Raw genomic sequence first — 55,986 nt, 5'->3', positions numbered from 1 at the left:
TCGTCGCCACGCCGACAGATTACGACCCCAAAACGAACTACTTCAACACCGGCTCCGTGGAGGCGGTGATCGGCGATGTGCTGCGGATCAACCCATCTGCCGTCATCGTCATCAAGTCGACCGTGCCGGTCGGCTGCACGGCCGCGTTGCGGGCCAAGTTCAACACCGACACCATCCTGTTCTCGCCCGAATTCCTCCGCGAGGGACGCGCGCTGCATGACAACCTGCACCCGAGCCGGATCATCGTCGGTGAACGTTCCGAGCGCGCCGCGGTGTTCGCTGAACTGCTGAAGGAAGGCGCGATCAAGAAGGACGTGCCGGTGCTGTTCACCGACGCGACCGAGGCGGAGGCGATCAAGCTGTTCTCCAACACGTACCTGGCGATGCGGGTGGCCTACTTCAATGAACTGGACACCTACGCCAGTTCGCACGGGCTGGACACGCGCCAGATGATCGAAGGGGTGAGCCTGGATCCGCGCATCGGCGACCATTACAACAACCCGTCCTTCGGCTACGGCGGCTACTGCCTGCCCAAGGACACGAAGCAGCTGCTGGCCAACTACAGCAAGGTGCCGCAGAACCTGATCCACGCCATCGTCGAGTCCAACCGGACCCGCAAGGATTTCATCGCCGATGACATCGTGGCGCGCAACCCGAAGGTGGTGGGCATCTACCGGCTGGTCATGAAGGCCGGCTCGGACAACTTCCGTGCCTCGGCGGTGCAGGGCGTGATGAAGCGGATCAAGGCGAAGGGCATCGAGGTCATCGTGCACGAGCCGGTGCTCACCGAGCCGACGTTCTACCGCTCGCGCGTGGTGAACGATTTCGCCGCGTTCCTGGCCGAGGCCGACATCATCGTCGCCAACCGGCTGACGCCGGAACTGGCGGACGTCGCGCACAAGGTCTACACCCGCGATCTGTTCGGCTCGGATTGATTCCCGGGGGCTATTCCCCCGGTTTGACGGCCGCCGTGGCGGCCTGCGATTTCGCCCGCCGTGCCAGCACCGCTTCACGGTGGGCGATATAGGCATTCGCGCCGAGGATGATGGCGGCGCCGATCACGGTCCAGCGGTCCAGCGTTTCATTGAACAGCAGCCAGCCCAGCAGGCTCACCAGCGGCAGCTGCATGAAGCTGATCGGGGTCAGCGCGGAGACCTCGCCCAGGCGCAGGGCGCGGGTCCACAGCAGCTGCCCCAGCGTGCCGAGCACCCCGGTGGCGACCAGCCAGACCCATGCCAGGCCGGTCGGCCAGACCCACACGAACAAGGCCGGCACCAGCGACAGCGGCACCCAGAACACATAGGTGTAGAACACCACCGTATCGGCGCTGTCCACCCGGGTCAGCTGCTTGATCTGGATCGCCACCAGCGAGCTGAGTACCGCCGCGCCCACGGCGACCAGGGTGCCCGGGGTGAAGCTGGTCGAGCCGGGGCGCACGATGATCAGCACGCCGATGAAGCCGATGATCACCGCCGCCCAGCGGCGCAGGCGAACGGTTTCGCCCAGCCACAGCACCGCAGCGATGGTGACGAACAGCGGGGTGGAGTAGGAGAGCGAAATCGCCTGGGAGATCGGCAGGTGCCCGATCGCCCAGAACGCGCACAGCATCGAGGCCAGCCCGATCGCGCTGCGCAGAAAGTAGCGCGGCAGCTGCTGCGTTCTCAGCGGCGCGCTGCCCGGGCGGATCAGCATCGGCAGCAGCGCCAGCAGGCCGAACGCGTTGCGGAAGAACGCCACTTCCTGGGTCGGCACGTAGCGGGTGGCGTAGCGGATCGCGATCGCCATCAGGCCGAAGGCCAGCGTACTGCCGAGCATCAGCAGGGCGGCCCGCAACGGCGTGGCCACCGGCAAGGCGGGGGCGCGATTCACCACTGTGCGCCGATCAGCCTCGGTTCCGGTTCGATCGGCACCCCGAACTTCTCCAGGACCGAGGCGGAAATCCGCCGCGCCAGCGCGAGCAGCTCTTCGCCGGTGGCCTTGCCATGGTTGACCAGCACCAGTGCATGGCTCGGCGCCACGCCGGCATCGCCATCACGGTAGCCCTTCCAGCCGCAGCTCTCGATCATCCAGGCGGCGGAGATCTTGCGGCGGCTGTCCTCATCGGCCGGGAACACCGGCAGCTCGGGGAAATGCTGCAGCAATACCTCGACCTGCTCCAGCGGCAGGATCGGGTTCTTGAAGAAGCTGCCCGCGTTGCCGAGCACGTCCGGGTCGGGCAGTTTGCGGCGACGGATGTTGATCACCGCATTGGCCACATCGGCAGCCACCGGCAGCTCCACGCCCATCGCCTCCATTTCCTCGGCGATCCCGGCATAGCCCAGGCGCAGGCCATGCAGCAGCGGCAGCCGCAGCTCGATCGCAGTGATCAGGTAACGGTCCGGGTCGTGCTTGAAGATGCTGTCGCGGTAGGCGAACTGGCAGCCTTCGGCATCGAAGCGCACCCAGTCGTTCTCCTGCCGGTCCCACGCATCCACGGCCTGGATGAATTCGCCGACCTGCGCGCCATAGGCGCCGATGTTCTGGATCGGCGAGGCGCCTGCGGTGCCGGGGATCAGCGCCAGGTTTTCAAGACCGGACAGGCCGTTCTGCAGCGACCACATCACCAACCCATGCCAGTTCACGCCGGCACCGGCGCGCACGATGGTGTGGTCGGCGCGGTGTTCCAGGATCTCGATGCCGCGGTTGGCGAACACCAGCACGGTGCCTTCCACGTTGCCGGCGATCAGCACGTTGCTGCCGCTGCCCAGCACCAGCAACGGTTGCTCGGCAACGCGCGGCAGGGCCAGCACCTCCGGCAGTACGGACGGGTCGAACACCTCCAGCAGCTGTGCGGCGGTGGCCTCGACGCGGAAGGTGTTGAGCGCCTTCAGCGAGGCGTTTTCAGTGATGGCCCAGGCCGTCATGGCGTCGTTCATAGCGGTGCCACCGCGCCGCGGCTGGGTGCCTCTCTGCGGCGACGGATCGCCTCCACGCACTCGTGCACCAGCTCCGGGCCACGGAAGATCAGGCCGCTGTAGCACTGCACCAGTGCGGCGCCGGCGGCCATCTTGGCCACCGCGTCCGCACCGGATTGGATGCCGCCCACGCCGATCAACGGCATCGACTCGGGCAGGCGCGCACGCAGGCGGCGCAGCACCAGGGTCGACTGGCCCAGCAGCGGCGCGCCGGACAGGCCACCGGCCTCGTTCGCCCGCGGGTCACCGGCCACCGCACTGCGGTCGATCGTGGTGTTGGTGGCGATCACACCGTCCACCTTGAGCTCGCCCAGCACGCGCGCGGCGGCATCGATGTCGCGGTCGCTCAGGTCCGGGGCGACCTTGACCAGCATCGGCACGCGCTTGCCGTGCTGGGCGGCCAGGCGTTCCTGGCTTTCGCGCAGCTGCGAAATCAGCTGGCGCAGCGCGGTCTCTTCCTGAAGCTCGCGCAGGCCAGCGGTGTTGGGCGAAGAGATGTTGACGGTGATGTAGTCGGCCAGCGGATACACCTTTTCCAGGCAGTGCTGGTAATCGTCGAACGCCTGCTCGTTGGGGGTGTCCTTGTTCTTGCCGATGTTGATGCCGAGCAGGCCGGTGCGGCGCTTGGCGCGCTCCACATTTCGCACCAGTGCATCCACGCCCAGGTTGTTGAAGCCCATGCGGTTGATGATCGCCTGGTGGTCCGGCAGCCGGAACAGGCGCGGCTTCGGGTTGCCGGCCTGCGGCCGCGGGGTGATCGTGCCGATCTCCACGAAGCCGAAGCCCAGCGCCAGCAGCGCATCGATGTGCTCGCCGTTCTTGTCCAGGCCGGCGGCCAGGCCCACCGGATTCGGGAAATTCACTCCGAACGCGGTGGTCGGCAGCGGGTCGATGCGGCGGCCCATCAGCGGCGTGGTGCCGGTGCGGTAGGCCAGGTCCAGCGCGTTCAGGCCAAGGCCGTGGGCGCGTTCTGCATCAAGGGCGAACAGGAAGGGGCGGGCAAGCGAGTACATGGCGTTCAATCAGTCCAGCGTGCCGACAAAGGCACGGGTTTGGTATTCAAAGGCAATCTGGCCGTCCACCGCATGGGCGTCGAACAGCTGTTGCAGCGCATCGAGCATCGGCGCGTGGCGCGGGTGGCCGGCCTGCGGTGCATAGGAAGAGGACAGCAGGCGCCCGCGCAGGCCATCGAAGTCCATGCGCTGCACGTTCGGCAGGCGGGCCATGCCGCGCAGGCCCTCGCCGAACCACGCGCGCATGGTGTCATCGTCCTGGTAGCGCTCGGCCACTTCCACGTAGTCGGTGCCGAACTCCTGCAGCAGCTGCTCGTAGCCGATCAGGAAGGGCGAGGCATCGAGCAGGCGCGAGTTCCAGAACACCAGCGCCATGCCTTCGGGCTGCAGGATGCGCGCCCATTCGCGGCGCACCGCCGTGGTGTCGAACCAGTGGAAGGCCTGCGCGGCAGCGACCAGGCCAACGCTGTTGTCGGCCAGGCCGGTGGCCTCGGCGGTGCCGTCGGCGACCTTCAGGCGCAGATAGTCAGGCGCAAGCAACTGTTCGGCGGCCTCGCGCATGGCCGCGTTCGGCTCTACCGCGATGACCGGGTGGCCGGTGGCCAGGAACAGCCGGGTGGAAATGCCGGTGCCGGCGCCGATGTCGGCGACCAGGGTCTCGGCAGGTACACCGATGTCCTGGTGCAGCCAGTCCAGCAATGCCGGGGGATAGTCGGGACGGTAGCGGACGTAGTCGGCAACCCGACTGCTGAAGCGTTCGGTCGAATCCGAGCGGCTCATGTGCACCTCACGATTGGGTAGCGGCAAACCAGGCCAGTCCGCCGAAGAACAACAGAATCACCACCAGGGCGAGCAGGCTGCCGATCACGATGATCCAGCCCAGGATCAGGCCGGCCAGTGCCATGCCGTCGCCTTCCAGCTCCAGCGGGCGACGGCGGATCTCGGCGCGGGCCAGGTGGCCGGTGATGATCGCCGCGACGCTGCCGATGAAGGGCAGGGCGGTCCAGCCGAGGATGCCCATGATCAGGCTGACCACGGCCATGGCACTCGTTTGTCGGGGCGGAAGGCTCATGCAGGTCCTGGTCGCGGTGGGGTGGTTCGATGATAGGGCCAGCGGCGGGTTTATCCCATCAGGACCTGGCCACCATCCACGTTCAAGGTGTGCCCGGTGATCCAGCCCGCCAGCGGCGAGCACAGGAACAGCGCGGCGTTGGCGATGGCGGCCGGCTCGCCGAAGCGGCCGAACGGAATCTTCGCCAGGGTGTTTCGATACAGCTCCGGGTCCTGTTCGCGCCGGCGCGCCCACAGCCCGTCCTCGAACTCGATCGAGCCCGGGGCGATGGCGTTGACGCGGATCCGTTGCGGCGCAAGGGCCAGGGCCTGCGAGGTGGTGTAGTGCATCAGCGCGGCCTTGGCTGCCGCATACGGCGCGCCCCCCGGGCGTGGCTGCTGGGCCGCGATCGAGGCCAGATTGAGAATGCAGGCATCGCTGGACTGCTGCAGCCAGGGCAGTGCCAGCCGCGAGGCCCGCACCGCCGACATCAGGTCGACGTTCAAACTGGCTTCCCAGCCCGCCTCATCGTCGGCCATGCCGTAACCGGTCGCATTGTTGACCAGCACGTCGATACCGCCCAGGGCCTGGGCTGCAGCGTCCAGCCAGCGGCCGATGTCGTCCAGCCGGGAGAGGTCGGCACTGGCCGTATGCACGGCCATGCCGAGCGCCCCGGCATCCGCACGCAGCGCAGCCAGACCGGCCTCGCCACGTGCGCAGACCGAGACGCCGGCGCCTGCCGAAGCAAACGCCAGCGCCATGGCGCGCCCGATGCCCTTGCTGCCACCGGCAATCAGTACCCGGCGCCCGGTGAAATCCAGGCGCGGGCCAGCCGGCAGCTGGGGCACGGCAGCCATCACAGGTCGAACTTGATGCCCTGGGCCAGCGGCAGCGAGTCGGAGTAGTTGATGGTGTTGGTCTGGCGGCGCATGTAGACCTTCCAGGCATCCGAGCCGGACTCGCGGCCACCGCCGGTATCCTTCTCGCCACCGAACGCACCGCCGATCTCCGCACCCGAGGTGCCGATGTTGACGTTGGCGATACCGCAATCCGAACCCGCGGCCGAGAGGAAGCGCTCGGCGGTCTTCAGATTGGTGGTGAAGATCGAAGACGACAGGCCCTGCGGCACGCCGTTCTGCATGTCGATCGCCTCGTCCAGCGTGCTGTACTTCATCACGTACAGGATCGGGGCGAAGGTCTCGTGCTGGACGACCTCGTCGCTGTTCTTCAGGCCGGTCACGATGGCCGGCAGCACGAAGTTGCCGGCGCGGTCGATGCGGGTGCCGCCGGTCTGCACGGTGCCGCCGCTGGCCTTGGCCTTCTCGATCGAAGCCAGGAACTGCTGCACGGCGCCGTCGCTGTTGAGCGGGCCCATCAGGTTGGCCGGGTCGGTCGGATCGCCGATCTTGCCTTCCACCTGCTTGTACGCCTTGATCAGCGTGGCCAGCACGTCGTCATGGATGGATTCGTGCACGATCAGGCGGCGCGTGGTGGTGCAGCGCTGGCCCGCGGTACCGACCGCGCCGAACACGATGCCCGGGATCGCCAGCTTCAGATCGGCGGTTTCATCGAGGATGATCGCGTTGTTGCCGCCCAGTTCCAGCAGGCAGCGGCCCAGGCGGTGGGCGACCTTCTCGGCGACCTGGCGGCCGACCTGGGTGGAGCCGGTGAAGCTGATCAGCGGCACGCGCTTGTCGGCCACCATCTTCTGCGACAGCTCGGTGCCGGCATCGTTGATCAGGAAGAACAGGTCCGGGAACCCGCCCTCGCGCAGCGCCTCATTGCAGATGCGCATCGAAGCGATCGCGGTCAGCGGGGTCTTGTTGGAGGGCTTCCACAGGCAGATGTCGCCGCAGATCGTGGCCAGGAACGAGTTCCAGGCCCACACCGCGACCGGGAAATTGAACGCACTGATGATGCCGACCAGGCCCAGCGGCTGGTACTGCTCATACATGCGGTGGCCGGGGCGCTCGGAATGCATCGTGTAGCCATAGAGCATGCGGCTCTGGCCCACGGCGAAGTCGGCGATGTCGATCATCTCCTGCACTTCGCCATCGCCCTCGGGCTTGCTCTTGCCCATTTCCAGCGCGACCAGCGAGCCCAGGGCGTCCTTGTTGGCGCGCAGGGCTTCGCCACACAGACGCACGGCTTCGCCGCGGCGCGGGGCCGGGGTGGTGCGCCAGACCTTGAAGGCCTCCTGGGCGCGGGCCACGATGGTTTCGTAGTCGGCGTCGGTGGTCGCGTAGACCTTGGCGATGGCTTCGCCGGTGGTCGGGTTCACCGGGGTGATCACACCGGCATCGGTGGCCGAGGACCACTCACCGTTGCCAAGGTAGGTGCCAGCGTTGGTCGCGTCGAGGCCGAGGGCCTTGAGCAGGTCAGAGGACATGCAAACTCCTGTTGCGTTGCGTTTGTAAGGCGCTGGCCGCTGGCAGGGTGGGGGGGCGGCAAGCTGAACCCCGAATGGTAACAGAGGGGGGCAATGCCTTATCTGGTGGTGCAGCAGACCATTTGTCCGCGGCGCCGCCCGCGGCGGCGGCGACCCAAATCCAGGCTGGAGCGATCAAGGTCGATCGAGCGTTGGCTCGAAGGCCTGAGTCATTCAGGCGATCTGGCAGGCGTCACCCGCAGGGGCGTAGTGGGGAGACCAGGTCGGCTGGTCGCGATGCCAATGCCAGGCGCTCTCGATGATCGGCGCCAGTTCGGTCCAGCGGGGTTGCCAGCCGAGCTGCTCGCGGGCCTTTGCACTGGATGCCACCAGCCGCGCGGGGTCTCCGGCGCGGCGTGGCGCGACTTCATATGGAATCGCGACGCCGGCCACGGAGGCTGCCGTGGCGATCACGTCGTGGACCGAGAAGCCTTGCCCGTTGCCCAAATTGAACGTGTGCGCACCTTCGTTTCGGTCCATAAACTCCAATGCCAAGGCGTGTGCCCGCGCGAGGTCCTGGACGTGGACGTAGTCGCGAACACAAGTGCCGTCCGCGGTATCGTAGTCGTTGCCAAAGATCTTCAGCGATGGCCCCTGGCCCAGTGCCGCACGCAGAACGTTGGGGATCAAATGAGTCTCACAGGCATGGGCTTCACCAATCCCATGGCCCGGTAGGGCGCCTGCGGCGTTGAAGTAACGCAGAGCTACTGAGCGCAGGCCGTAGGCCTGCGCTGCATCGGCGAGGAAACGCTCTGCCATGAGCTTGCTGGCGCCGTAAGGATTGATCGGTGCCTTGGGGTGCGCCTCGTCGATCACATCCGCAACCGGGTTGCCGAACACGGCGGCGGTCGACGAAAACACCAGCTTTCTCACATCGTGGCGGCGCATGGCTTCCAAGAGGTTGAGCGTGCCAGTCACATTGTTTGAGTAATAGGCGTAGGGCTCGGCGACAGACTCGCCTACGAGGGAGCGCGCGCAGAAGTGCATTACCGCGTCGAAACTGCGCCCGTAAAAAGTGCGGTCGAGCGCCGCTGGGTCCAGCAGGTCGGCCTCAATCAGCTCACCCCAGCGAACGGCACCACGGTGACCGGTAGAGAAGTTGTCGAGAACGGTGACCGTGTGGCCATGCTCGGCCAGCCATTGAGCCATATGGCTGCCGATGTAACCGGCGCCGCCGCAGATGAGGATGTTGGACGAATTCATGGGCGCAACTCTAGGGGCTAGCACCCGTTGAATGAAAGCGTTCTTAGATGCTAACGACGACCCGACGAATCACTCTTGACGCAAAGCATTTTTTTCAAATCGTCGCCTGCCAAGACTTTGACGCTCTCCTGAGGTTGAGTTGCGTCATCTATGTCATTGATTTCATTGGTAACGTGAATTCGTTCAGTTAAATTCACGGTCATCTTTGTGATATTTTCTGTAAGATCGGTGTCGATTTAGTGACCATACATTCGCTCAAAGTCTTGTGAGAACGACGGGGAGGTCGGTAGCGCAGGCGGGAACGGGAGACCGTTCAGTGGGCATCCCAGATGGAGAAGTTGCCTTTGCTACATGGATCCGTAGAACAATTGCCGGCGAGGCGTGGACGCCAGCGTGTGACTGCCGAAGCTCGGGCCGCACTGGATGTGTGGCTGCGGGTCGGAGATCTGCTGTTGGCGCCTGGCGCCGCGGTGTTGAGTCATATCGTTGCGCATGGCTGGCTACCGCCTACTCAATCCCAACGTGTCGTGTTCGGAGCAGTGTTGCTGTGCACGTTGGTCTGCTTCAGCCTTGCTCCCGTGTACCGGGACTGGCGCAATCGCGGGCTGTTGGCCGATCTGTGGACGCTGTTCCTTGGCTGGACGGGTGTGTTCGCCCTGTTCTCCATGTACTCAGTCCTCATCGATATGTCTGACACGGTCCCTGCCTCTTGGCTCGTTGGCTGGTACGGCTCCGGGCTGGTCGCCATGAGTGCTACCCGGGTCGGCATTCGTTTCCGCCTGCATCGATTACGCGAACGCGGCCTGGACAGGCAGCGCGTGCTGCTGGTAGGTCTCCGTGCGCCTGCATTGAAAGTGCATCGTCTGCTGCGAAGTCGCCCGGAGATCGGCAAAGAGGTTATCGGTTACTTTGCTGGCCCAGATGACATCGCACTCCGTCGCGAAGGCGCGGACGCACCGAAGCGTCTGGGTGACTTGGACGGACTTGAGGCCTATCTCGATGCTCATCGCGGTCAAATCGAGCAGATATGGGTATCGCTGCCGCTGGGAGGGCGTGCACGGCTGAAGGATGTCCTTCGACTGCTGGAGCGATATCCCGTACAAGTGCGGCTAGTCCCGGACATCACGGGACTGGGCGCTCTCAATCCTGGTGTGCATCAAGTCGGCAGCGTGCCGATGATTGGTGTGCGTCAGGGCGTCGTGGAACCACGGTTCCTCGTCATCAAGCGCGTTGAAGATATTCTGGTCTCGGGCATGGCGATCGCCCTGCTATCGCCACTTTTGGTTTTGCTGGCGATTGGGGTCAAGTTCAGTTCGCCGGGGCCGATATTGTTCAGGCAGCGTCGACACGGACTCGATGGCAAGGAGTTCTGGATGCTCAAATTCCGCTCGATGCGCGTTCATGCGGAGGAGCCGGACAGGATTACGCAAGCCAGTCGAGGTGACCCGCGAGTTACACGCTTCGGTGCTTTCCTTCGCCGTAGCAGCCTCGATGAGTTGCCGCAGTTTTTCAATGTGCTTGGTGGAAGCATGTCGGTGGTTGGGCCAAGACCACATGCGGTCCAGCACAACAACCAATATGAACGACTGATCGAACGCTACATGCACCGTCATTACGTCAAACCTGGCATCACCGGTTGGGCGCAAGTTCACGGACTGCGGGGGGAGACGCCCCAACTTCGGCAAATGAAAAAACGAGTGCAATACGATATTGATTACATCCGCCGATGGAGCCCATTGTTGGATGTTCGTATCATTGCGCTGACCGTATTCAAGGTGCTCGGTCAAAAGTCGGCCTACTGATGCATCCAGCAAAGGATAAGGCCTCTGGTACCCTGTGATCGGTTAAGCTAGCTGGCCTATACCATAGTTGCGTGTGACGCATCGCGGCACGCAACGAGACAGCAAGTGCCAGGACTAGATTCATGTTCAACAATATTCTTTTCGTCTGCGTCGGCAACATCTGCCGCAGTCCCTCAGCCGAAGTGATGCTTCGACGCGCCGTGGAGGGGAAAGGTGTTCACGTTTCCTCGGCAGGTTTGGGGGCTCTCGTGGGGCATCACATTGATGCCACCGCGCAGCAACTGTTGGTGGAACGTGGGCTGGATGGCAGCGCGCACCGGGGGCGCCAGATCAGTGACAGCATCCTCAGCGAAGCCGACCTGGTACTTACGATGGAACGAAAGCATGTTCATCGTATCATCGAGATCGCTCCGCAAGCGTCTGGAAAGACCTTCCTCCTAGGGAAATGGCAGTCTGACCGGGAGATACCCGATCCATACCGTCAAGCCCGTCCGGCCTTCGAGCACGTCTACGGATTGATGGATGAAGGTGTACGCAGCTGGGTGCGTTACCTCTGAATCGGTGCCCCTGACGGCGTTAACCGCGCCGTCAGGTGGCACGGCGATCAATCGGCGATTGTGTCCAGATTGTCCAGGAAGAAACGCTCGTCGCGCTCGCCAGTCGCATTGTAGAGCGCGTATCGACGCTGCAGCATGGCGCCGCCGTCACGGATGAGCGGATTCCAGGTTATGTTTGCGCGTGCCCGGGTAGAGCGGGGTAGCAGTGTGTCGAATGGGATGCTGAAGTAGATTCCCTTATCGAAGCTGCCTTCGCCAAAGTCCCTGGAGGAGACATTCGTTTTTGTTGCATACGCACCCATCGTCACACCATTGTCGAAAGCGCGTGCGATGTTCAGCGTGGCACCGTCGTCGCCGGCGAGGTAACGCCCTATCGAGAGCGTTCCGATGATCCGCTCGCGGGCATCGAAGGTGTAGTAAAGCGTGGCATGGCCTGTAGTCACGCTGTAGTCGCGCAGGGCAAAATCCTGCTCGTAAGCGCGTTGACGGACGCGATTGATGTTGGCGCCCAAGGCCCAAGACTGTCCCATCGGGCGGTAGAGCACTTCACCGCCTGCGCCGGCGTACATCCATTCCAGATAGCCCGCATAAGCCATGCCGTACAGGTCGCGACCCAACTGGCGGGTTGCAGTGAACTGAAGATTCGGCATCGTGATATCGGAAGTCGTCGTGTACTGACGGATGTCCGTGCGCACTCGTGGCAGACGGCTTGGCGCGTCGTACTTGAACTTGTCGTAGTTGTTATGGAGGTTGGCACTGACTATGCCCGTCAGCCACGTGGTCGGGGTGAAGAAGAAACTGCCGCTGTAATTCGCATTGATTTGGTACAGGATGAAGCCATCTGGCCCACCCATATTCTGTCGGTAGCCGAAGTTGAAACCACCGCCGAAGCGATTCGCATCCTGCTTGTAAACAAGCTCACGGTTGACGCGCGCCGGCGAATTGATCTCGATACTGCGCCGCAAAGTCGCCTCGTTCACTCTGCCGTCGAGGTAGTCCTCGAACGTCTGTCGGTGCATCGACATATCCGCGACCGGGAGCCCAAGTCGCTCAGCGCGGAAGGTGTACCAGTCGTACTGGTCGCCCAGCGCATTGCTAAGTATTCGCGCACTGCGCCCCATGCCTTCGCTGGCAGTGAAGTAGCGCGACTGATAACCCGAAATGAAGAGCTCACCGTTGCGGCTTGAAATCTCGCTGACACGGATTCCCGCATTGTCGCGGAGCTCGCCGGCAATCCTCTTCCATTCGGTAGCCCCCACTTCTCCATGCGTGCTTATCGTTGCTTGGGCCAAGACTGGCGTCTCTGCGATCGTCGAAACGGATGCCCCTCGCTGATTGGCAGGTAGAAGCCCTGCCGGCGGGGGATCGAATGGTTTGGGTGCCGATTTAGCGTGGCCTGGATTGCCGCGCAGCGTGAGAGCAAACATCGCCGCATCGCCTCGTTCCCATGCGGCTGTGAGTTCTACGTTCGGATTCGGCATGTACACGAGTCCGATATTGAGCGGCGTACGCTGGCGCAGGTTGTTTCCACGCGGTTCGCGCTTGTAGTCGTTGCCGTCATACTCGGCCTTGACTACCAGCGGGTCCCACGGCGACTGCCAGCTGACGCCGCCGAAGACGCCCACCGGACCGGTGAACATATCGCTGACTCCAAAGCTGCCGGCCTGTGTGATGTCACTGTTGGCAATACCGCGGCGTGGCTTGAACCGGTCGTTGATTGCGCCGAATGGATTACTAAAATCGCCTCGATTGCCGATGTACCCGGTGGCCAGGCCGAGGGAGGCGTCAATTGTGCCGAAGCGCTTGTTTGCGACGAGATACTCGCTTGAGAAAAATCCCGTCCCGCCCAGGTCACGAACACCGAATGCTACCTCTGGAAGCCAACGAGATTCCTGCCACAGGCGGACTTTGAAGTCGATCGACTTGTCTTTGTAATTCTGATCTCCAGAGACTTCGGGGACTCCGTAACGCAGATTGGATACATTAATGTATCTGAATGACGATTCAAGCCAGGGGAATGGCTGCAGGCTAAGGTTGTAGCGAGTATATGGAGAATTATGTGAAGCGGTGAAGGACAGATCGCCGTCGTTCGCCATTCGCGCGGTCGGGGTCTGCAGCAAACCGATTCCGCCCCATTCACTGGAAGTTGCCGGTGGGGCCTGCTGTGCATTCACTATCGCCGACAGCGACATGGCCAAGACGGTCAGCAGTGGACGAGCGAACGTGGTGGTGCTTTGCGTGCAGAGAAGAGTCATCAATGGCTTACAGGTTGCGTCGCCACGAAGGTAGCGAAGTCAGTGTTGAAATCAGGGTCCAGTGATCGCAATCGGGATTCCGCTATTGGCACATACAGATACCCGCCCGGCGCGATGGATTGAGGGTCGTCCCGGTTCCATGTCGCAACACCCAGCTCCTGCACCATCCCGTCAGGCTGGATGACATAGATTCTATCCGGGTCTGCGTCGCCTATTGGAGGGCACTCAGAAAGGTACTGGCGCGCCTCCTTCAATGGTGCGTGAGGCAGCGTGCAAGTTCCAGCCACTGCACCCAGCACCTGCACGGAGGCTGGTCTCTGTGGAATATGCAAGTGGTCGCCTGCTTCAATCACCATGTCATGCCGCGGCTGAGCTTGCATCAGGTGCGCGTCAGCGAGGATCGACACCCTGCCTGTAGCCTCGTGTATAGCAAGCCATTGTTGTAGGCGCTCGGCAACGCCGCGCAGTTGCGGATCTCCCCTTGCTGCCAACTGGGTGAGCGAGTACTCCAGTCCGGCCTTCAGGCGAACCTGCTCGCTGCGCGCCGATGCTCGGCTGTAGCTCGCTCCGGTGATAAATGCATCGGGGCTTGGACGGGCAGCCGAGATGGCACTGGAAACGCGTCCGTTTGGGGTCACGTAGTCACCAGCTGCTCTGACGGCGCCGTCGATCCGAACAGACGCGCTGGTCATTGGAGGCTGAGCTGCCAGTGCGGGGAGGTAAAAGCACAACGCGGCCAGCAGGCCGGTGCGGCGCAGGAGCATGGTCAATCCTTAGTGGGACGGTACGGCTTCAACTGTGTCACTTCGACAGGGTAGTCTGGAGCGAGATGAAGACGGCTTTTCCAGATGAACCCGGATTGAGCGTCGGCCCAGTAAGTGTTCTTGAAATCAAAGCCTGGACCGCGGACTCGCTCGTCGAAACGCACCAACCGCACCTGCCGATCGAGAATCCGGATGCTCTCCTCGCCGCGACGGTTGAGCGTGCTATTCGCCTCAACACCGAATTGATAGTTCGGGATTGTGTCAAACGTTCGCTTGAACTCAACTGCGCCTCGTACGGCAGTCAAGTCGTCGAAAGGAGAGGGACCAGCGATGCGGGATTCAATCCGCCGTCCTAGTCCGCTCATTCCGCTCGTCAGTCCCTTTGCGTCCATCCAGAAAACCGCATGCTGACCCGCGTACCAAGTCTGACGTCCATCGTCCACATAGCCCAATACCAAAACGGCATCCATGCCCGGCGCTCGCAACTGCGCCTGGGGGAAACGGTTCGCCGCGACCTGCGATGGGTTGACGCCAGCTTGGTTCTTGCCAATCAGCCGAAATGCATCGAGGGTCGAGGTACTTAACGAAGTGCAGCCACTGATAAGTAGAAGGCCAGCCAGCGCCGACCCGACACAAACTGCTCGGGTCATTCGCGCTGTCCTTCAGCGTCTTCTACCAAGAGAATGCGCCTTGGGTCAGTTGCCAATCTCTGTCTCCGTCCGCGCAGCCGTGTAAAGGATGTTCGTGAACGGCAACAGCTGATTGATCAAGCGATTCCAGCGTGTAACACCAGCAGCACCCACGAAAACCACATCACCTGGCTCCAGCATGAACTGGCTCCCGACTGCCAACGCTGCCGGCGAACGAGCTTCAAGCTGATAAACCGTTGATGGCTCCGCCATCAAGTCAGTAGAACCGCGGATCACGTAGACAGCGTTGCCATCAGCCGTTGCTTGAAGAAGGCCGCGAGCGCGACCCAGAGCCTGGTTGAGCGAAACTTCACTTGTCCTGAAGCTAAAGGCACCTGGCTGATTGACTTCTCCGACCACGAAGATTTCCTTACGGTCCAGATATGGGACGAAAATCGAATCTCCGTCCCTTAGGAAAAGCTGACGGCCGCCATACTGCGTGGCAAGGGTCTCGAGGTTGATCGTATAAGTAACACCATCACGGCTGAGACGAACACCAGAGAGGTCGGCCGCGGTAGAATTGAGCCCGGTCTGACTGATGGCATCAGACAATGTAAGCGGAGAAATACCCAATGCAATCGGGCTGGAACGCTCTGCTGCGCCGGTTACCCAAACTCGCTGACTACCGTAGGTCAGCACAGAAACGTCCACTTGGGGCGACTCAATGAAGCGCGCGAGTCGCCGACTAATCTCCTCACGGAGTTGGGCGGGCGTTTGGCCGGCGGCCTCGACCTTGCCAATGTAAGGGTAGAACATCTGGCCATCGCTTTGCACCAGACGACCGGCGAGTGCGCCGGTCTGCTGAGACCCGGCCGGCACCGTGAGTTCAGGGTGATCCCATACTGTGACGTACAGTACATCCCCGATACCGACAGTGTAGGGCTGTGGCACGGTGTCAAAGAGCTCCGCGGGCAAAATTGCCTCCGCACGGGAGGCATTCTCCATCGCGATCAGTTTGGGTGTGATCGAAAGGAGCTCCATCCGCCCGTTGCCGCCGGAGCCTTCCGGCTTTATGTCGCTGTGGCGCAGGTGCTGTCCTGGCGCAAGCATGCAGCCGGACAGGGTGGCGGTCGCCAACAGAGCGACTGCCGAACAGGTCAACTTGATATTCATGGGCAGGCTGTAATTCCGACAGACATAAAAAAACCCCCGCCAAGCACAGCCCGGCGAGGGCTTAGACATCAAGCTGGGCAGTGATCAGCCGCCGGTGCCGCCGGTGCCGCCAGTACCGCCGGTACCACCCGTGCCGCCGGTGCCACCCGTACCGCCATCGCCACCGCCGTTACCGCCGCCCGCATCGTTTTCGCCACTAGAGCTATCGCCACCGACGCTGTAAAGAACAGCGCCCGTCGCGATTGCTGCAACCGTAGTGCCAACGATTGTTGCCGTAGAAAGGCCGGCAGCTTCAGCTCCTGCGACTTCGGTCGCGACACCAGCATCAGCGGCTTCAGTGGCCGGAGCCTGCTGGGCCAACACCGGAGAGGACAGACCCACCAGGGCCATTGCTACAAGAATCTTCTTCATGAACGGGGATCTCCTACTCCGTAAGGGGGGTTAACGTGTCTATGGTCGGGGCTGTCGTACTGTAAAGTCAAGGCATTAGTCAGTCGGATTGCGATGGCGGTCCTCAATCGGTGGGGCGTGAGTGCTGTTTCGGGCGCGGGGAGAGTCGGAGCCCGACAGCGTCTCGGCCAGATCAACTACTACTTGGTGTGTCTTGGGGATCGGCAAGATCGCAAGAAACAGAGCGGATCCGAAGAGCGCAACAAGTGGGGCGCCGAGGAACATGGCTTCCTGTCGTTGTTGCCGGATCACGAAGACAGAAGCCGTCGCACCCAGCAGCCATCCAAGGGTCACCTCTGAAAGAGAGTGGGCGTTTAATGGTAGCCGGGACCAAGCTATTGAAGCAGCCAATAGAAAGCCAAGGCAGGTCAATCCAGTTTTCCAGACCCAGCGCCCCAAGCTATCTTTCGCCACGGCGCGCAACAGGGGCGGCCAGACCGAAGCGGAGACGGCGGCGTGGCCGCTGATCCCGGTAAACTCCAATGCGTGTATTCCAATTCCCCAGCCCAGAAAAGCCAACTTTGTCGCCAGCGTAATTACACACACACACGCTACTGCAATCAACCAATGGTACGTCCAGTTGGTGCGACTAAAAGAACCAAAGATGATCAGAATTCCAGCGGCGCCGAGAAGCAGGCGGCTGTCGCCCAGGATTGTTAAGACGCTGAGTAGTTCATGCATAGACTGTGCAACAAAGGCGAAAAGATGAGCGTGACACAGCGGAGTTCACCGAGGGGGGCGTCTCGACGTCAATCGGCGGGGCGGGTAAAATGCATCTGGACGGAAGGACTTAGATGTTCGCTAGAAGTCGGGCGAAGTCAAGCTATGAACTGCGATCGCTCTCAGAGCGTGGCCGCATATCGAGAGCGCCGCCCCCCCCCTCAGCGTTGGGCTACGTTCTGCAGTAACTCCTGATACTTTCGTAGCACGGTGGGCCAAGTGAATTCGGCCTCAAAACGAGCGTAAGCTGCCGCACGCATTGCATTCAACGTGGGCTCATCGGCCAAATGTGCGTCTAGCAGTGCCGAGAAGCTATCTGCGTCTCTGAAATAACGTGCGCCCGCACCAGCTACCCAGTGGTTAAAGCGGTTGTCATGCGCGAAGATCGCATTGCCCGCTCCAAGTGCCTCCACTAGTGAAGGGTTAGTTCCGCCAACTTGATGACCGTGAACATAAGCAAGGCTATGCCAACGAAGACATTGCACAAGGGGTTTGTCGTAAAGCGCGCCAGTAAACACAACCTCGTCGCTTGCAGCCTCTAAGACCTTTCGTTGATAAGGGTGGAGTGGGTCGTAGGTGCCCAGCACGACGAGCTTGATCCCTCGTCGAGCGCGCGAAAAGCCTTGAACAATCTCAAGCAATGAATTCTCTGGCTCGGCCCTCGCAATAACTGTCAGAAATTGCTTGGATATCAGCCCGAAGGCTTCCAAGGGCTGGGCGGGCGCGCTCAAAACCGGTTCGGCCCCGTACGGAATCATTGTGATGCGCTTGCTGCTCGTACGCGTGGAAAGATGGCGCTTGATCTGTGGGTGGTCCGCAACAAGGTGTCCGCCCAGCCAGCATCCAGCCCAGTCATTGAGCCAAAACCAGAGCTTTGCGACAGCCCCCCATTTTGCACGGGCCCACTCAATGCCATCCATATTAATCACATTGGGGACGCCGCGAACGCGAAGAAGCGATAGGAAAATTGCCGTATTGTATCCAAGTACCAGGCAGGGCTCTCGAGCTTCCGCTGCGTCACGCATCGATCGCCAATCAAATATGATTGTGCCAAGGGGCCCGGATTTGGAGACAGGGACGTGGATTCTCTCTACGCCCTCCCATTCATCTCGCCACCATTCCCCGGCGCCTTCCTCTTGGCAGTAAACAACTGGCTTCCAGCCTTGCGCTACCAGGTGCTTGCAAAGGAACTCGGCAAATGTCTCAAAACCGCCATGGGCTGCTGGCACTCCGCGGATCCCGAGAATTCGAACTTTCATTGGCTTTCCTTGCTCCGGATCTACTGCCAGAGTAATGTTGGGGGTATGGGTTATACGGGGATGGCCTAGGCCTTCCGTATTAGCTGTAGCGGTCGCCGCGGAGGGTATAGAGTTCATAAGGTCCCGAGAGCCCCTGCCAGGTCGTCTCGGGCTTTTCGCGTGGCGCACCACGGAAGGTCGTGGTCAACTTTATCTGGCACTGGACCTATTTCTCGCAATCCTAGCTAAGCGCTTTAGTGCTTTGTCCGGACGCATCATGGATGCCATGCCTAGGTAAACTGCGCGCTGGATAGTATTCGCTGCGAAAAGATGCTTGCGGTAGAACTTGATGTGCAGGTAGTACCACCAGACAGCAGCGGTGGTTGTTTCGCTGCCGAAAACCTGGTCCCTAATTCTATAGGTTTTAACGATCGTGCTGAGCGGCAGAATATTCGAGGCGCTTCGCTGGTGAATACGGTAACGTATCAACGGCTCTTGGATGTTCTGAAAGCGGGCGCCAGCAGACAGCATTCGAGCAAAGATATCGTAGTCCTCTGCGGGTACATTTCCCTGGATATACGGATTCAACTTGAACAGTTCCGCTCGTGCCATGACGGTAGGATGAAGTACTCCGTGCTCCCCTCTTAGAATGGTGGACGCTATCTCTTGATGGTCACTGGGGAAGTTGCTGAGGCCGACCTGAAGAGCAGTTGTGGACTGAAAAATCACGGCGTTGCTGCCGACCACATCGGCGTCATCAGCGTCCAGCACTTCTAGCTGCTTAGCCACGCGCTCGGGTGCCACCACATCATCAGGGTCAATCCGGAGGATATACTTACCTCTCGCGAGATCAATCCCTACGTTCAGGGCATTTCCAAAGCCTCTGTTCCGACCGAGTTCGATTATCTTAAGTGACGGCATATCCTTCGCATACTTCCGAGCTATATCCAGCGAGTTATCTGTGGATCCATCGTCCACGAAGATATGTTCCGCTGGTTGTACCGTGCTCTTTTGCCACGCGTCAAAATAATCTTCGAGAAATGCTGCATTATTGTAGTTTGCAGCTACGACGGAAACTTTCTGTGAGTAAATCAATTCAATCTCCGGGCGGAAGCAGCATCTAACTTCTCCGTGTTGGCATATCCGGCGCGGCGCTGGTGAACCATCACAAGAGCATAGTTGAAAAAGAACACGAATCCAACGTCAGTTAGTGCAAAGTTAAATGTAGTGAAGGAGGTAAGCACCAATAGGAAGGATAAGCGCTCAAGCAGCCCCTTCGAATACCTTAGAATCAAGCCTAACTGATATATAAAGTAAAGCGTAATTCCCACTAGCCCATAGTCGATATACAGTGGGTATAGTGTGCTGAAGCCGGAATTGTAAAGCCAAGTTTTAGTGATTGGGTTGTAATAGGTGAGCGGGCCACTTCCGAATAGATCCACGCCCGCGCTGAATATCTGACCAATTGGCGCGAAACGCGATGCTGTCTCCCATTGATCCCGGCGGAAGAAGTCGTCTTGTGCCTGTTGGATGAATAGCAGTCCTTGCTCGGTCCAGACTGACGCCGACAGCGCAACGACTGCCGCAGCTGCGAACAGTGCGAGAATACTAAACCCATTGCGATGCAGTCCGGTCCTCCTTGAAATTGCACTGAAGAACATTAGCCCCACGACACCAAGGATGGCCACCTGGGCCGCCTTCGAGTGGCCGAGAAAAACCACTGCCACCGCAAGCGTACTAACGAGTAGTCGCCTACGAGGCGAGTAAGGAAGTACAAAGGCGATGATCACCATCAGCTCACAAATCGCTGCAAGCGCGGCGTCGGACTGCAGGTAGAGTGTCCCGAACACGGCATCCTCAAATCCGATGGCGGTTCGAGATGACGCGATAAATGATTCAGTTAAGGTCGCTTGAGCTAGGCATACAACGAGTTGCAAGGCTAGAAATGCGATGGCGAATCGGGCGAGTCTTGCTCCCTGCCAATGATCCGCCGCGCGGGCTGCATAGATGCGCCCAGACACAGCGGAGATGATTGTACATAAAATATAAAATACGTACGTAAGGCTGTAAGGTAGTGGCGGCGATTCTTTTATCTGGATGGCGGCAACAAGAAGTAAAAATACAATTAATGGCCATTCGAGCCTCAAGCTTTGCCAGCTTCGTTTAATTATGAAGATGTGAGCAAAGAACGCGAGCGCCAGCGCGGTCGATTGAGTGAGCGAGAGCGCTCCCAGATACTGGAGTGTGCCTCCAGTCAGGAATATGAGAAGTAGTGGCAATGACCAGCGAAAGGGCATAATTAGGTTTTCGTTTCGCGGGCTCAGCGCTTGCCCAGGTAACTTTTAATGATCTGGTAGATGGAGAGTTCTTTGCTAATTTTCACCAGCAACTGTCGGATCTTTCTGACCATGGGTGAAGATGCCAGCCGAGGGGTCAGTCCATTCTTGGTCTTGATGAATTTTAGTCTGTAGTAATTGTAATATCTTTCTGGCGCCTTCGAAATTAGGCACAAGTCCATCTGCGACAGCAGGTACGGACGCAAGCAATCAGTCGGAAAATCCGCCTCCCATTTGTTCAAGAATTTGATCATGGACTTGAAGTCAAAGTGGCGGCCCAGTAGCGCATCGCTGCGATCCAAGTTCCCAGTAGCATATTTATTGAATGCCCAGCCTCCGCCATCTTTCTCGATCGCTAGAAAAAAATCGTAATCTTGATGTCGCCTCAATGATTCATCCCAATTCACAGCCCCCATTTTCATTTTGTCAAGGACGTAAGTTGATGTTTGGGCCGACCAGCCTGATGACGAGAATAGAAGATGGAATGGGGTTGGGAGCGTAGCAATGTCTTTGGAGGTGTTTCGGTAGGTAACAGCTGAATGAATCACCGACCCGCTATAAACGCCGGATTTATTCGTGCTACTGAGCTGGCTCAGTGACTGTTCAAGATGGGACGGCTCCCACCAATCGTCCGAGTCAAGAAACGCTATGTACCTTGACTGTGCTAGCGCGATTCCCAGGTTTCTCGCGATGTTCGCATTTCCCGTTCGCTCAGTCTCGAAGTATCTGACATCGAGGTGCGGATAAGCGGCGAACTCGCCTATCGTCTGCAGTAGGGCCATCTTCTGATCGATCTGAGAGCCGTTGTCGATGAAGTAAACGTACTTCGGCGGGCGCGTCTGTTCTACTACCGACTGCAGTAGTCGCCGCGCAAAATTGGACCGATTGTAGAAGGGGATTACGACAGTTATATCGGCCTGGGGACGGGCGTGCGCAGTATTGGGGGTCATAATTAATTTCTATCAGTCCCTTGATGGTAAGACGCCGGCGCAAATTGATTTGTCCGTTGGACCAAAGTTGCCATATTGAAGTCTAGCTCTGCTCTGGATCCAGCATACTAACGTGCGGACCTGGATCTGCTTTCAACGTTGCGAGAAATAGTTTCTTGCTAGAGGCTTCATTCAGCTGCTGGCTCCTTGTGGAGCGGGCGCTGCTGAGCTTCGGGCTTTGAGCCAGTGCGTCACCGGTCTTTCAATTGCAGAGTGAATCAATGCCGCGGTCAGTACCGCCGTAACGATGCAAAGTGCAACACTAATTTCGGCTGGAATTGTGGGGTAGATGCGGCGAAGAACTTCCGGAACGATCGGGGCCACCAGGGGGTGAAACAGGTAAAGCACATAAGATGCTTCTCCCAAGAAGAGTAGTAGCTTAGGGAGTCTGCCCCTTAGTAGTGGCTCAGCTGAAATGGTGACAAAGACGACTAAGCAGGAGGTCGCGACGGTTGCGAGATTAGCTGCTCCGGACTTTACATCGAATTCCAGATTCGAGAACGCGAACAATGCGAGGATGGTTGCGATCAGCGCGCTTGTCTGTAGCGTCACTCGGCTTACGCGTTGGCTCAGCTCGAACATCAGCATTCCGATCGGAAAGTACATGACGATCGGGTTGAAGTACATTGTGGCGGCATTCCAGTCGGGCGTACGGAAAAAGGATGCTAGAAAGCAGGCGCTCATCACCGCGGTGACAAACGTTAATACGTTGACTCGAAGAAATAGGCCAATAGTAAAGATGGCGTAGAAAAACATTTCAAATATAAGCGTCCAGCCAACGCCGAGTAGTGGTTCAAAACGGCCATCAATGTTTGTGCTGGGCAGGAATGTGTAAGACGAGAATATGGTCCACGGTGACAGGTTTGCATGTAGGATCATGGATGGGATCAACAGCATAGTGACGAGTTTCACTGTAGTGGCTAGCCAGTACATTGGAACGATTCTGAGCAGGCGGCGCGAAGCAAACAGCTTCCACCCGTCCGGCGCGCTAGTGAAGCTGCGCGCGGTAGCCATCATCACAAATCCGCTGATTATGAAGAATATGTCCACGCCAATTGCGCCTGTGCGCCATATTTGCATTTCGGGATTCAGGCGTTCGTGTGTATAAAAGGTGGAGTGCGTGATAACCACGAGGAGAGCGGCGATAACTCGCAGGACTTGTATGCCCTCAAAAGTCGGTCGGGCACTATGCGCAGTGGCGGTGTCGGAAGTGTTCATCGGTAATCTCTAGCTAAGCTCGTTTTCTCGGCTGAACATTTGCGCAGCCTTGCCCTGCAGCGAATGCGGAAATCGCGGGGTGGAATCGTACTACAGGATGAGCTGTTGGCTCATGTTGTTCGCACGGCGCGGAGGATCGAGCCGCGCCGCTCCCTGGAGCGCCGAGGCAAAGCCTGATCCTAGGTGGCGGGGCGACTGAGCGGCAATGGTTGGTCTGCCTGGACGTGGCGATGAGACGAGGGTCACTCTCCTGATCCGTCAAGGATAGGCTAGACTATCGCGCTGCGCCGCATCGGTCGGCCGCTTGGTCACCGGGGTTCAGCTGATCTAGGCCGTCTGTTGGCGCGTGAAGTCAACTAAGTTACCGATTTTTTGGGCATCAGATCGTTCACGCCCGTTCCAGAGCTGAAGTGGAATCGATGAAAACACAAGTGGATGTAGGATCAAGCAAGGACGACGAGATCAATTTGCGCGAGCTTTTTGGCGTTCTTAGTGACAAGAAGTGGCTTATTGCGGGGGTCACGGCGCTTTTCATGGCCGTCGGAGTTGCGTATGCATTGCTTGCCGCCCCGGTGTACAGGGCGCAATCACTGATTCAGGTTGAGCCCAAGACACCTGCGATTCCGGGTCTTCCAGATTTGGGGGCAATAAGCGGTGCGACGTCGGCGGCGACGACGGAAGTGGCGCTTCTTACATCCCGAAGCGTCCTCGGCACGGCAGTTGACGAGTTGATGCTTGAAATCCGCGTACAACCACTACGCTTTCCGATTATCGGTGAGTTCATGGTCCGCCGCTTCGATCCGTCAGAAGCTGGGCACGTTGCTCCAGCATGGCTTGGCTTATCCAGCTATGGCTGGGGTGGGGAGTTGCTCCGGATCCACCGACTGGAGGTGCCGTCCACTCTGCTTGAGAAGGCGCTAGTGCTGGAGGTAGGTGGCGATGGGAAGCACTTCACTTTGTCTGATCCCGATGGTGGGGAGTTGCTACGTGGTGAGCCCGGAAAAGCGGCTGAAGGGAAGGGCGTTCGTCTGGAGGTGGAGGCGCTTGCTGCCAACCCCGGTACTCGCTTTGAGGTTATTCGTCAGCGACGTCTGACGGTGTTGGCTGATCTGCGGCAGTCGTTGGGTGTGATGGAGGTAGGTAAGGACTCCGGCATTCTTCAGGTTACTTTTGAGTCGCCCGATCCTCAACGAGCGGAAGCCATCGTTCAGCGCATTGCTGAGGCATACGTGCGTCAGAACGTTGATCGAAGTTCGGCGGAGGCAGCTGCACAGTTGCAGTTCGTAAAGGAGCAGTTACCAATTGTTCGGAAACAGGTTGAGCAGGCGCAGGCCGCCATGACTACGTACCAGTCCCGGGCGAATTCTGTCGATATCACGATGCAGACCAAGGGTCTCTTGGAGCAGGAAGTAGCGGTTGAGGCGAGTATCCAGCAGCTTCGCTTGAGGCAGGCTGAGATGGATCGCAGCTTCACGCGAGAGCACCCGGCCTATCGGGCTTTGCTGAGTCAGATTTCAGGGCTTGAGGGCCGCAAGGCTGGTTTTCAGCGCCAAGTCGGTCAGTTGCCGGATACGCAGCAGGAGTTGCTGAGGCTCACCCGGGACTTGCAGGTAAGCAATGAGCTCTATACGGCTCTTCTCAATCAGGCGCAGCAGTTGGATGTGGCACGAGCGGGCACTGTTGGCAACGTCCGCATCGTGGATCCTGCTGTTGCCGATGTGTCTGAGCCTGTTGCACCGAAGAAGAAACTCATTGTCATCGTCGCTACCTTGCTTGGTGCGCTTCTGGCATCTGCTTTCGTGTTCCTCCAGCGCATGCTGAATCCGGGTATCGAGGATCCTTCTCAGATCGAGGCACTTGGACTTCCCGTATATGCGGCCATACCACTGAGTGTTTCCAGTGTGCTGCCGAAACTTCGAAAGGGTCGCCACGGGACGCGAGTGATCGCGGACGGACGGCAGCATCTTCTCGCTGTTAGTGCACCTGCTGACCCGACTGTGGAGGCGCTGCGCAGTCTACGTACCAGCCTGCATTTTGCGATGATGGAGGCCAAGAACAATGTTCTCGCAATCTCTGGCCCGCGCCCAGGTGTCGGCAAGACCTTCGTCTCTGCCAACCTGGCGGCGGTGATCGCTCAAACGGGGCAGCGCGTGCTGGTCATCGATGCCGACATGCGGAAGGGTACCTTGCACAAGATGCTAGGCGTCTCCCATTTGAACGGGCTGTCGGACGTGCTGGGTGGAAGGATGACCGCTGAGCAGACGATTCAACAGGCGTCCGGTCTCGAGACCATGTTCTACATGGTGCGCGGTGATGTGCCGCCGAATCCGGCAGAGCTCCTAATGAATCCGCGTTTCCCTGCGCTGTTGGAGTCTCTTTCTTCGCAGTACGATTTGGTCATCGTTGATACGCCGCCGATCCTTGCTGTTACCGACCCGGCGCTCATTGCGACACACGCTGGCTCGAGCCTGCTTGTGACCAGGTTCGGCGTAAACCAAGCGAAAGAAATTGAACTTACGCTGCAGCGATTTGAACAAAACGGCGTGCAGATCAAGGGCGCCATTTTCAATGCCGTCGAAAAGCGTGCGACCGGCTACTATAGCTATGGTTACTACGAGTACAAGGCGGACAAGGGCTGACACATTCTGCTGATGCAACTGGTTACTTGTTACGTGACCACGGCATTGATTGGCAAGATGATTCAGGAAAATCCGCTACGTAGCCGTAGCGGATTTTTTTTGTTGGTGCCCGCGAAATTCTGGGTGTTGAGGTGAAGCGTCGGCCGCGGTGACTCCCTGGCCACGTTACGTTTATGCGGTCGTGGCTACTAGGAATTTAATGTTGTGCACCTGGTTGCCGGGCACAAATTAGGCGCTCGTTGATGCGCTCCGGATTAGCGAGCACTTGGGGACGGACTTCGTGCGTCGGGTGCATGAGTTCAGGAGATGCCCGAAGTATCCCCGACCTGTTGACAACTCTTCTCCAAACGATCTTCGTGATCCTGCCAGCCTGCCAGCCTGCCAGCCTGCCAGCCTGCCAGCCTGCCAGCCTGGCAGCCTGCCAGCCGACAGATCAGGGGTAGCGCTACGCACGTTAGCCTCTATAAAGCTCAACTGCAGCCAAGATCAGAACACCCGACATCGCGGGGGCAAGCTTGAGCATGAACGCGCCCAGTCCGCCATTGAGTACTTTGCGATGGAGGAGGTAGTAGGCCTGAAGAAAGTTAATGTGAAAAGATACAAAGAGCGCCCAGCAGAGCATTTCAACGCTACCAGTCGAGACTCCCCAGATGATGGCGCCCACATTGGTAATCGCGGAAAAGACACCGCACATGAACATTAGATCGGTGCGCCTAAAGGTTTGGAAGAAGCTGCCACTCGTCGAAAGGACAACCTGTACCGGGATGCTGAGGCTAAGCAGCCTGATGATTGGTACCGATGCTATCCACTGTTTCCCGAAAGCTACAACCACGATCGTCTCGGCCATGAAATAGATGCCTGCCGCACATGCCAGGGACAGAAGGGATAACTTGAACGCGAGATCGGTGTGGATGCCTCGCACATAGTCAGGATCATTGCTGTGTGAGCGCAGTACCGGCTGTATCGCAGGAGTCATTGCAAAGGTCAGCAACTGCAACGGATAGCGCATGAGCGAATATGATCGGTCATAGATGCCCAAGGTGGCAGCGCCCATGTGTTTCGCGATCAGAATTTTGTCGAGATTTCTTGAGAAATAGTTCAGGGCATTGAATGCCATCTGAAAGCCTGAAACACGAAGCAACGGCCTGACCGCAGAGAAGTGCGCTCCGGGCCTGGGGCGCCCAAAGTCGGTCCATTTCGTAAAGAAATGAACTGTTGCGTAGTTCACGAATGAGTACACTGGTAGCCGGAGGGCTAGCGCGTGAAGTGGTTCTATTGAAGAGCGCGCGATCAGTACGGTTGTAAGTGCGATGAGTTCTGCCACAACGCCAGACACCGCAAGCTGATAGAAGGACTGCTGGCGCTGAAGTGCGGAAATTGGGAAGATGCTCATCGTATTGAATATGAGCGCTATGCAGATGTATGGAACTACGCTACTTAGTGCATTTGCCTCGTAGAAGTACGTTATTGCTGGTGTGAGTGCCAGGAAGGCGGCGGCGAGGATCAGACCGGCGACAATGGTCAGCCCGAATATTCCATCCCTGTCCCTTTTTTCCAGCGCATCCAGACTAATGACGGCAGGAGCAAGCCCTCCGTCCGCCAGGAGCTGAAAGAAAAGATAGAACACCTGTACTGATGCAACCAGCCCAAACACTTCAGGGCTGAAGAGGCGTGCCAGGATCATCAATGACGCAAACTGGACGGCATACGTCAGGTACCTGCCACCCATGCTTCGGGCGATCGCGCGATAGATTTTGCTCATTTTATTTGTTCTTGCGTGAAAGCAGGTCTTTAAGTGCGCGTTCTACAGAAGCAGGTCCAAATTGCAGCTGCGCCGCATCCCGGATCAATCCTCGATTCGGAGGCATTGCGGTGGACACATGATTTGCAAGATCGGCTGGATTTTCCGCAAGGTGAATTCCTGGTTGTTGAAGCTCGGTTGCAAGCCATTTCAAGAACGGCGTCTCAACCGCAAATACGGGAATCCCAAGGCCTGCTGCGAAAAAGTAGCTGCCGGTGGCGATCATGTCCTTGCCGCTATGGGAAAGCAGGAGGCCAAGTGAATTGGCTACTAGTGCACTTGCTTCATCATCTGATAAGAAACCTATGCGAAGGTCAATGTTGCGATTATCGCAGAGCCTAATTAGTTCCGCTTTATACTGGGGATCGTGACAGGGTCCGGCGATTACAAGCTTTTGCTCAAGCGTGTAACTTTTGATTAGCTCGTGAATGCCTTTATAGCGTTCGATTCTTCCGAAGACGACGAAGTAGACGTCATTCGAATGTGCTACTTCAGGGGCCCTGTCGTGATACAACGGATGTGGGACGTATTTCCGTCTTTCGTTTGAGTTATGGCCGGAGTGAGTGACGCAGTCGTCAAATAAGATTTCGACGTGGTCCAGGAACTTGCGCATTTGTTCCCCAGCGCTGGCGGCGGCAGCATGGGGGTAATTATTATGGCGTACAAATATCGTCTTTCTTGCGAGAAGCTTTCCGTAGACGATGAGACCGGCCAGCTTCAATACACCCAAGGGAGACCACCCTCCCTTTTGGTTTACAATCTTGTTCTCTATCCAGTTGAATACCACAACGTCGTACTTTCTCAGGAACTTTAGGGGGGCGCGTACGAATGCCATTTTTGCAGGCAGATCGGCTACTTCGCCATAAGAGCTGAACGCCTCGGACATCTTTTGGGTGTAGGAATTCTGGCTTCCGGTTAAACCGGAGTAGGCGATCCGAAGTTTCATTCGTTGCTCAGCTGCTTGGAAGAGATGCCCTGCAGGGCATCTCAAGGAATGTATGGACATTTCAGGGCAGTTATGACCCGTCTGCGAACAGGCAGAGCGCGGGGTTTCGGCGCCGAGATGCTACGACACGGAGTGTTGTTGTCAGTTTTGATTGCCGTGACACTCATAGGATACCGCTCGAGCTCGCTCACTGGCATAGGTGATTTCAACGACGTGGGGCTGAAGGCGATTGGAGTCGGTCGGCGCCCGTGTGGGGTTGGCTACTCAGCACTCAAGGGATGACGGGGGCTACGCTGGCCCATGGTCGGATGCGGCGCGCCAAGCCTTGAGTGCCTGACAAAGCTGCACGGCAAGGGTTCGCATCGACTTTTCTTCACGCCGATCACGTGGGGGAACTCGCCTCACTGCATGCTGGTGGCATCTTCAGCTTTTGGCCTGATGGGCCCCGTACAACGGTGGTTGATTGGCCGGCGTGGTCAGGAGGGGTGGTTTCCTTGTATCCTTCACGCCGCGCACGGCCCCGTAGCTCAGCTGGATAGAGCGTCCCCCTCCTAAGGGGAAGGTCGCCCGTTCGAATCGGGCCGGGGTCACCATCCTTGCCCTTTCAGGGTTGTAGGACGCTGCTGGCGGAAGGTTTTATCGCGCTTGTCGTGAAGTGACGGGCTTAGGCGGTCCGTCACTTCAGACCTCAGACTTTCCCGGGCCGCTCATAATCCTCAGGCGTCGCCCCATGCTCCGCCTCTGGCATGTCCTTGTCCTTCCACCGGGCGTCATCGTTCCTCAGCTTGTCCGGGGTATGGCTCTTCTGCTGGTCATCTTCTTTCGTAGCCGGGGCTTGCGGTGTCGTGGTCATGACATGTCCTTGTTTGGTCAGCGATCCAGCGTCTGCTTGCCCGACGTCCCACCCTGGCCGAAATTCGGCTGGGTGATGCCGTCGTCCTCGCGCACGCCATCCGGTTCCCCTTCACCTGCCTTGCCACCCTTGCCGTGGCCGTGCTGGTTGTAGCCCTCGTTCTCCGTCTTCAGCCGCGCCGCATCCGGATCTTTTTCGTCCTTGTCATCCTTCGGCGGCTTGGCCGCAACGAACGGGGAGATCGGATCGCTCGCAGGGAAGGTCTCTTCCAGCGCTTCGTCGTGGTTCTCCGAGGTGCGCTGCTTGTCGACCTTGCCGTCCGCCGGAGGGCAGTTGTGGGTGGCATGGGCGTCTTCGGTGGAGGCGGGCGGGATTTTGTCGTGCTGCATGGCATATCTCCTGCGCAAACGGGTAGGGCGGTGATGCCCCGACGCTAGCCCTGCCGCTGTTACGAAGCGGCAGGTGTCCTGTGAAGGGCGGGTGCTCCCATGGGCTTCACCCGGGAGTTCCTATCGTCCAGACCTCGCCACACGGAGGCTGCAGCCATGCATGCGATGTTCGAGCTGGGAATGGAATGGTGGGAGTTCGTCGTCCGCGCGGTTGCGGTGTACGTGGTGGTGCTGTTGCTGACCCGCATGAGCGGAAAGCGCTCAATGGGGCAATCCACCCCGTTCGACATCCTGGTGATCGTGCTGCTGGGCACGGCCGTGCAGAACTCGTTGATCGGTGAGGACACCTCGCTGCCCGGCGGGCTCATCCTGGCTGCCACCCTGATCGGGCTGAACTGGTTCGTCGGCTTTCTGGGCGCGCGCAGCAAGCGCCTCAACGAAATCGTGGAAGGGGTGCCGGTAGTGCTGGCGCGGCACGGCACGATCTACTGGGACCAGGTGAAACGCTGCAATGTCAGCCCGGCCGATCTGGAGGTGGCGATGCGCGCCAACGGCTGCGAGGGCTTCGGGCAGGTGGACCTGGCGGTGCTGGAAACCTCCGGCGAGATCACGGTGAACAAGCGCCGTTCCGAAGGCGATGACTGAGCCGAGGCGTTCGCCCGGCAGCGGCGCCGTCGCTGGATGTTGACGGCGCGCCGCGTAGCGTCGAGCTCAGCCCTTCAGAAGGAACATGCGCGATGGACACGACAGTACGCAGTGGATCCACCTCTTCACTGGAGAGCGTGATCGCCCAGGTGCCGGACCCCACGCCGGACCCGATGCCACCCACGCCGCCAGTGGAAGCGCCCGGCCGTGGTGATCCGCCTGCCCAGGAACCGCCGCAGGAAATTCCACCGGAGGGTGATCCCGCGCCTGCCTCGCCGCCGCAGGAGTTGCCGCCGGATCCGGAAACACCCTCGGCGCCGCCGGCTGAGTAACGACCAGTGCGAGCGGCGCCTGCCGCCGCAGCAGAATGAATGATTCAGTCCTCGCGCACTGGCGAGCGCCCCGCGTGCCGGAGCTGCAGCGCGGCCCCTCTGGCGGGGTAGACACGCCGCACACGGGGCGGTCACGACGCTGCCACGCCGTACCACGTACCACAGAGGTACTTGGACAACGGAGTTTGCTATGCGCGCACTGACTTACCACGGCAGCAAGGATGTACGGGTCGATACCGTGCCGGATCCGGCGCTGGCCGCCCCCGACGACATCATCCTGCGCGTGACCGCCACGGCGATCTGCGGCTCGGATCTGCATCTGTACCGCGGCAAGATCCCGGATCTGCATACCGGCGACGTGCTGGGTCATGAGTTCATGGGCGTGGTGGAGGAGGTGGGCGCCGGGGTGATGGATCTGCGCCCGGGCGATCGCGTGGTGATTCCGTTCGTGATCGCCTGTGGTGAATGCTTCCATTGCCGTCTCGCCGAGTTCGCGGCCTGCGAGACGACCAACACCGGCAAGGGCGCGGCGGTAAACCAGAAGGGCATCCGCCCCCCGGCGGCGTTGTTTGGCTACAGCCATCTGTATGGCGGCGTGTCGGGCGGGCAGGCGGAGTTCGTGCGTGTGCCCAAGGCCAATGTCGGTCCGCTGCGCATTCCGGATGCGCTCGCCGATGAGCAGGTGCTGTTCCTCTCCGACATCCTGCCGACCGGCTACCAGGCCGCCATCAACGCCGGGGTGAAGCCCGGTTCCACGGTCGCGATCTTCGGTGCGGGCCCGGTCGGGCTGATGAGTGCGGCGTGCTGCCGCCTGTTGGGGGCGGAAACGATCTTCATGGTCGACCATCTGCCGTATCGCCTGGCCTTCGCGCAGCAGACCTACGGCGTGACCCCCATCGACTTCACCCAGGTCGAGGACCCGGCGGAGTACATCATCACCCAGACCAATGGCCGCGGCGTGGATGCCACGATCGAGGCGGTCGGCTTTGAAGCCGAGGGCAGTGCGCTGGAATCAGCATTGACCACCCTCAAGGTGGAAGGCAGCAGCGGCGTGGCGATCCGTCAGTGCATCGCGGCGACGCGTCGCGGTGGCACGGTGAGCATCCCGGGTGTGTATGCCGGCTTCATTCACGGCTTCCTGCTTGGCGATGCGTTCGACAAGGGCCTCACCTTCAAGATGGGCCAGACCCATGTGCAGAAGTTGATGCCCGAGCTGCTCGACCATATCGGCGAAGGCCGGCTGGATCCGGGCGTGATCGTGACCCACCGCCTGTCGCTCGAAGACGCCGTGCGTGGCTACGAGATCTTCGACCGCAAAGAGGAGGATTGCCGCAAGGTGATCCTGACGCCCTGATATGAATGCCGTGGCTTCTCTTGTGCCGCCGGAGCATCCCCAACCGGTGACCGATGGCGATGACCTGCAGGCCCAGGCCCGCACGTGGATCGAGCACCAGCCGTCGCTGCCGCGTCCCGGCAGCGGCGATACGTTGGTGCGCTGGCAGGCGCTGGCGCACATCGCCGCCCGCGATCTATGTCTGGCCAAAGTGCTTGAAGCGCACTATGACGCGCAGGCGATCCTGGAAGAACTGGGCGCAACCGCCCCGGACCGGGATCGGTTGGGCGCCGTGTGGGCGGCCGAAGGACCGGCGGCCACCCTGCGCTTTGATCGGGCCAGCGGCACGCTGTCCGGTGACAAGCCGTGGTGCTCCGGCGCCGGCTGGGTCGACCATGCCCTTGTGACGGTGCGCGATGACGGTCGCTCGCGTCTGTTCCTGGTGCCCGTGCGCCGGGGCAATGTGAGCTTCCTGCCACAGACGTGGCAGGCCACGGGCATGGGGCGCGTTCCCAGTGGCACGGCGCGCTTTGACCAGGTGCCGGCCGTGGAGGTCGGGGCGGCGGATGCTTATTTGCAGCGCCCGGGCTTCTGGCACGGCGGCGCGGGCATCGCGGCGTGCTGGTTCGGTGGCGCCAGTGCATTGGCCGAGCCGTTGCTGCGCAGCGCACGGGCCGATGAGCCGGGTACGGCATCCGGCCTGCTCGGCGAAATCGATCTGGCGCTCTCGCCCTGTGCATCGCTGCTGCGCGAGCTGGCCGCGTTGATCGATGCACAACCCGGGCTGCCGCATCAGCGCGAGATCGTGCGGGCACGCAGCGCGGTGGAGCGGGCTGCCTCGCTGACGCTGGACCGCGTGGGCAGGGCGTTGGGGCCAGGGCCGATGTGCATGGACCCGGCACACGCCCGGCGCTGGGCCGACCTGACGGTCTTCATCCGCCAGAGCCACGCCGACCGCGATTGGCAGCACCTTGGCAACCTGATGCATCGCGAGGGCCGCACGTGGACGCTGTGAATCGACAGATTGAAGGCGGCGGCGTCACCGAAGCCCAGTGGGCGGCATCGCGCTGGCTGCAGACGCTGCCGCGTGCATCCGCTACCGCGCTGTTCGGCGATGCGCAGCGCCTGGTGGTGGTGTCCCCGCACCCGGACGATGAAGTGCTGGCCTGCGGCGGCCTGATGGCACTGGCACACCAGTCCGGCCTGCGGGTGATGGTGGTCTCGGTCACCGATGGCGAGGCGTGCTATCCCGACCAACCGGCATGGTCGCCCGAGCGGTTGCGAACCGCCCGTGCGGCAGAGCTGGATGACGCGCTCCATTGCCTGGGCTTGTCAGGTGCTGAGCGGATTTCCTGGCACATCGGCGATGGCGAAGTAACGGCCAATGAGGCATGGATCGCCGCGCAGTTGGGGGCCGTGCTGCAGCCGGACGATCTGGTGCTGGCGCCGTGGCGTTTCGATGGCCATCCGGACCATGAGGCCGTGGCGCGTGCGTGCCTCCAGGCATGCAATGAGTGCGGCGCCAACCTGAAGGAATATCCCGTGTGGGGCTGGCACTGGCTGGACCCGCAGGCGGCGCCGACGGCCTGGGCGTCGGCCACGCGTGTTGCGCTGGATGACGCCCTGCTGGACCGCAAGCGCGACGCCATCCAGCAATTCGTGACCCAGACCGGCGCGGTGGAGGGGCTGGACTGCGACCCCATCCTGCCGGCCGCCGTGCTGCAGCGCTTCGAACGGAACTACGAGGTACTGATCGGATGAGTGATATAGCCTACTTCAACGCGCTGTACGAGAAGGACGATCCCTTCCAGTACCGCACCCGCTGGTATGAGCAGCGCAAGCGCGCGCTCACCCTGGCCAGCCTGCCGCAGGAGCGCTTCGCTCGTGGCTGGGAGCTGGGCTGTTCCAACGGAGTGCTTACCGCCGCTCTGGCCGAGCGCTGCGATCAACTGCTCGCGACCGACCTGAGCGAAGGCGCGGTCCTGGCCGCGCGCGCGATGACGCGGCGCCATGCGCATGTCAGCATCGAGCAGGCGCGTCATCCGCAGGACTGGCCGGCGGGGCGCTTCGATCTGATTGTGCTTGGTGAGATGGGTTACTACCTGTCGCCGGAGGACATGCAGCAAACCGCCGCGCAGGTGGTGCGGTCACTCACGCCGCAGGGCGTGGTGATCGCCTGTCATTGGCGTGTGCCGTTCGAGCAGGCACGCTGCAGCGCCAGCTTCGTGCATGGCCAGCTGGATGACTGCCTGCCACGGCTGTTTTCCTATCGTGACGAGGACATGCTGCTGGAAGGCTGGTCGGCCGATACCACCTCGGTGGCGGAGCGGGAGGGCCTGCGATGATCGCGGTGACCCTTCCTGCGCACAACGAAGAACAATTGATCGCAGCCTGCCTGCAGTCGCTCAAGGTGGCTGCGCTGCATCCTGCCCTGCGCGATGAGCAGGTGGTGATCGTGGTGGCGCTGGATCGTTGCAGCGACGCCACCGGGTGGATCTGCGAGCGCTTCGGAGTCGAGGTGATCACGGTGGATGCCGGCTGTGTCGGCGTCGCGCGCGCGGCGGCGAGTGAGCGCGCCCTGGCCTTGGGCGCCCGCTGGATCGGCTGCACCGATGCCGACAGCGTGGTCCCGCCGGACTGGCTTGCACGCCAGCTGCAATGCGGTGCGAGCGCGTTCTGTGGCGTGGTGGCCGTGGGTGACTGGCTGGACTATCCGCAGGCCGTGCGCGAACAGTTCCTGCAGGGCGAGCATGCAGTGGACGGGCATCCGCATGTACACGGCGCGAACATGGGCTTCAGCGCGGTGGCGTATCGGCAATGCGGCGGCTTTGCGCCACTGGCAACCGGTGAGGACGTCGCGCTGATCCAGGCCATGCACGGTGCCGGCATGCAGGTGGCGCGCCTGGCCAGCCCGCGGGTGATGACCAGCGCACGTCGGCACGCCCGTGCACCGCATGGCTTCAGCGAGTTCCTGCGTCGGCTGGAACAGCGTGTGGGCCTGGCGACGGACGAGGTGGTAGTGGGCGACGCGGCGCCGCTGTCGTTGCTGGCGCGTTGATGGAAAGCATTGACCTGCTTGGCTGGGCGGCGACGGCCGTGCTGATCGCCACGTTGTGGCGGCAGATCTGGAAGCAGTGGGTGGCTGACGATCCCGAAGCGGTATCGACGTGGTTGTTCGTCGGTCAGATCACGGCCTCGGTCTTGTTCATCGCCTACAGCGCGGCAACCGGATCGCTCGTCTTCGTCGTGACCAATTCCCTGATTCTGCTCACCGCCATTGCCGGGCAATGTCTGTCCTTGATCAAGCGCAGGCGGGCAGGGAAGTAACACGCATTTCGCGCCTCGACGACGCGCCGTGCACATCCATCGCGCAGTGCGTTGAGCTCGCTGAACACTCGCATTTCAGTGTCACGCCGACTTCATGGCCAATGCGGAAAAGTCGACTCACCCCGACAACAACACACGGGTCAAACCGGACCAACAGGAGTACATCGCAGTGAATACCGAATCGAAGACCGCGCATAACTTGAACGACCTGATCGAAATCGCCCGCGATGGCCAGGAGTTCTACACCGAGGCCGCAGGCAAGGTCGAAGATGCCGAGTTGGCGGCGCTCTTCACCCGTATCGCCGGTGTCAAGAACGAGATCGTCCGCTCGCTGAGCGCCACCGTTGTCGCCGCCGGCGGCAAGCCGGCCGACCATGGCACCTTCGTCGGTTCCATGCAGCAGTTCTACGGCAAGGTGCGCGCCACCCTGGGCGACAAGCAGTACGGCTACGTGGCCGAGCTGGAAGAATCCGAAGATCGCCTGCTGAAGGCGTTCAAGGACACCCTGACCGACGCCGACACCTCGCCGGCCGCGCGCCAGGAAGTCCAGCGCCTGCTGCCGCAGGTGCAGGAATGCCATGCCGTGATGCGCGACCGCAAGCACGCCATGAAGCACTGAGTTTCAGGCAGGCGGTGCGCTGGCGATTCCCCCACGGTCGCCAGTGGCCCGCTTCCTGAAGCGGTACCCGAACAGCCCCGGCCCTGCCGGGGCTGTTCGTTTTTGCCCGACACCGCCGGTGGCCGCCAGCGCACCGGACGGCCCCGAACGGTAGCGGGGGAATTGGTGCATACTCGGGACAAAGAGCCGCTTGGATTTGTCATGGAACACATGCGTTGGCTGACGCTTCGTCTCAGCAACAATCAATCCATCGGCCCGAAGGTGCTGATGGACCTGTGGGCCAACGCGTGCGAGACCAATCAGTCTTCGGTGACCCGCGAAACGCTGCCCGGGAAATCGACCTCCTACGCGCTGCATGCCCCCACCTCGCTCGCCTATCCCAAGCGCGCCGAGCTGCGCATGCGCAAGCTGCTGGAGGAGGCCGGGTACACGTTCACGCTCGGCTCGCTGGCCGACCGTCCGGCGCCGCAGCCGGTGCGCTTCCGCTGACGCCGTTCATCGGCCACGCATTCATTCACTACCCACCGGGCTGCCGCAGCAGCGCGTTCAGTCGATGCGGTCGGCGGCGACGCTGCGTACCATGATCCGCACCGGCATGCCGGCAGCATGCTGCAGCGATTCCAGCGGTGCCCAGCCCAAGCGGCGATACAGCCCGCCATCATCGGCTTCGGTCTGCAGGTAGACATCGCGTACCCCGAGCGCACGGCCGCGTGCCAGCAACTCCCTGATGACCGTCTCGGCCAGGCCGCGCCCGCGGTGCGCCGGATGCACGTAGACGCCCCCCAGCCAGTGCAGGCGTTCGGGGCGTTCGGTACGTTCATGGAACTTGAGCTGCGCCGCGGCGACCGGAACCCCGTCGTCCAGGGCGATCAGCAGCAGGGGCAACTCGTCGTCCTGCAGGAAGACTTCCAGCCGCTGCTGTTCATCGAGCAGGGTCAGGCCCGGTACGTGGCTTCCCCACTCCTGGAAATACCACTGGGCCAGCACGGGTAGCAGGTCGGGGCGGTCACTGAGGGGAACGATGCTGCAGGCCACGGTGAACGCTCCATGTTGTACGGGTCGGCCGCCATGGTACGCGGATGCGGTGGCTTGCAGCGCCCTTCGCCCCGCGCGCAGACTATCGCCATGCTTGCCAGCGCTTGCCACCTGCGGTGTTACGGAACGTCCAGCGATGTGGACCGGCATGACTTTGCGCAATGGGTGCTGCCGCTGCGCGGTGATCTGGAGTTTGAAGTCGACGCCTTCGGCGGCCGGCTGGATGTGCTGCAGGGGGCCTTCGTGGCGCCCGGCGAGGGGCATGCGCAGACCGGTGATGGCGAGCATCTGATGCTGATCGTCGATTGCCCGGCCGGGCTGATCGATGATGACACCCTGGAACATCTGCGCCGGCAGCGTTGGCTGGCCCTGCCGAAGCGATTGCGGCAGGGGTTGTCCGGCACGCCGCCGCAGGGCAGCGATGCGCTGCTGGCCACACTGCTGCAGCAGTACGCCCCCGCCGGCAGCGCGGCGCGTCTGCATGCCTTGTGCACCCGCTTGTCCGCCAACCCTGGCGCGGACTGGAACGTGGCCCGCATGGCCGCGCTGGTCGGCATCAGTGCCAGCCGCCTGCATGCAGCGTTCGTGCAGGAGTTCGGCGTGCCGCCGCACGCCTGGCTCAGTGCCTGCCGGCTGCGCTGGGCCAAGCACCGCTTGCTGACCAGTGCCGACAGCATCGCCACGATCGCGCTCGATGCCGGCTACTCCGAGCACAGCGCGCTGACCCGCGCCCTGCGCCGGGAGACCGGGCTGACCCCGCAGGCCTTCCGGCGGCAGTAGCCTGGGTCAAGACGCCGCCGGGCGCGGCTTCTACACTGCGCGGCCAATGCACATGCGTGAGCCGCAATGAATCGATCGATGGGAGTGGGCATCGCCAACGGCATCGCCGCCGGCGCGCTGTGGGGCGTGGTGTTCCTGGCCCCGGCGATGCTGCACAGCTTCAATGCGGTGCAGCTCTCGGCTGGCCGTTATCTGGTCTACGGCCTGATCGCCGTGGTGCTGCTGGCACCGCGCTGGCGGCAGCTCAAGGACCGGCTTGCCTGGCCCGAGTGGCGTGGGCTGTTGTGGCTGAGCCTGGCCGGCAACCTGGTGTACTTCCTGCTGCTGGCCAATGCTGTGCAGTGGGCCGGCGGCGCGGCCGCATCGCTGATCGTGGGCTTGATCCCGGTGGTGGTGACCCTGGCCGGCGTGCGCGAGGAGGGCGCCGTGCCACTGCGGCGGTTGGCGCCGGCGCTGCTGCTGTGCCTGCTTGGCGTGGCGCTGGTGGGCTATGAGGCCTTGATGGCCGAGCACGCACAGGGCTCTGCCGGGCGCCGCCTGCTGGGCCTGCTGTGCGCGATCGGCGCGCTGCTGTCCTGGGCGGTGTACTCGATCGGCAACAGCCGCTGGCTGGCGCGCCGGCCGGACCTGTCCGGGCACGATTGGTCGCTGCTGACCGGCATCACCACCGGCGGCCTCGCCCTGGTGCTGGTGCCCAGCGCCTTCCTGACCAGCACCACGGTGCATGCGCCCGGCGCGTGGCTGAGCTTCTGGCTGATCAGTGCGGGCGTGGCGGTGGTCGCTTCGGTGCTCGGCAACGCCTGCTGGAACCGTGCCAGCCGCCACCTTCCGCTGACCCTGACCGGCCAGATGATCGTGTTCGAAACGCTGTTCGCGCTGCTGTACGGGTTTGCCTGGCAGCAGCGCTGGCCGACCCTGATGGAAACCGTGGCCATCGTCTGCCTGATCACCGGCGTGCTGATGTGCGCGCATGCACATCGTCCGCCTGCCGCAGTGGCCGAGCATGTGGGATAGGGCAGCCCTTGCTGTATCTGGATGGTCACAATCGCAACTGTTTCGCCGACGATCGCGGCGGTTTACGTGCCGCGATCTTTTGCACCGCAGCACTTGACAAGCAGGGCGGCGGCGTAGTTCTCTTGGCCCATGGTCATCACCGCCGCCCACGTCCAGCTGCTCCTTCCCGCCTCCGCGGGCGGGCAGACCGTGTCGACCGGTACCACCATCATTACCACCGCCACCACTCGCCCGGTGCGGCCCGTCGTCTTCGCGTAATTTCCGAAAACCACGGCCCCGCACCCAGATCAGGTGGCGGGGGAAACTCTCAAGCCTGATATGCCGCGGGGCCTCGCATCGAGGTCAGCATGTCTTCTGTCGCCGCTTCCGCTCCACCCTCCGCCCAGCCTGCCGTCTCCGTCGCCTCGCGTGCCGGGGTGGCGACCGTCGTCCACAAGTTCGGCGGCACCTCGGTCGCCGATGCCGAGCGCTATCGTCACGTGGCCCAGCTGCTGCTGGCGCGTGACGAGGCGATGCAGGTCACCGTGGTATCGGCGATGAAGGGCGTCACCGATGCGTTGATCGGTGTGGCCACGCTGGCGGCCGAAGACGGCTCGGCCTGGCGCGAGCACTGGCATGCGCTGCGTGCCCGCCACCGTGGCGCCGCAGTGGCGTTGCTGGGCGAACACGCCGGCGCGACGGTGGAATGGCTGGACCAGCGCTTCGATCAGCTGGCCGAGGTGCTGGGCGCGCTGGCGGTGATCGGTGGCCTGCCCACCGAAGTGCTGGACCGGGTGCAGGGCATGGGCGAGGTGTACTCGGCACAGCTGCTGGGCCAGTACCTGCAGACGCTTGGCGAAGACTGCGCCGTGCTGGATGCGCGCGATGTGCTGGTGATCGAGCGCGGCGAACTGGGTGTGGACGTGGATTGGGTGCGCAGCGCTGAACGCCTTGCACAGTGGCGACTGCAGCATCCGCAATCGCGCATCGTGGCGACCGGCTTCGTCGCCCGCGACCGCCAGGACCGCATCACCACGCTGGGCCGCAACGGCAGCGACTATTCCGGCGCCATCTTCGCCGCCTTGTTCAATGCCGATGAGCTGCATATCTGGACGGATGTGGACGGCGTGCTCTCCGCCGACCCGCGGGTGGTACCCGAGGCGGTCCAGCTGGAAGCCCTGAGTTACGACGAAGCCTGCGAGCTGGCCTATTTCGGCGCCAAGGTGGTGCACCCGCAGACGATGTCGCCGGCGATCGAGCGCGGCCTGCCGATCATCATCCGCAACACCTTCCACCCGGACCATCCGGGAACACGCATCACCGCCGAGCGTACCGCCTCCGGCCCGATCAAGGGCCTGACCTTGAGCCCGGACCTGGCGGTCATCAACCTGGAAGGCACCGGCCTGATCGGCGTGCCTGGCACGGCGGAGCGGGTGTTCGCGGCGCTGCGCAATGCGCATGTGTCGGTAGTGATGATCTCGCAGGGGTCTTCCGAGCACTCGATCTGCTGCGTGGTGAAACAGGCCGAGGCGGTACGTGCGCGTGAGTCGCTGCTGCAGGCGTTCGCGCATGAGTTGAGCCTGGGCCAGGTGCAGCGCGTGCAGCTGACCGACAACGTGAGCGTGCTGGCGGCGGTGGGTGACGGCATGGCCGGGCAGCCGGGCGTGGCTGCGCGCCTGTTCGAGTCGCTGGGCCGCGCGCAGGTGAACATCCTGGCGATCGCGCAGGGCTCGTCCGAGCGCAACATCTCCGTGGCGGTGGACAGCCGCCATGCGACCAAGGCCCTGCGTGCGGCGCATGCCGGCTTCTGGCTGTCGCCGCAGACGTTCTCGGTCGGTGTGATCGGCCCGGGCAACGTGGGGGCGGCCCTGCTGGATCAGCTGCAGGCCGCCCAGGTGCAGCTGTTGGGCCGCGCCAATGTGGATCTTCGCCTGCGTGCGGTGGCCTCGCGCAGCCGCATGGTGCTGGACGAACGGGGCTTGAAGGGCGACTGGCGCGCGGCGCTGTCCGGCCCGGCGCAGCCGAGTGACCTGGAGGCGTTCACCGAGCATCTGCTCTCTGCCCACCTGCCGCACGCGCTGATCATCGATTGCAGTGGCAGCGCCGATGTGGCCGATCGCTATGCCGGCTGGCTGGCCGCGGGCATCCACGTGGTCACCCCGAACAAACAGGCCGGCGCCGGTCCGCTGGAGCGCTATCACGCGATCCGCGAGGCGGCCGCCGGCAGTGGCGCGCGCTTCCGTTACGAGGCCACGGTGGGGGCAGGGCTGCCGGTCATCACCACGCTGCGCGACCTGGTCGATACCGGCGATGAGGTGCTGGCGATAGACGGCATCTTCTCCGGCACGCTGGCGTGGCTGTTCAACAAATACGATGGCCAGGTGCCATTCTCCGATCTGGTCAGCCAGGCGCGTGGCATGGGCTACACCGAGCCGGACCCGCGCGATGATCTCTCCGGCGTGGATGTCGCGCGCAAGCTGGTGATCCTGGCGCGTGAGGCGGGCCGTGAACTCAGCCTGGAGCAGGTGCGCGTGGAGAGCCTGGTGCCCGAAGCGCTGCGCCAGGCCAGCGTGGAGGATTTCATGGCCGGCCTGCCGCAGATCGATGCGGTGTTTGCCGAGCGGCTGGCCGTCGCCAGGGCCGAGGGTGCGGTGCTGCGCTACGTGGCACGCCTGACCCCCGACGGCGCTGAAGTAGGACTCGTCGCGCTGCCGGCGGGGCATGCCTTCGCCAACCTGCGCCTGACCGACAACGTGGTGCAGTTCACCACGCGCCGCTACTGCGATAACCCGCTGGTCGTGCAGGGCCCGGGTGCCGGGCCGGAGGTGACCGCCGCGGGCGTGTTCGCCGATGTGCTGCGCGTGGCGGTGGGCGAAGGAGCGCGCCTGTGAGTCACGGCAGCAGCACTGAAGCACGTGCGTTCGCACCGGCCTCGGTCGGCAACGTGGGGGTAGGGTTCGATATTCTTGGCCACGCGATCGAAGGCGTTGGCGATACGGTCACGGTCCGCCGGATCGACGAGCCCGTGGTTCGTATCCACGCGATCCGCGGCACCACGCTCGACCTGCCGCTGGCGGCCGAGGACAACACCGCCGGTGCCGCGCTGATCGCGCTGCGTGCCGCCCTGGATCTGCCCTTCGGCTTTGCGGTGGAGATCGACAAGGGCATCGCCCTGGGCTCGGGCATGGGCGGTTCGGCCGCCTCCTGCGTGGCGGCGCTGGTGGCCGCCAATGCGCTGTTGCCGCAGCCGTTGTCGCGCGAAGCGTTGTATCCGTTCGCGTTGACTGGCGAGGCGGTGGCCAGTGGCGGCCGCCACGGCGACAACCTCGGGCCGATGCTGCTGGGCGGGCTGGTACTGAGCACGGCCGATCGCCTGGTGCCGGTGCCGGTCCCGGCGGCGTGGCACAGCCTGCTGGTGCATCCGGATGCGGTGCTGGAGACCCGCCGCGCACGCGCTGCACTGCAAGGGCATTACGCGCTGAGCGAGTTCGTCGCCCAGAGCGCGAACCTGGCACTCGTGCTCAGTGGCTGCTACACGTCCGATGCCGGGCTGGTCCGGGCGGGCCTGCGCGACGTGCTGGTGGAGCCACGCCGTGCCGGGCTGATCACCGGCTTTGCGGCGGCGCGCGATGCCGCGCTGTCCGCCGGGGCGATGGGCGCCAGCATTTCCGGCGCGGGGCCAAGCGTGTTTGCCTGGTTCGAACACCGCGAGGCCGCACTCGCGGCGCAGGCCGCGGTCCAGCAGGCGTTCGCCGAGGCAGGCTTCGACAGCCAAAGCTGGGTGTCGCCCTTGAATGCTCCTGCCGCCCGACTGCTGTGACGCCTCCACTCTTTCTACTTTGGGATCTCCGATGAAGTTTGTCTCCACGCGTCACGCTGCTCCCGCCACCTCGCTCAGCCAGGCGCTTGCCGCAGGCCTTGCCCCGGATGGCGGTCTGTATGTGCCCGAACACCGCCCGCAGTTGCAGAGCTGGTCAGCGCAGGCGAGCTTCGCGCAGACCGCGGCCGCAGTGCTTGCACCGTACTTCCAGGACGATGCCCTGGAAACGGTGCTGCCCGAACTCTGCGCGCAGGCCTTCAATTTCAATGCCCCGTTGCGCGCGCTAGCAACCGCCGATGACCATGTGCTGGAGCTGTTCCATGGCCCCACGGCGGCGTTCAAGGATTTCGGTGCGCGCTTCCTTGCGGCCTGTCTTGCCCGGTTGCAGCAGGGGCGCGAGCGCCCGCTGACGATCGTGGTGGCGACCTCGGGCGATACCGGCGCGGCGGTTGCTGCTGCCTTCCATCGGCAGCCGGGGATCCGCGTCGTCGTGCTGTACCCGGATGGCCGCGTCTCGCCGCGCCAGGCGCATCAGCTCGGCTGCTTCGGCGACAACATCCACACGCTGCGGGTGGCAGGTTCCTTCGATGATTGCCAGGCGATGGTGAAGCAGGCGCTGGGCGATCGTGAGCTGCAGGACGCGGTGCCGCTGAGCTCGGCCAACAGCATCAGCCTGGGCCGCTGGCTGCCGCAGATGAGTTACTACGCGCACGCCGCACTGCTACATCAGGCGCAGACCGGCCACGTGCTCAATCTGGTGATTCCGACCGGCAACCTGGGCAACGCGATGGCGGCCATCCTGGCGCGGACGATGGGGCTGCCGCTGGGGCAGATCGCCCTGGCGACCAATGCCAACGATGTGTTGCCGCGCTATTTCCACGGCGAGGCCTACCAGGCGCAGACCAGCGTCGCGACCATCGCCAATGCGATGGACGTGGGCGCGCCCAGCAATTTCGAGCGGCTGCGGTGGTTGTACAACGACGATGACGTGGCCCTGCGGGGCGCGTTCACGGCCGAAGCCGTGGATGATGCGGCGATCCGCGAAGTGATCAAGCGGCGCCATGACCTGCATGGCGAGGTGTTCTGCCCGCACACGGCGACCGCGGTGGCGCGACTGGAGCACCTGCGGGCTGCCGGCGTGCAGGGGCATTGGGCGGTGGCGGCCACCGCGCATCCTGCCAAGTTCGAGTCGGTGGTGGAGCCGTTGATCGGCCGGCCGTTGCCGGTTCCGCCAGCCCTGGCCGCGCTGCTGGAGCGGCCGGCGCGGGCCGAGGCATGCGCGCCGGCGTATGGCGCGCTGCGTGAGGTGCTGCTGCGCGGCTGATGCGGGGTCAGTAAGACTCGTCGGCCGACAGCTTCTGGAGACCGGCTTCGTCGAGGATCTCGACGGTGTTCAGATGGGGCAGGGCGATCAGGCCCTGCTGGCGCAGCTTGGTGAAGGTGCGGCTGACAGTTTCCATGGTCAGGCCGAGATGGTCGGCGATATCGCCGCGGCCCATCGGCAGGGTCACGCGCAGCCCCGGTTCGCCGAGCAACGCTTCGCGCGCGGCCAGGCGCAGCAGGAAATCGGCGACCTTCTCGGCCGGCTGCAGCCGGCCCAGCGCCATCGCGGCATCCTGCGCGGCATCCAGTTCCTGGCAGGCGCGCTGCAGCAGTTTCCGTTCCAGATGGGGGAAGCGCGAGCGCAGGTCCTTCATCTGCGGCAGGGCCACGCGGCAGACCCGGCTGTCGGCGATGGCCTCGATGTCATAGCGGTGGTGGTCGCTGCCGCTCAGGCCGAGGAAATCGCCGGGCAGCACGAAGCCGCTGATCTGGCGGCGCCCGTCGGCCAGCGTGCGGACCAGGCGCAGCGCGCCGGCCGTAATCGTATAGACATGTTGGCGCGGCTCGCCGGCACGGGCCAGGGTAGAACCCAGCGGCAGCTCCTGCGAGACGGTGACCCGCTCCAGCGCTTGCACTTCATCCGGCGACAGCGCCGAGCAGACCGCCAGGTGCCGTACCGAGCAATGCAGGCAGTCGCGCAGGGGCGAGCAACCGGGGGCGGCGGGGTCTTCAACAGCGGAAAGCGCGGTACCGGAGTGGGGCCGGGTCATGTCAGGTCAGCAAGCGGGGCCTGCCTATGATACTTCATGCCGCCATTGGCCCGGTCCTGACGCGGGATGCGGCCCGTCGCGCTGGCTGCGGCTAGAATATGCCGCTCGCTCATCCCCCCGTTTCCGCAGGAGTCCCGCAAGTGATCAAGCCCCGTACGCCGCCCGGCATCATGGAATTGCTGCCGCGTGAGCAGATCGCGTTCCAGCGCATGCTGGACGTCATCCGCCGCAACTACGAGCGGTTCGGGTTCCTGCCGGTGGAAACCCCGGTGTTCGAGCTGTCCGATGTGCTGCTGACCAAGTCCGGCGGCGAGACCGAGCGCCAGGTGTATTTCGTGCAGTCCACCGGCGCGCTGGCCAATGCCGCCGAAGCTGAAGAGAAGGCGCTGCCCGAACTGGCCCTGCGCTTCGACCTGACCGTGCCGCTGGCGCGCTACGTGGCCGAGCACGAACACGACCTGACTTTCCCGTTCCGCCGCTACCAGATGCAGCGCGTGTACCGCGGCGAGCGTGCCCAGCGTGGCCGCTTCCGTGAGTTCTACCAGTGCGATATCGATGTGATCGGCAAGGACACGCTGAGCACCCGTTACGACGCCGAAGTGCTGGCGGTGATCCATGCGGTGTTCGCTGAACTGCGCATCGGTGATTTCTCGGTGCAGCTCAACAACCGCAAGCTGATGCGCGGCTTCTTCGAAAGCCTGGGCGTGGCCGATGGTGAGCGCCAGCTGGCCGTGCTGCGTGAAGTGGACAAGCTGGACAAGCGTGGCGCCGATTACGTGCGCGAGACGCTGGTGGGCGAGGGCTTTGATATTCCCGCCGAGCAGGTCGAGCGCATCCTGGCTTTCGTCGCCGTGCGCTCGAGCAGCCATGCCGATGCGCTGGCCCAGCTGGACGCACTGCTGGCCGATGCGGCTGCCAGCGAGACGCTCAAGCAGGGCGTGGCCGAGCTGCGCGAAGTGCTGCAGCTGGTCAAGGCGCTGGGCGTGCCGGAAACCGCGTACTGCCTGAACTTCTCGATCGCGCGCGGCCTGGACTACTACACGGGCACGGTCTACGAGACCACGCTGACCGACCACCCGCAGATCGGCTCGATCTGCTCGGGTGGCCGTTACGAAGACCTGGCCAGCCACTACAGCAAATCCAAGCTGCCGGGCGTGGGCATCTCCATCGGCCTGACCCGCCTGTTCTGGCAGTTGCGCGAGGCCGGCCTGATCGCCGGTATCGAGGACAGCAGCGTGCACGCGCTGGTGGCCTTGATGGACGACAACGGCCTGCCGGAGTCGCTGGATATCGCCCGCCGCCTGCGCGTGGGCGGCATCAATGCCGAAGTGCAGATGGAGCCGAAGAAGATCGGCAAGCAGTTCCAGTACGCGGCAAAGGCGGGTATCCGTTTCGTCGTGCTGGCCGGTGAGGATGAGCTGGCGCGTGGTGTGGTGGCGGTCAAGGACCTGCTGCGTGAGCAGCAGTTCGAGGTCGCCCGCGACGAATTGGCCAGCGCGCTGCAGGTCGAGCTGGAGCAGGCCAAGGCGATGGCGTGAAGCGGCTGGGAGCGGGGGCACTGATGGTGCTCCTGCTCGCCGGCTGCCAGAGCGATCCGCAGCTGCGCAGCAAGCGGATCAGCCCCGGGCATTACCGGTTGACGGTCGACCGCTGCCACATGGTTGACCCGCAGTTGTTGGAACACGACCTGCGCGAACTGGCCAGCAGCGTCTGCCCCAAGGGTGCGGGCCCGCTGGAAGCGCTGGAGTCGCTTCCCAGCCGCCAGGGGGGCCTGCTTGGCGAATGCCTGCGCAGCGGTGCCCTGCGTGCCGAGGTCCGCTGCCGGTAGGTGCCGACCGCTGGTCGTCACGCTTCTCCGTGGATACCCATCCAACGCCCGCCAACGCGGGCGTTGGTCGTTTCCAGACCCTGAACCGGCCCATTCCGCCTGCGCGGCGGTTTGACCGTGCGCCGTCATTTGCGCTAATGTAATAGCACGCTATTACATTGATACGATGAAACTACGTCCGATCCCCCGCGAAAAAGATGCCCAGGCCGATCTGGCCTCGCTGGCGCGTGCTTTTGCTGCCCTGTCCGATCCGGAGTCAGTCACCGCGTTCCTGCGCGACCTGTGCACGCCTGCCGAGCTGGAGGCGCTGTCCGACCGCTGGAAAGTGGTGCCGTTGCTGCAGCAGGGCGTGCCGTATCGCGAGATCCATGAGTTGACCGGGGTCAGCGTGACCACCACCGGGCGCGTGGCGCGCTCGCTGGACCACGGCCACGGCGGCTATGCCGCCGCCATCGCCGCCACGCCGTCCTCCCCCGAATCCGAGTAGAGACCTCCCCATGAGTGCAACCCAGACCGCCCCGGCACGTGACCGGCTGCGTATCGCCATCCAGAAGAACGGGCGGCTGGCCGAGCCCGCGCGCAGCCTGCTGACCGCCTGCGGGCTGAGCTGGCGGCAGAGCCGCGACAAGCTGTTCTGCTATGGCGAATCGCTGCCGGTGGACCTGCTGCTGGTCCGCGATGACGATATCCCCGGCCTGATCGCCGATGGCGTATGCGACTTTGGCATCGTTGGCCGCAACGAGCTGGACGAGCAGGGTGCTGCGCGCCGCCGGATCGGCCTGCCGGACGCCTTCCAGGCGCTGCGCGGGCTCAACTTCGGCCAGTGCCGCTTGATGCTGGCGGTGCCGGAGGAATGGGAGTGGACCGGCGTCGAACAGCTGACCGGCAAGCGAATCGCCACCAGTTACCCCGCGATCCTGGCCGACTGGTTGGCCGAGCGTGGCGTGGATGCGCAGGTGGTCGAGCTGTCCGGATCGGTCGAAATCGCCCCGCGCCTGGGTACGGCCGATCTGATCTGCGACCTGGTCTCCAGTGGCGCGACGTTGGCCGCCAACCAGCTCAAGCCGGTTGAAACCCTGCTGGAGAGCGAAGCGGTGCTGGCCGGCCCGGTCCGCACGCCCGATGACGCCCGTGCCGGCCTGATGGCAATGCTGCTGCGCCGCCTCGATGGTGTGGTGAAGGTGCAGGACAGCAAGCTGCTGATGTTTCGCGCCGAACTGGATCGCGTGTCCGAGCTGACCCGCCTGCTGCCCGACGCCGACCCGCTGGTGCAGCTGCCCGATGATGGCGGCCACCTGCGTTTGCAGACCATGTGCCACGGTGCGTTGACCTGGCAGCGGTTGGAGGAACTGGAGCGCGCGGGCGCGCAGGGCTTGATGGTATTGAGTGTGGAGCGGTCGCTGGCATGAATCGTTTGACGTGGTCCCAATTGGATGCAGGCGCCCAGGCGCAGGCGCTGCAACGCCCCGTCCAGGCCGTGGCGGCACGCACCCGCGAGTCGGTCGCGGCCCTGATCGCCGCCGTACGCGAAGGCGGCGATGCCGCGCTGCGCGAGATCACCCTGCGCTTTGACGGGGTGGCGCCGGATACATTCGAGGTGAGCGAGGCGGAATTCGCCGCCGCCGAGCAGGCCGTCTCCGCCGAACTGCGGCAGGCGATGATCGATGCGGCCGCCCGCATCCGCACCTTCCACCAGGCGGGCATGAGCCAGAGCTATGCGGTCGAGACCGCGCCCGGCGTGCGCTGCGAGCGCGTGGTGCGTCCGATCGCCCGGGTGGGGCTGTATGTACCGGCCGGCAGTGCACCGCTGCCATCCACCGCCTTGATGCTGGGCGTGCCCGCGCAGCTGGCCGGCTGCCGCGAGGTGGTGCTGTGCACGCCGCCGCGCAAGGACGGCAGTGCCGACCCTGCCGTGCTGGTGGCCGCGCGCCTGACCGGCGTGCACCGCGTGTTCAAGCTGGGCGGCGCCCAGGCCATTGCGGCGATGGCCTATGGCACCGACAGCGTCCCGGCCTGCGACAAGCTGTATGGCCCGGGCAACAGTTTCGTGACCGAAGCGAAGCAGCAGGTGGCCCAGGACGGCGCGGCGGCCATCGATATGCCGGCCGGCCCGTCCGAAGTGCTGGTGATCGCCGATGCCGGCGCCAATCCGGCGTTCGTCGCCGCCGATCTGCTCTCGCAGGCCGAGCACGGCCCGGATTCGCAGGTGCTGCTGCTGACCGATGACGCGGCCATGGTGGATCGGGTTGAAGCGGCCGTCGAGGCGCAGCTGGCGCAGTTGTCGCGTGCGCAGATCGCCGCGCAGGCGCTGGCGTCTTCGCGCCTGATCCTGGTGGATTCGCTTGATGAGGCCTTCGCGATCAGCAACCGGTACGCGCCGGAGCACCTGATTCTCGCGCTGCGCGAGCCGCGCGCGTGGTTGGAGAAGGTGGAGGCCGCCGGTTCGGTGTTCCTCGGCGACTACACCCCCGAAGCGCTGGGCGATTACTGCAGTGGCACCAACCACGTGCTGCCCACCGCCGGTGCCGCACGCGCCTACAGCGGCGTCAGCGTGGCCAGTTTCCAGAACCTGATCAGCGTGCAGTCGGCCACCGCCGCCGGCATCGCCGCGATCGGCCAGTGCGCGCGTGTGCTGGCGCGCGCCGAAGGCCTGGATGCCCATGAGAACGCGGTGACCCTGCGCATGGAGGCGGCCGCATGAGCACTGCCTCCGTCCTGTCCCTGGTCCGCGAGGACCTGCAGGCCTTTGCCGGGTACTCCTCGGCGCGCAGCAGTGCGCTGACCGGTGATGTCTGGCTCAACGCCAACGAATCGGCCTGGGCCAACCCGGCCGACGCCGAGGGGGGCGCGCGCCGCTATCCGGATCCCCAGCCGGCCGCCCTGCGTGATCGCCTGGCGGACCTCTACGGCTGCTCCCCCGGACAACTGCTGATCGGCCGTGGCAGTGACGAGGCCATCGATCTGCTGGTCCGTGCGCTGTGCGAACCAGGCCGCGATGCGGTGGTGACCACGCCGCCGGTGTTCGGGATGTACGCCGTCTGCGCCCGCCTGCAGAACGCGCCGCTGATCGAGGTGCCGCTGGTGGACCAGGGCGATGCACTGGAAGCCGATATCGACGCGGTCATCGCCGCTGCGCTGGCCGGCAAGGCGAAGCTTGTGTTCCTGTGCTCACCCTCCAATCCCGCTGGCAGCGTGATCCCCCTGGCGGAGATCGAACGGGTGGCCGCTGCGTTGCAGGGCAGCGCACTGGTGGTGGTGGATGAGGCCTACGGTGAGTACGCCGAGCAACCGTCCGCAACGACGCTGCTGAGCCGTTACGACAACATCGCCGTGCTGCGGACGCTGTCCAAGGCGCATGCCCTGGCGGCGGCGCGCATCGGCAGCCTGATCGCGGATGCCGCGCTGATCCAGTTGCTGCGCCGCTGCCAGGCCCCGTATCCGGTGCCGGCGCCCTGCGCGGATCTGGCGCTGGCGGCGCTCTCACCCGAGAGCCTGGCCGTGACCGCCCAGCGCACCGCGCAGATCAAGGCAGAACGCGCCCGCCTGCAGTCCGGCCTGGCCGCGCTGCCCGGCGTCGCGCGCGTCTATCCTTCGCAAGGCAACTACCTGCTCGCCCGCTTTGCCGATGCACAGGGTGCCTTCGACGCGTTGCTCGCCGCCGGTGTGGTGGTGCGTGACCAGCGGGCTGCACCCCAGCTTGGCGATGCGCTGCGCATCACCATCGGCAGCCCCGAGCAGAATGACCGTGTACTTGCCGCCCTGATGGCCCGGAGGGCTGCCGCATGACCCCGATTCTGTTCGTCGACCGCGACGGCACCCTGATCGAAGAGCCCGCCGATTTCCAGATCGACGCCTACGAGAAGCTGCGCTTCGTGCGCGATGTGATCCCGGCGATGCTCAAGCTGCGCGATGCCGGCTACCAGTTCGTGATCGTCAGCAACCAGGACGGGCTCGGAACCGAGGGCTACCCGCAGGCCAGCTTCGATGGCCCCAACGACCTGATGCTGCAGATCTTCGCCAGCCAGGGCATCACCTTCCGTGACGTGCTGATCGACGGCACCTGGCCGCAGGACAACGCGCCCACCCGCAAGCCGGGTATAGGGCTGATGCTGCCGTACCTGCAGGACCGCAACATCGACTGGGCCCGCTCGGCCATGGTGGGCGACCGCCTGACCGATATCCAGTTCGCCGAGAACATGAAGATCCGTGGTTTCCAGCTGCGCACCGAGCAGTTCGGCGGTGACTGGGACTGGACCTCGATCGCGCACGAACTGGCCGACGCACCGCGCCGCGCCAGCGTGCAGCGCAACACCAAGGAAACCAGGATCCGGGTCGAGGTCGATCTGGACCGCACCGCCGAGCCGCAGACCCACACCGGCCTGCCGTTCTTCGATCACATGCTGGAGCAGATCGGCAAGCACGGCGGTTTCGCGCTGAGCGTGCAGGCCGAGGGCGACCTGCACATCGATGAGCACCACACCATCGAAGACACCGGCCTGGCGCTGGGCCAGGCCCTGCGGGAGGCACTCGGCGACAAGCGCGGGATCGGTCGTTATGGGTTCACGCTGCCGATGGACGAAACGCTGGCCAGTGCCGCGCTGGATTTCAGCGGCCGCCCATATTTCGTGTTCGAGGGCGAGTTCAAGCGCGAGCGCGTGGGCGACATGCCGACCGAGCTGGTGCCGCACTTCTTCCGCTCGCTGTGCGACGCGGCCGGGCTCAACCTGCACCTGAGCGTGCGCGGCGACAACGACCACCACAAGGTCGAGGCCTGCTTCAAGGCGCTGGCCCGTGCACTGCGCCAGGCCTTGCCGCGCCAGGGCACCGCGTTGCCGAGTACCAAGGGGGCGCTGTGACGGAGGTTGCGCTGATCGATGCGGGTGGGGCCAACCTTGGCTCGGTCCGCTATGCGCTGGAGCGGCTGGGCGTGCAGGTGCGCCTGGTGCGCGATGCGCAGGGGCTGGAGGGCGTCAACCGGGTGATCCTGCCCGGCGTCGGCGCGGCACCGCACGGCATGGCGCGCCTGCATGCGCAGGGGCTGGTCGAGCCGCTGCGCAACCTGCAGGTGCCGCTGCTCGGCATCTGCCTGGGCATGCAGCTGCTGTTCGACGGTTCCGAAGAGGGGCACGTCGAATGCCTGGGCCTGCTGCCCGGGGTGGTGCGGCACCTGCGCCCGGCCACCGGCATCCGCGTACCGCACATGGGCTGGAATCGGCTGCTGCCACTGCGCGAGTCGCCGTTGCTGGCCGGTGTGCCGGCACGCGCCAGTGCCTACTTCGTGCACAGCTACGCCGCGCCCTTGGGCGAGGACACCGTGGCGGCCTGCGATCACGGCGGGCTGTTCGCGGCGGTCGTGCAGCGCGGCCGGCACAGTGGTGCCCAGTTCCACCCGGAGCGCTCGGCCGATACGGGCGCGCGCATCCTGCGCAACTTCATCGAGAACGAACCCACATGAGTTTCATCGTCTATCCCGCCCTGGACATCCGCGAAGGCCGTGTAGTGCGGCTGCTGCAGGGCGATTACGCGCAGCAGACCACCTACGGCGATGACCCGCTGCCGCGCGCGCAGGCCTTTGCCGCGGCCGGCGCAAGCTGGATGCACCTGGTGGACCTGGATGCGGCCCGGGCAGGCGGTTACACGCTGGCGCCGCTGTTGGCTGCGATCGCGGCGCAGACCGGCCTGAAGGTGCAGACCGGCGGCGGCGTGCGCTCGCGCGATGATGTCGCCCGGATTCTTGATGCCGGTGCGGCCCGGGTGGTCGTCGGCTCGGTCTCGGTGCGCGAGCCGGACACGGTGATCGGCTGGCTGCGCGAGTTCGGCCCGGACCGGCTGACCATCGCACTCGATGCCCGCCAGGCCGAGGACGGCCGCTGGCTGCTGCCGGTGCATGGCTGGACCGAGACCGCCGAGGACACGCTGGAGGTGCTGGCCCAGCGCTACGCCGAGGCCGGCATGCAGCACCTGCTGTGCACGGATATCGCGCGCGACGGAATGCTGTCCGGGCCGAACATCGACCTTTACCAGCACTTGGCGCGGCTGTTGCCCGGCGTGGCGGTGCAGGCCTCCGGCGGCGTACGCGATGCCCAGGACGTGGCCCAGGCCAAGGCCGTCGGCTGTGGCGGCGCGATCCTCGGCAAGGCGCTGCTGGAAGGGCGCATGACCCTGGAAGGAGCGCTGGCATGCTGAGCCGCCGCCTGATTCCGTGCCTGGACGTGCGCGATGGCCGCGTGGTCAAGGGCGTGCGCTTCCGCGACCACGTGGACATGGGCGATATCGCCGAGCTGGCGATGCGCTACCGCGACCAGGGCGCGGACGAACTCGTGTTCTACGACATCGGCGCCAGCCCGGAAGGGCGCGCGGTGGATGTGGGCTGGATCGAACGCATCGCGCGCCTGATCGACATTCCGTTCTGCGTGGCCGGCGGCATCAGCGATGTGGAGACTGCGCGGCGCGTGCTGCATGCCGGTGCCGACAAGATCTCGATCAACTCCCCGGCGCTGGGCCGGCCGGAACTGATTGAGGAACTGGCCGATGCGTTTGGTGTGCAGTGCGTTGTCGTTGGTATCGATTCGGTACGTGAGCCGGATGGCGAATGGCGGGTGCGCCGGTTCAGTGGCGACCCGGACAAGACCCAGGCGGTGGCCGTACGCACGCTGGACTGGCTGGTGGAGGCGCAGCGCCGCGGCGCCGGCGAGATCGTGCTGAACTGCATGGACAGTGATGGCGTGCGCCGCGGCTACGACGTGGCCCAGCTGCGCCAGGCGCGTGCGCTGTGCCAGGTGCCGCTGATCGCCTCCGGCGGTGCTGGCGAGATGCAGCACTTCGCCGATGTGTTCGACCAGGCCGACGTCGATGGCGCGCTGGCTGCCAGCGTCTTCCACAGTGGCGCCATCGCCATTCCCGCGCTCAAGCAGTTCCTGCGCGAGCAGCAGATCGAGGTTCGAGATGTCTATTGAGGTGAATTCCATCGACGTGCGGCCGTCGCGCGAGGCGCTGGCGCAGCTGGACTGGGGCAAGGGCGATGGCCTGCTGCCGGTGGTGGTGCAGGACACGGACACGCTGCGCGTGTTGATGCTGGGCTATGCCAATGCGGCCTCCCTGGAGCAGACCCTGGCCACGGGCCAGATGACCTTCTTCAGCCGCAGCAAGCAGCGGCTGTGGACCAAGGGCGAGTCCTCCGGCAACGTGCTGGCGGTGACCGCCATACGGATCGACTGCGACAACGACACCGTGCTGGTCAGTGCGCGCCCGGCCGGCCCCACCTGTCATACCGGCAGCGAGAGCTGCTTCCCGCAGGCGCCGGGCAACTTCCTGGGCCGGCTGGATGCCGTGGTGCGCGAGCGCGAGCAGCAGCGCCCGGCTGGCAGCTACACCACCTCGCTGTTCGACGGCGGTACCCGCCGCATCGCGCAGAAAGTGGGGGAGGAGGGGGTGGAGACGGCGCTGGCCGGCGTGGCGCAGGATGACGAGGCGCTGCTCGGCGAGTCGGCCGACCTGCTGTTCCACCTCACCGTGCTGCTGCGGGCGCGTGGCCTGTCGCTGGACGACGCGGTCGCGGTGCTGGCGGCGCGCCACGCGGGGTAAGCCCGGGCTGCACATCGTTTAACGTCGGTGAAACGCGGTGCAGGCGATGATGTGCGGCTCTACAATTCCCCACCCCCGACCGGACCACCCCCGATGACCCGTACTGCCGCCTGGCTGGCTTGCCTGCTGTTGATGACTTCGCCTGCCTGGGCTGCTGAAACGACCGTTACCGGAAAGGTGTATCAGGAGCGCGACGGCAAGCCGGGCCGCGGCCCGACCGATCCCGGCCTGGCCGGCGTGCAGGTTTCCAACGGTGAAACGATCGTGCGCACCGCCGCCGACGGCAGTTACAGCCTGCCGGTGCGCGAGGGCCAGACGGTGTTCGTGATCAAGCCGGACGAGTACCGTTTCCCGGCCGCTGCCAACGGACTGCCGTCCTACTGGCGCCACTATGCGCCGCAGGGGTCGCCGAAGCTGAAGTACGACGGCATCCGTGCCACCAGCGGTGCCACCCGCAACTGGGATTTCGCGCTGGAGCCGGCCAAGGGCACCGATGCCGCGCGCAACGGCTTCGAGATGCTGGTGTTCACCGATTCGCAGACCGCCAGCCGCCAGGACATCGGCTACTACCAGCGCGCCATCGTCGAGCCGATCATCGGCAAGCACCCGGCACGGCTGGGCACCACGCTGGGCGACATCGTCAACGACGACCTGAGCCTGTACCCGGACATCAACAAGGTCACCGCCCAGCTGCAGGTGCCGTGGTTCCACGTGCCGGGCAACCACGACCTGGACATGGACGCCGGCAACGATGCCCATTCGCTGGACAGCTGGCGCGCGGTCTACGGGCCGGATACCTACGCGGTGGAAGAGGGCGGGGCGAGCTTCGTGTTCCTCGATGACGTGGTCTACGACCCCAAGGCCAAGCCGAGCTACGTGGGCGGGCTGCGCGCGGACCAGTTCACCTTCCTGGGCAACTACCTCAAGGGCCTGCCGCGTGATCGCCTGGTCGTGCTCGGCATGCACATCCCGCTGTTCGATGCGGCGCCGGGCCGTGAGACGTTCCGTCATGCGGACCGCACGCGCCTGTTCGCGCTGCTCAAGGACTTCCCGAACGTGCTGGTGCTCAGCGGCCACAGCCACACCCAGCAGCACTACTACCACGGTGCCGCCGAGGGCTGGCAGGGCCGCAAGCCGCTGCACGAATACAACGTGGGCGCCGCCTGCGGTGCGTTCTGGTCCGGGGTGAAGGACAGCAGCGGAATACCTGATGCCACCATGAGCGATGGCACCCCGAATGGCTACGCGGTGCTCTCGGTCAAGCCCGGTGGCGAGTACGGGCTGCGCTATTACGTGGCGCGCGCGCCGGACGATTACCAGATCGCCCTGCATGCGCCGAAGGTGTTGCGCCAGGGCGCGTATCCGGCGTGGGGCGTGTACGCCAACGTGTTCATGGGCCAGGCCGATTCGCTGGTGGAGTACCGCGTGGACGATGGCGGCTGGCAGCCGATGAAGCGCGTCGAGCAGCCGGACCCGCGCCTGCTGCAGGAAAACGTCGCCGACGATACCGCCGAGCGCCTGCGCGGATTCGACCGCTCGCCCGAAGCCACGCCGTCGCCGCACCTGTGGCGCGGCGCGCTGCCCACCCACCTTGCGGTGGGGGAGCACAAGGTGGAAGTGCGTGCGGTGCAGGGCGATGGCCCGACCGCCACGGCCAGCACCAGCTACCGCCTGCAGACCGCCAAGCCCTGAGCGCGGCGCGGTCGTTTCAGTACGCCGCTGTATGGCAGGCGCGGCTTTGCAATCCCCCGGCGATGCCTGAGAATCGCCGGGATTCAATCGATTCAACCAAGGCAAGCGAGTGAGCGCAGCGGTACCGGTTCCGGCTCAACCTGAGGTGTCGCCGACCGCGGCGCAGCGGGATTCCCTCCCTGACACGCTGATCGTGGCCGATGTCGGCGGTACCTTCGCCCGCGTCGCGTTGGCCAGCGTGCGCGCTGGTGCAGCGCCACAGCTGAGCGGTCTTCAGCGCTATGCCTGTGCCGAGCACCCCAGCCTGGCCGCGATCCTGGCCGATTTCATGGCCACGCTGCCCGCCGCGCCGGACAATGCGGTGGTCGCGATTGCCGGCCTGCTGGACGGCGATCACCTGGTCAACACCAATCTGCCGTGGCCGGTCTCGGTCGCGCAGACCCGTCACGATTCGGGGCTGGCTTCGCTGGCGCTGATCAACGATTTCGAAGCAGTGG

57 protein-coding genes and 1 tRNA gene (2 of these 58 running past the window's edge) are annotated in these 55,986 nt (G+C 63.5%); 33 read left to right on the top strand and 25 right to left on the bottom strand.

What is annotated here, in order from left to right; all coding sequences use genetic code 11:
* Window positions 1-935, top strand: partial view of a nucleotide sugar dehydrogenase gene (locus tag ORK51_RS11895; RefSeq protein ID WP_070427232.1) — the 3' portion only. Its footprint begins 232 nt before the window's first position; only the last 935 of its 1,167 coding nucleotides appear in the window; its start codon lies off the left edge, out of view; it ends in the stop codon at window positions 933-935.
* 10 nt (window positions 936-945) lie between these two features.
* Here the strand turns inward: ORK51_RS11895 and ORK51_RS11890 are convergent, their stop codons facing one another.
* The 8 genes from ORK51_RS11890 to galE form a co-directional block, all read right to left on the bottom strand.
* Window positions 946-1,833 (bottom strand): DMT family transporter, encoded by an 888-nt coding sequence (locus tag ORK51_RS11890; protein WP_026069760.1) that lies wholly within the window; start codon window positions 1,831-1,833, stop codon window positions 946-948.
* Between the two features lie 32 nt (window positions 1,834-1,865).
* Window positions 1,866-2,915, bottom strand: coding sequence for a UDP-N-acetylmuramate dehydrogenase (gene murB / locus ORK51_RS11885; protein WP_266085042.1), 1,050 nt, complete (start codon window positions 2,913-2,915; stop codon window positions 1,866-1,868).
* Window positions 2,912-3,967 (bottom strand): quinone-dependent dihydroorotate dehydrogenase, encoded by a 1,056-nt coding sequence (locus ORK51_RS11880; protein ID WP_266085041.1) that lies wholly within the window; start codon window positions 3,965-3,967, stop codon window positions 2,912-2,914. The genes murB and ORK51_RS11880 overlap by 4 nt, the downstream gene beginning before the upstream one ends.
* Window positions 3,968-3,976: 9 nt before the next feature.
* Window positions 3,977-4,747 carry a class I SAM-dependent methyltransferase gene (locus ORK51_RS11875; RefSeq protein ID WP_070427234.1) on the bottom strand — a complete coding sequence of 257 codons (771 nt, stop codon included), beginning with the start codon at window positions 4,745-4,747 and terminating at the stop codon, window positions 3,977-3,979.
* A gap of 7 nt (window positions 4,748-4,754) precedes the next feature.
* On the bottom strand, window positions 4,755-5,039 hold the full coding sequence (locus ORK51_RS11870) for a DUF4190 domain-containing protein (protein WP_019183054.1): 285 nt from the start codon (window positions 5,037-5,039) through the stop codon (window positions 4,755-4,757).
* 50 nt (window positions 5,040-5,089) lie between these two features.
* The gene (locus tag ORK51_RS11865) at window positions 5,090-5,875 is read right to left on the bottom strand and encodes an SDR family NAD(P)-dependent oxidoreductase (protein ID WP_266085040.1); all 786 of its coding nucleotides are present in this window, start codon (window positions 5,873-5,875) and stop codon (window positions 5,090-5,092) included.
* Window positions 5,875-7,407 carry an L-piperidine-6-carboxylate dehydrogenase gene (amaB, locus tag ORK51_RS11860; protein ID WP_046273729.1) on the bottom strand — a complete coding sequence of 511 codons (1,533 nt, stop codon included), beginning with the start codon at window positions 7,405-7,407 and terminating at the stop codon, window positions 5,875-5,877. The genes ORK51_RS11865 and amaB overlap by 1 nt, the downstream gene beginning before the upstream one ends.
* Window positions 7,408-7,620: 213 nt before the next feature.
* Window positions 7,621-8,649, bottom strand: coding sequence for a UDP-glucose 4-epimerase GalE (gene galE / locus ORK51_RS11855; RefSeq protein ID WP_266085039.1), 1,029 nt, complete (start codon window positions 8,647-8,649; stop codon window positions 7,621-7,623).
* A gap of 395 nt (window positions 8,650-9,044) precedes the next feature.
* Between galE and ORK51_RS11850 the strand changes: the two genes are divergently transcribed.
* Both ORK51_RS11850 and ORK51_RS11845 read left to right on the top strand, forming a co-directional pair.
* Window positions 9,045-10,451 (top strand): undecaprenyl-phosphate glucose phosphotransferase, encoded by a 1,407-nt coding sequence (locus ORK51_RS11850; protein ID WP_266085038.1) that lies wholly within the window; start codon window positions 9,045-9,047, stop codon window positions 10,449-10,451.
* A gap of 122 nt (window positions 10,452-10,573) precedes the next feature.
* A complete protein-coding gene (locus ORK51_RS11845) occupies window positions 10,574-11,008 on the top strand; it encodes a low molecular weight protein-tyrosine-phosphatase (RefSeq protein WP_266085037.1) in 435 nt (144 codons plus the stop codon).
* Window positions 11,009-11,055: 47 nt separating this feature from the next.
* Here ORK51_RS11845 and ORK51_RS11840 read toward each other — a convergent pair whose 3' ends face one another.
* The 11 genes from ORK51_RS11840 to ORK51_RS11790 all read right to left on the bottom strand — a co-directional run bounded on the left by ORK51_RS11840 (window position 11,056) and on the right by ORK51_RS11790 (window position 22,780).
* On the bottom strand, window positions 11,056-13,263 hold the full coding sequence (locus ORK51_RS11840; RefSeq protein ID WP_266085036.1) for a YjbH domain-containing protein: 2,208 nt from the start codon (window positions 13,261-13,263) through the stop codon (window positions 11,056-11,058).
* Window positions 13,263-14,027 (bottom strand): capsule biosynthesis GfcC family protein, encoded by a 765-nt coding sequence (locus ORK51_RS11835; RefSeq protein ID WP_266085035.1) that lies wholly within the window; start codon window positions 14,025-14,027, stop codon window positions 13,263-13,265. The genes ORK51_RS11840 and ORK51_RS11835 overlap by 1 nt, the downstream gene beginning before the upstream one ends.
* A gap of 2 nt (window positions 14,028-14,029) precedes the next feature.
* Window positions 14,030-14,677, bottom strand: a complete 648-nt coding sequence (locus ORK51_RS11830) for a YjbF family lipoprotein (RefSeq protein WP_266085034.1) — start codon at window positions 14,675-14,677, stop codon at window positions 14,030-14,032.
* Window positions 14,678-14,722: 45 nt separating this feature from the next.
* Window positions 14,723-15,829 carry a polysaccharide biosynthesis/export family protein gene (locus tag ORK51_RS11825; RefSeq protein WP_266085033.1) on the bottom strand — a complete coding sequence of 369 codons (1,107 nt, stop codon included), beginning with the start codon at window positions 15,827-15,829 and terminating at the stop codon, window positions 14,723-14,725.
* 84 nt (window positions 15,830-15,913) lie between these two features.
* Window positions 15,914-16,240, bottom strand: coding sequence for a hypothetical protein (locus ORK51_RS11820; protein ID WP_266085032.1), 327 nt, complete (start codon window positions 16,238-16,240; stop codon window positions 15,914-15,916).
* Between the two features lie 75 nt (window positions 16,241-16,315).
* Window positions 16,316-16,960 (bottom strand): phosphatase PAP2 family protein, encoded by a 645-nt coding sequence (locus tag ORK51_RS11815; RefSeq protein WP_266085031.1) that lies wholly within the window; start codon window positions 16,958-16,960, stop codon window positions 16,316-16,318.
* Window positions 16,961-17,160: 200 nt separating this feature from the next.
* A complete protein-coding gene (locus tag ORK51_RS11810) occupies window positions 17,161-18,258 on the bottom strand; it encodes a DUF1972 domain-containing protein (protein WP_266085030.1) in 1,098 nt (365 codons plus the stop codon).
* 189 nt (window positions 18,259-18,447) lie between these two features.
* On the bottom strand, window positions 18,448-19,332 hold the full coding sequence (locus ORK51_RS11805; protein ID WP_266085029.1) for a glycosyltransferase family 2 protein: 885 nt from the start codon (window positions 19,330-19,332) through the stop codon (window positions 18,448-18,450).
* Complete coding sequence (locus tag ORK51_RS11800; RefSeq protein ID WP_266085028.1) at window positions 19,329-20,534, bottom strand: hypothetical protein; 1,206 nt, start codon at window positions 20,532-20,534, stop codon at window positions 19,329-19,331. Before ORK51_RS11800 ends, ORK51_RS11805 begins: the two co-directional genes overlap by 4 nt.
* 23 nt (window positions 20,535-20,557) lie before the next feature.
* Window positions 20,558-21,523, bottom strand: coding sequence for a glycosyltransferase family 2 protein (locus ORK51_RS11795; protein WP_266085027.1), 966 nt, complete (start codon window positions 21,521-21,523; stop codon window positions 20,558-20,560).
* 171 nt (window positions 21,524-21,694) lie between these two features.
* Window positions 21,695-22,780, bottom strand: a complete 1,086-nt coding sequence (locus ORK51_RS11790; RefSeq protein ID WP_266085026.1) for an acyltransferase family protein — start codon at window positions 22,778-22,780, stop codon at window positions 21,695-21,697.
* Between the two features lie 419 nt (window positions 22,781-23,199).
* On the opposite strand from ORK51_RS11790, the gene ORK51_RS11785 reads away from it, so the two are divergent.
* Window positions 23,200-25,419: a polysaccharide biosynthesis tyrosine autokinase gene (locus ORK51_RS11785; RefSeq protein ID WP_266085025.1), complete on the top strand. Its 2,220-nt coding sequence runs from the start codon at window positions 23,200-23,202 to the stop codon at window positions 25,417-25,419.
* Window positions 25,420-25,873: 454 nt separating this feature from the next.
* On the opposite strand, the gene ORK51_RS11780 is transcribed toward ORK51_RS11785, so the two are convergent.
* Together ORK51_RS11780 and ORK51_RS11775 are read right to left on the bottom strand one after the other, a co-directional pair.
* Entirely contained in the window at window positions 25,874-27,181 is a 1,308-nt protein-coding gene (locus ORK51_RS11780) for an oligosaccharide flippase family protein (RefSeq protein ID WP_266085024.1), read from the bottom strand.
* Window position 27,182: 1 nt separating this feature from the next.
* The gene (locus ORK51_RS11775; protein ID WP_266085023.1) at window positions 27,183-28,166 is read right to left on the bottom strand and encodes a glycosyltransferase family protein; all 984 of its coding nucleotides are present in this window, start codon (window positions 28,164-28,166) and stop codon (window positions 27,183-27,185) included.
* Between the two features lie 516 nt (window positions 28,167-28,682).
* Between ORK51_RS11775 and ORK51_RS11770 the strand changes: the two genes are divergently transcribed.
* Window positions 28,683-28,759 (top strand) — tRNA-Arg (locus ORK51_RS11770).
* A gap of 95 nt (window positions 28,760-28,854) precedes the next feature.
* Here ORK51_RS11770 and ORK51_RS11765 read toward each other — a convergent pair.
* Both ORK51_RS11765 and ORK51_RS11760 read right to left on the bottom strand, forming a co-directional pair.
* On the bottom strand, window positions 28,855-29,019 hold the full coding sequence (locus ORK51_RS11765) for a hypothetical protein (RefSeq protein ID WP_019183030.1): 165 nt from the start codon (window positions 29,017-29,019) through the stop codon (window positions 28,855-28,857).
* A gap of 17 nt (window positions 29,020-29,036) precedes the next feature.
* Window positions 29,037-29,408, bottom strand: a complete 372-nt coding sequence (locus ORK51_RS11760) for a hypothetical protein (RefSeq protein ID WP_046272592.1) — start codon at window positions 29,406-29,408, stop codon at window positions 29,037-29,039.
* A gap of 156 nt (window positions 29,409-29,564) precedes the next feature.
* Here ORK51_RS11760 and ORK51_RS11755 point away from each other — a divergent pair, with 156 nt between their 5' ends.
* From ORK51_RS11755 to ORK51_RS11710, 10 genes are all read left to right on the top strand, one after another.
* Complete coding sequence (locus ORK51_RS11755) at window positions 29,565-30,053, top strand: DUF421 domain-containing protein (protein ID WP_070473017.1); 489 nt, start codon at window positions 29,565-29,567, stop codon at window positions 30,051-30,053.
* Window positions 30,054-30,145: 92 nt separating this feature from the next.
* A complete protein-coding gene (locus tag ORK51_RS11750; RefSeq protein WP_070427253.1) occupies window positions 30,146-30,385 on the top strand; it encodes a hypothetical protein in 240 nt (79 codons plus the stop codon).
* Window positions 30,386-30,575: 190 nt separating this feature from the next.
* A complete protein-coding gene (locus ORK51_RS11745; RefSeq protein ID WP_019183026.1) occupies window positions 30,576-31,739 on the top strand; it encodes a zinc-dependent alcohol dehydrogenase in 1,164 nt (387 codons plus the stop codon).
* Between the two features lies 1 nt (window position 31,740).
* Entirely contained in the window at window positions 31,741-32,733 is a 993-nt protein-coding gene (locus ORK51_RS11740; protein ID WP_266085022.1) for an acyl-CoA dehydrogenase middle domain-containing protein, read from the top strand.
* Window positions 32,730-33,479: a PIG-L deacetylase family protein gene (locus ORK51_RS11735; protein ID WP_266085021.1), complete on the top strand. Its 750-nt coding sequence runs from the start codon at window positions 32,730-32,732 to the stop codon at window positions 33,477-33,479. The genes ORK51_RS11740 and ORK51_RS11735 overlap by 4 nt, the downstream gene beginning before the upstream one ends.
* Window positions 33,476-34,063 carry a class I SAM-dependent DNA methyltransferase gene (locus tag ORK51_RS11730; protein WP_266085020.1) on the top strand — a complete coding sequence of 196 codons (588 nt, stop codon included), beginning with the start codon at window positions 33,476-33,478 and terminating at the stop codon, window positions 34,061-34,063. The genes ORK51_RS11735 and ORK51_RS11730 overlap by 4 nt, the downstream gene beginning before the upstream one ends.
* Window positions 34,060-34,776: a glycosyltransferase family 2 protein gene (locus ORK51_RS11725; protein ID WP_266085019.1), complete on the top strand. Its 717-nt coding sequence runs from the start codon at window positions 34,060-34,062 to the stop codon at window positions 34,774-34,776. The genes ORK51_RS11730 and ORK51_RS11725 overlap by 4 nt, the downstream gene beginning before the upstream one ends.
* On the top strand, window positions 34,776-35,045 hold the full coding sequence (locus ORK51_RS11720) for a hypothetical protein (protein ID WP_266085018.1): 270 nt from the start codon (window positions 34,776-34,778) through the stop codon (window positions 35,043-35,045). Before ORK51_RS11725 ends, ORK51_RS11720 begins: the two co-directional genes overlap by 1 nt.
* 169 nt (window positions 35,046-35,214) lie before the next feature.
* Entirely contained in the window at window positions 35,215-35,664 is a 450-nt protein-coding gene (locus ORK51_RS11715) for a PA2169 family four-helix-bundle protein (protein WP_019183020.1), read from the top strand.
* A gap of 201 nt (window positions 35,665-35,865) precedes the next feature.
* Window positions 35,866-36,153 carry a hypothetical protein gene (locus ORK51_RS11710; protein ID WP_046272599.1) on the top strand — a complete coding sequence of 96 codons (288 nt, stop codon included), beginning with the start codon at window positions 35,866-35,868 and terminating at the stop codon, window positions 36,151-36,153.
* Window positions 36,154-36,210: 57 nt separating this feature from the next.
* Here the strand turns inward: ORK51_RS11710 and ORK51_RS11705 are convergent, their stop codons facing one another.
* Window positions 36,211-36,699 (bottom strand): GNAT family N-acetyltransferase, encoded by a 489-nt coding sequence (locus tag ORK51_RS11705; protein ID WP_266085017.1) that lies wholly within the window; start codon window positions 36,697-36,699, stop codon window positions 36,211-36,213.
* A 90-nt stretch (window positions 36,700-36,789) separates the two neighbouring features.
* Here ORK51_RS11705 and ORK51_RS11700 point away from each other — a divergent pair, with 90 nt between their 5' ends.
* From ORK51_RS11700 to thrC, 5 genes are all read left to right on the top strand, one after another.
* Window positions 36,790-37,479 carry a helix-turn-helix domain-containing protein gene (locus ORK51_RS11700; protein ID WP_070427259.1) on the top strand — a complete coding sequence of 230 codons (690 nt, stop codon included), beginning with the start codon at window positions 36,790-36,792 and terminating at the stop codon, window positions 37,477-37,479.
* A 66-nt stretch (window positions 37,480-37,545) separates the two neighbouring features.
* Window positions 37,546-38,493: a DMT family transporter gene (locus ORK51_RS11695; protein WP_266085016.1), complete on the top strand. Its 948-nt coding sequence runs from the start codon at window positions 37,546-37,548 to the stop codon at window positions 38,491-38,493.
* A gap of 347 nt (window positions 38,494-38,840) precedes the next feature.
* Window positions 38,841-41,363, top strand: coding sequence for a bifunctional aspartate kinase/homoserine dehydrogenase I (gene thrA / locus ORK51_RS11690; protein WP_266085015.1), 2,523 nt, complete (start codon window positions 38,841-38,843; stop codon window positions 41,361-41,363).
* The gene (locus ORK51_RS11685) at window positions 41,360-42,292 is read left to right on the top strand and encodes a homoserine kinase (RefSeq protein ID WP_070427262.1); all 933 of its coding nucleotides are present in this window, start codon (window positions 41,360-41,362) and stop codon (window positions 42,290-42,292) included. Before thrA ends, ORK51_RS11685 begins: the two co-directional genes overlap by 4 nt.
* Window positions 42,293-42,323: 31 nt before the next feature.
* Window positions 42,324-43,616 (top strand): threonine synthase, encoded by a 1,293-nt coding sequence (gene thrC / locus ORK51_RS11680; RefSeq protein WP_266085014.1) that lies wholly within the window; start codon window positions 42,324-42,326, stop codon window positions 43,614-43,616.
* Between the two features lie 7 nt (window positions 43,617-43,623).
* Here thrC and ORK51_RS11675 read toward each other — a convergent pair whose 3' ends face one another.
* Entirely contained in the window at window positions 43,624-44,385 is a 762-nt protein-coding gene (locus ORK51_RS11675; protein WP_266085013.1) for a Crp/Fnr family transcriptional regulator, read from the bottom strand.
* 140 nt (window positions 44,386-44,525) lie between these two features.
* On the opposite strand from ORK51_RS11675, the gene hisS reads away from it, so the two are divergent.
* The 13 genes from hisS to ORK51_RS11610 all read left to right on the top strand — a co-directional run.
* Window positions 44,526-45,923 carry a histidine--tRNA ligase gene (gene hisS / locus ORK51_RS11670; protein WP_019183010.1) on the top strand — a complete coding sequence of 466 codons (1,398 nt, stop codon included), beginning with the start codon at window positions 44,526-44,528 and terminating at the stop codon, window positions 45,921-45,923.
* A 23-nt stretch (window positions 45,924-45,946) separates the two neighbouring features.
* Entirely contained in the window at window positions 45,947-46,213 is a 267-nt protein-coding gene (locus ORK51_RS11665; RefSeq protein ID WP_266085012.1) for a hypothetical protein, read from the top strand.
* Between the two features lie 166 nt (window positions 46,214-46,379).
* Entirely contained in the window at window positions 46,380-46,700 is a 321-nt protein-coding gene (locus tag ORK51_RS11660) for a YerC/YecD family TrpR-related protein (protein ID WP_266085011.1), read from the top strand.
* Window positions 46,701-46,710: 10 nt separating this feature from the next.
* A complete protein-coding gene (hisG, locus tag ORK51_RS11655; protein ID WP_266085010.1) occupies window positions 46,711-47,622 on the top strand; it encodes an ATP phosphoribosyltransferase in 912 nt (303 codons plus the stop codon).
* Complete coding sequence (gene hisD / locus ORK51_RS11650; protein ID WP_266085009.1) at window positions 47,619-48,914, top strand: histidinol dehydrogenase; 1,296 nt, start codon at window positions 47,619-47,621, stop codon at window positions 48,912-48,914. The genes hisG and hisD overlap by 4 nt, the downstream gene beginning before the upstream one ends.
* Window positions 48,911-49,999 (top strand): histidinol-phosphate transaminase, encoded by a 1,089-nt coding sequence (gene hisC, locus ORK51_RS11645; RefSeq protein ID WP_266085008.1) that lies wholly within the window; start codon window positions 48,911-48,913, stop codon window positions 49,997-49,999. Before hisD ends, hisC begins: the two co-directional genes overlap by 4 nt.
* Entirely contained in the window at window positions 49,996-51,069 is a 1,074-nt protein-coding gene (gene hisB / locus ORK51_RS11640; protein ID WP_266085007.1) for a bifunctional histidinol-phosphatase/imidazoleglycerol-phosphate dehydratase HisB, read from the top strand. The genes hisC and hisB overlap by 4 nt, the downstream gene beginning before the upstream one ends.
* Entirely contained in the window at window positions 51,066-51,668 is a 603-nt protein-coding gene (hisH, locus tag ORK51_RS11635) for an imidazole glycerol phosphate synthase subunit HisH (RefSeq protein WP_266085006.1), read from the top strand. The genes hisB and hisH overlap by 4 nt, the downstream gene beginning before the upstream one ends.
* Window positions 51,665-52,399, top strand: coding sequence for a 1-(5-phosphoribosyl)-5-[(5-phosphoribosylamino)methylideneamino]imidazole-4-carboxamide isomerase (gene hisA / locus ORK51_RS11630; protein WP_266085005.1), 735 nt, complete (start codon window positions 51,665-51,667; stop codon window positions 52,397-52,399). The genes hisH and hisA overlap by 4 nt, the downstream gene beginning before the upstream one ends.
* Window positions 52,393-53,169, top strand: coding sequence for an imidazole glycerol phosphate synthase subunit HisF (gene hisF / locus ORK51_RS11625; RefSeq protein WP_019183001.1), 777 nt, complete (start codon window positions 52,393-52,395; stop codon window positions 53,167-53,169). Before hisA ends, hisF begins: the two co-directional genes overlap by 7 nt.
* Window positions 53,159-53,797, top strand: a complete 639-nt coding sequence (hisIE, locus tag ORK51_RS11620; RefSeq protein WP_429000664.1) for a bifunctional phosphoribosyl-AMP cyclohydrolase/phosphoribosyl-ATP diphosphatase HisIE — start codon at window positions 53,159-53,161, stop codon at window positions 53,795-53,797. Before hisF ends, hisIE begins: the two co-directional genes overlap by 11 nt.
* A 93-nt stretch (window positions 53,798-53,890) precedes the next feature.
* Window positions 53,891-55,489 carry a calcineurin-like phosphoesterase C-terminal domain-containing protein gene (locus ORK51_RS11615; RefSeq protein ID WP_266085004.1) on the top strand — a complete coding sequence of 533 codons (1,599 nt, stop codon included), beginning with the start codon at window positions 53,891-53,893 and terminating at the stop codon, window positions 55,487-55,489.
* Window positions 55,490-55,634: 145 nt separating this feature from the next.
* Window positions 55,635-55,986, top strand: the 5' end (the start) of a protein-coding gene (locus ORK51_RS11610) for a glucokinase (RefSeq protein ID WP_266085003.1). 650 nt of this gene lie beyond the right edge of the window; only the first 352 of its 1,002 coding nucleotides appear in the window; it begins with the start codon at window positions 55,635-55,637; its stop codon lies beyond the right edge, outside the window.

The organism is Stenotrophomonas sp. RIT-551 (genome assembly GCF_026241915.1).
Lineage (GTDB): Bacteria > Pseudomonadota > Gammaproteobacteria > Xanthomonadales > Xanthomonadaceae > Stenotrophomonas > Stenotrophomonas bentonitica_A.
This window is presented reverse-complemented; position numbering and strand designations above follow the sequence as displayed.

Coding starts and splice junctions, on each gene's coding strand:
- ORK51_RS11835 (WP_266085035.1), bottom strand. CDS start 14,027: ATGCTCCTGCGCCGCACCGGCCTGCTGGCCGCGTTGTGCTTTTACCTC.
- ORK51_RS11830 (WP_266085034.1), bottom strand. CDS start 14,677: ATGACCCGAGCAGTTTGTGTCGGGTCGGCGCTGGCTGGCCTTCTACTT.
- thrA (WP_266085015.1), top strand. CDS start 38,841: ATGTCTTCTGTCGCCGCTTCCGCTCCACCCTCCGCCCAGCCTGCCGTC.
- ORK51_RS11615 (WP_266085004.1), top strand. CDS start 53,891: ATGACCCGTACTGCCGCCTGGCTGGCTTGCCTGCTGTTGATGACTTCG.
- ORK51_RS11755 (WP_070473017.1), top strand. CDS start 29,565: ATGCATGCGATGTTCGAGCTGGGAATGGAATGGTGGGAGTTCGTCGTC.
- ORK51_RS11825 (WP_266085033.1), bottom strand. CDS start 15,829: ATGAATATCAAGTTGACCTGTTCGGCAGTCGCTCTGTTGGCGACCGCC.
- hisA (WP_266085005.1), top strand. CDS start 51,665: ATGAGTTTCATCGTCTATCCCGCCCTGGACATCCGCGAAGGCCGTGTA.
- ORK51_RS11765 (WP_019183030.1), bottom strand. CDS start 29,019: ATGACCACGACACCGCAAGCCCCGGCTACGAAAGAAGATGACCAGCAG.
- ORK51_RS11790 (WP_266085026.1), bottom strand. CDS start 22,780: ATGAACACTTCCGACACCGCCACTGCGCATAGTGCCCGACCGACTTTT.
- ORK51_RS11875 (WP_070427234.1), bottom strand. CDS start 4,747: ATGAGCCGCTCGGATTCGACCGAACGCTTCAGCAGTCGGGTTGCCGAC.
- ORK51_RS11745 (WP_019183026.1), top strand. CDS start 30,576: ATGCGCGCACTGACTTACCACGGCAGCAAGGATGTACGGGTCGATACC.
- galE (WP_266085039.1), bottom strand. CDS start 8,649: ATGAATTCGTCCAACATCCTCATCTGCGGCGGCGCCGGTTACATCGGC.
- hisC (WP_266085008.1), top strand. CDS start 48,911: ATGAGCACTGCCTCCGTCCTGTCCCTGGTCCGCGAGGACCTGCAGGCC.
- ORK51_RS11880 (WP_266085041.1), bottom strand. CDS start 3,967: ATGTACTCGCTTGCCCGCCCCTTCCTGTTCGCCCTTGATGCAGAACGC.
- thrC (WP_266085014.1), top strand. CDS start 42,324: ATGAAGTTTGTCTCCACGCGTCACGCTGCTCCCGCCACCTCGCTCAGC.
- ORK51_RS11810 (WP_266085030.1), bottom strand. CDS start 18,258: ATGAAAGTTCGAATTCTCGGGATCCGCGGAGTGCCAGCAGCCCATGGC.
- amaB (WP_046273729.1), bottom strand. CDS start 7,407: ATGTCCTCTGACCTGCTCAAGGCCCTCGGCCTCGACGCGACCAACGCT.
- ORK51_RS11695 (WP_266085016.1), top strand. CDS start 37,546: ATGAATCGATCGATGGGAGTGGGCATCGCCAACGGCATCGCCGCCGGC.
- ORK51_RS11660 (WP_266085011.1), top strand. CDS start 46,380: ATGAAACTACGTCCGATCCCCCGCGAAAAAGATGCCCAGGCCGATCTG.
- ORK51_RS11740 (WP_266085022.1), top strand. CDS start 31,741: ATGAATGCCGTGGCTTCTCTTGTGCCGCCGGAGCATCCCCAACCGGTG.
- ORK51_RS11865 (WP_266085040.1), bottom strand. CDS start 5,875: ATGGCTGCCGTGCCCCAGCTGCCGGCTGGCCCGCGCCTGGATTTCACC.
- ORK51_RS11795 (WP_266085027.1), bottom strand. CDS start 21,523: ATGACCCCCAATACTGCGCACGCCCGTCCCCAGGCCGATATAACTGTC.
- ORK51_RS11775 (WP_266085023.1), bottom strand. CDS start 28,166: ATGAAACTTCGGATCGCCTACTCCGGTTTAACCGGAAGCCAGAATTCC.
- ORK51_RS11675 (WP_266085013.1), bottom strand. CDS start 44,385: ATGACCCGGCCCCACTCCGGTACCGCGCTTTCCGCTGTTGAAGACCCC.
- murB (WP_266085042.1), bottom strand. CDS start 2,915: ATGAACGACGCCATGACGGCCTGGGCCATCACTGAAAACGCCTCGCTG.
- ORK51_RS11780 (WP_266085024.1), bottom strand. CDS start 27,181: ATGAGCAAAATCTATCGCGCGATCGCCCGAAGCATGGGTGGCAGGTAC.
- ORK51_RS11725 (WP_266085019.1), top strand. CDS start 34,060: ATGATCGCGGTGACCCTTCCTGCGCACAACGAAGAACAATTGATCGCA.
- ORK51_RS11760 (WP_046272592.1), bottom strand. CDS start 29,408: ATGCAGCACGACAAAATCCCGCCCGCCTCCACCGAAGACGCCCATGCC.
- ORK51_RS11800 (WP_266085028.1), bottom strand. CDS start 20,534: ATGCCCTTTCGCTGGTCATTGCCACTACTTCTCATATTCCTGACTGGA.
- ORK51_RS11820 (WP_266085032.1), bottom strand. CDS start 16,240: ATGAAGAAGATTCTTGTAGCAATGGCCCTGGTGGGTCTGTCCTCTCCG.
- ORK51_RS11700 (WP_070427259.1), top strand. CDS start 36,790: ATGCTTGCCAGCGCTTGCCACCTGCGGTGTTACGGAACGTCCAGCGAT.
- ORK51_RS11710 (WP_046272599.1), top strand. CDS start 35,866: ATGGAACACATGCGTTGGCTGACGCTTCGTCTCAGCAACAATCAATCC.
- ORK51_RS11750 (WP_070427253.1), top strand. CDS start 30,146: ATGGACACGACAGTACGCAGTGGATCCACCTCTTCACTGGAGAGCGTG.
- ORK51_RS11870 (WP_019183054.1), bottom strand. CDS start 5,039: ATGAGCCTTCCGCCCCGACAAACGAGTGCCATGGCCGTGGTCAGCCTG.
- ORK51_RS11815 (WP_266085031.1), bottom strand. CDS start 16,960: ATGCATGAACTACTCAGCGTCTTAACAATCCTGGGCGACAGCCGCCTG.
- ORK51_RS11785 (WP_266085025.1), top strand. CDS start 23,200: ATGAAAACACAAGTGGATGTAGGATCAAGCAAGGACGACGAGATCAAT.
- ORK51_RS11730 (WP_266085020.1), top strand. CDS start 33,476: ATGAGTGATATAGCCTACTTCAACGCGCTGTACGAGAAGGACGATCCC.
- ORK51_RS11840 (WP_266085036.1), bottom strand. CDS start 13,263: ATGACTCTTCTCTGCACGCAAAGCACCACCACGTTCGCTCGTCCACTG.
- ORK51_RS11720 (WP_266085018.1), top strand. CDS start 34,776: ATGGAAAGCATTGACCTGCTTGGCTGGGCGGCGACGGCCGTGCTGATC.
- ORK51_RS11665 (WP_266085012.1), top strand. CDS start 45,947: ATGGTGCTCCTGCTCGCCGGCTGCCAGAGCGATCCGCAGCTGCGCAGC.
- hisD (WP_266085009.1), top strand. CDS start 47,619: ATGAATCGTTTGACGTGGTCCCAATTGGATGCAGGCGCCCAGGCGCAG.
- hisF (WP_019183001.1), top strand. CDS start 52,393: ATGCTGAGCCGCCGCCTGATTCCGTGCCTGGACGTGCGCGATGGCCGC.
- hisG (WP_266085010.1), top strand. CDS start 46,711: ATGAGTGCAACCCAGACCGCCCCGGCACGTGACCGGCTGCGTATCGCC.
- hisB (WP_266085007.1), top strand. CDS start 49,996: ATGACCCCGATTCTGTTCGTCGACCGCGACGGCACCCTGATCGAAGAG.
- ORK51_RS11845 (WP_266085037.1), top strand. CDS start 10,574: ATGTTCAACAATATTCTTTTCGTCTGCGTCGGCAACATCTGCCGCAGT.
- hisIE (WP_429000664.1), top strand. CDS start 53,159: ATGTCTATTGAGGTGAATTCCATCGACGTGCGGCCGTCGCGCGAGGCG.